Genomic DNA, 55309 nt, shown 5'->3' with positions numbered 1-55309 from the left:
GCGGCTTCTCCCTGAACGGCAAGGTCACCTATGTCGCCGGCCATTCGCTCGGTGAATATTCGGCACTTGCGGCCGCTGGTTTCGTTTCGGTCGCCGACGCCGCCCGGCTGTTGCGTATCCGCGGCAATGCCATGCAGGCGGCTGTACCGGCCGGCGAGGGCGCCATGGCGGCGATCATCGGGCTGGAACAGGCCGACGTCGAGGCCGCTTGCGCAGAGGCCGCCCAAGGCACCGCCAAAGATCCCGCGCAAGCCTTGGTTTGCCAGATCGCCAACGACAATGGCGGCGGCCAGCTGGTGATCTCCGGCGCCAGGCCGGCGGTCGAACTGGCGGCAAAGCTATGCACGGAGAAGGGCGCCAAGCGGGCGCTGATGCTGCAGGTCTCGGCGCCCTTCCATTCGGCATTGATGAAGCCTGCGGCCGAGATCATGCGGGAGGCGCTGGCCGCCGTGACGAAGCGTGCGCCGGTCGTGCCGCTTGTCTCGAATGTTACGGTGACCCCGACGAGCGATCCTGACGAGATTGCCCGCCGCCTCGTCGAACAGGTGATCGGGCGCGTGCGCTGGCGCGAAACGGTTGAGTGGTTCAGCAGCAACGGCGTTGCGACGCTTTACGAAGTGGGCGCCGGCAAGGTGCTGTCGGGGCTGGCCCGCCGCATCAACCGCGATATTGCCACCACTGCCATCGGATCCGCGGCGGATGTCGAGGCGGCGCTGGCGGCGCTTGCATAATCAACTGGCGATTTGACCCCGCTCCATGCAAAGGGTGTTCGCTCAGATCAGGAGGCAAGAATGTTCGAATTGACCGGCCGCAAGGCGCTCGTCACCGGCGCATCTGGAGGTATCGGCGAGGCGATCGCCCGCGTGCTGCACGGCCAGGGCGCCATCGTCGGCCTGCAAGGCACACGTATCGAGAAATTGGAGGCGCTGGCCGCCGAACTGGGCGACCGGGTCAAGCTTTTCCCGGCCAATCTTTCCAACCGCGACGACGTCAAGGCGCTCGGCCAGAAGGCGGAGGCCGACCTCGAAGGCGTCGACATCCTCGTCAACAATGCCGGCATCACCAAGGACGGGTTGTTCGTGCGCATGGCTGACGCCGACTGGGATAGCGTGCTCGAGGTCAACCTGACCGCCGTGTTCCGGCTGACCCGCGAGCTTACCCATCCGATGATGCGCCGCCGCCATGGCCGCATCATCAACATCACTTCAGTGGTTGGCGTCACCGGCAATCCCGGCCAGACCAATTACTGCGCCTCCAAAGCCGGTATGATCGGCTTTACCAAATCGCTGGCGCAGGAGATCGCCACCCGCAATATCACCGTCAACTGCGTCGCCCCGGGCTTCATCGAATCGGCGATGACCGCCAAGCTCAACGACAAGCAGAAAGAGGCGATCATGGCGGCGATCCCGACCCGGCGCATGGGCACGGGCGCCGAAGTCGCCTCTGCCGTCGCCTACCTAGCTTCCAACGAGGCAGCCTACGTCACCGGCCAGACCATTCATGTCAATGGCGGCATGGCAATGATCTAACACTTGGGAAAACGCTTCATTCCGTCTTGGATGCACGGGATTTTTCGTGTAATGCCGCCCGCAACCCGGCGGTTCGGGCAAAAACCGGTCCTGTTCCGCTGCGTTTCCGGCAGGACCATCTTTCAGCTTGATTAGCGGCATTCTGCCCGCTAACGAAGACAGACAACCAAAAGACGAGGATGCCCAAATGAGTGACACCGCAGAGCGCGTCAAGAAGATCGTCATCGAGCACCTTGGCGTCGATGCCGACAAGGTGACGGAGCAGGCGAGCTTCATCGATGATCTGGGCGCGGACAGCCTCGACACGGTCGAACTTGTCATGGCGTTCGAAGAAGAGTTCGGTGTCGAGATCCCGGACGACGCCGCCGAGACCATCCTGACTGTTGGCGATGCGGTGAAATACATCGACAAGGCCTCGGCCTGACGCTATTTGCAGTCATCACCGAGGAGGACCTGCGATGAGGCGTGTCGTCGTCACGGGCCTTGGGCTGCTTTCGCCGTTCGGCATGGGCTTCGAGCACAGCTGGAAGGAGCTTCTAACCGGCCGCAGCGCAGCCAAGCGCATCACCGAATTCGAGGTGGAAGACCTTGCCTGCAAGGTCGCCCACGTCATTCCGCGCGGTGACGGCTCCAACGCCACTTTCAATCCTGAAGCCGTTCTCGAGCCGAAGGAACTGCGTAAGATCGGCGATTTTATCCTGTACGGAATCGCGGCCGCCGACGAGGCACTCAAGGATTCCGGCTGGCAGCCGAAGACGCACGAGGATCAGTGCGCCACCGGCGTGCTGATCGGTTCTGGCATCGGCGGCATCGAAGGCATCGCCGAGAATGCGATGATCCTCAAGGAACGCGGCCCGCGCCGCATCAGCCCGTTCTTCATCCCCGGCCAGATCATCAACCTCGTCTCCGGCCAGGTCTCGATCCGGCATGGGCTGAAAGGCCCAAACCACGCCGTTGTCACCGCTTGCTCGACCGGTGCGCACGCCATCGGCGACGCGGCCCGCCTGATCATCTGGGGCGATGCAGACGTTATGGTCGCAGGCGGCGCCGAAGCGCCGGTGACGAGACTGTCGATCGCCGGGTTCGCCGCTTGCCGCGCGCTCTCCACCGAGCGCAACGACGCGCCGCAAACGGCCTCGCGCCCCTATGATCGCGATCGCGACGGCTTCGTCATGGGCGAGGGCGCCGGTGTTGTCGTGCTCGAAGAACTCGAACACGCCAAGGCCCGCGGCGCCAAGATCTATGCCGAGGTCACCGGCTACGGTCTGACCGGCGACGCCTATCACATCACCGCGCCTGCCGAGGATGGCGACGGCGCTTTCCGTTGCATGACAGCGGCGCTAAACCGGGCGAAGCTGACGCCCGCAGATGTCGACTACATCAACGCGCACGGCACATCGACCATGGCCGACACGATCGAACTCGGCGCCGTCGAGCGGCTGGTCGGCAACGCCGCCTCTAAGATATCGATGTCGTCGACCAAATCGTCGATTGGCCACCTGCTGGGCGCGGCTGGTGCTGCCGAGGCGATCTTTTCCATCCTCGCCATTCGCGACAACATCGCGCCGCCGACCATCAATCTCGACAATCCGGAGCGCGAAACGGCGATCGACCTGGTGCCGCACAAGCCGCGAGCCCGGCAGATCGACGTGGCGCTGTCCAACTCCTTCGGCTTCGGTGGCACCAACGCCTCGCTCGTCTTCCAGCGCTACAATGGCTGACCGCTCTGCCGGTTTCCGTCTGCCGTCAATTTTGCCATATTCGCCCCTACTCTGCCCGAGGGGATTCGTCGCAAGATCAGATGGTAGGGCGCTATGAACACAAATCCGGCCGATAACGGGGAATTCGGGCAACGGCCAGCAACGTCCGGCCCGATCGTGCCGAAAACGGCCAGCGAGGCGTTGCGGCCCGAGGCCGGCACGCCGCCGCCGAAGCGCTCGCGTGCCTCGCGCAGCCAGTTCGTCGTGTTCATGAACTTCGTCATCTCTTCGGTGATGCTGATGGTTCTGGCGGCAGGCGTTGCGCTGTATTTCGGCAAGCAGGAGTTCAACGAGCCCGGCCCGTCGGCCAATGGGGACACTTTCCTGGTCAAGCCGAATAGCGGCGTCCAGGAGATCGCCGACCAGCTTGAGCGGCGAGGACTGATCAGCGACGCCCGCATTTTCCGCCTTGGCGTGCGCGCCTTCGGCAATGATTCCGCCCTGAAGGCCGGCGAATACGAGATCAAGCCGCAGGCGTCGATGCACGACATCATGGAACTGCTGAAGAGCGGCAAGTCGGTGATGTATTCGCTGACTATCCCCGAGGGGCTGACGGTGGAGCAGGCGCTGCAACGGATCGCCGAGCAGGACGCGCTGACCGGCGATATGCCGTCGACCACCCCACCTGAGGGCAGCCTCGCCACCGACACGCTGCGCTTCACCCGCGGCGCAACACGCCAGCAGATGGTCGACAAGCTTCTGGCCGACCAGAAGAAGCTGGTAGACGAGGTCTGGCAGCGCCGAGCGCCGGATCTGCCGATCGCCAATGTTGAGGATTTTGTCACCCTGGCCTCGATCGTCGAGAAGGAGACCGGCAAGGGCGATGAACGCTCGCGCGTAGCCGCCGTCTTCCTCAATCGGCTGGCCAAGGGTATGCGGCTGCAGTCGGACCCGACCATCATCTACGGCCTGTTCGGTGGCAAGGGCAAACCCATCGATCGCCCGATCTATCAGTCGGACATCCAGAAGCCGACGCCCTACAACACCTATCTGATCAACGGTTTGCCGCCGACGCCGATCGCCAATCCCGGCCGTGCGGCGCTGGAGGCCGTCGCCAATCCGTCGAAGACCAGCGATCTCTACTTCGTCGCCGACGGCAGCGGCGGCCACGTCTTTGCCTCGACGCTCGATGAGCATAACGAGAATGTCGCTCGCTACCGGGCACTGCTGAAAAAGCAGGCGCAGGACGCCGCCAAGGCCGGGGCAACCAATACCGGAGCCGACACGCCGGCGGGAGCCATCGTTGACGATGCGGGCGCCACCGCCGCCCAGTAGGGCCGGACGCCATCAGGTTGGCCCTGTGCATGTCCGGGTGGATGTGCAAGGGCTGCTATGGCATTGGAATTCACATGATCCTGCCCGGAGAAAATCGCTCCGGCTTGAGGGCATTCGGCAAAGGGACGCACGGCTACATGAACTTGCAGAGCATGACCGGTTTTGCGCGCAGTGTCGCCGAACACGACGGTACTTCGATTGCCTGGGAAGCCAAGTCCGTCAACGGCAAAAGCGTCGAGGTCAGGTTGCGGCTGCCGCAAGGTTTCGACCGGCTGGAGCCGGCCGTCCGGCAGACGGTGCAAAAGCGTTTTGCGCGCGGCAATTTTCAGATGACGCTGACCATTGGCCGCGCCGCCGGCGCACAAGCGCAACCCGTGGTCAACGAGGCTTTCCTGAAGGATCTGGCGGGCTTGGCCAAGCGGCTGCAGGAGCAGTTCGGGGTAGCCCCTGCGGCGGCCGACGGGCTGCTTGCGCTGCGCGGCGTGCTCGACATTCCCGAAACCATCGAAACCGAAGAGGCGCGCAGTGCGCTCGATACCGCGATACTGTCGGCGCTGGAAGCAGCACTGAACGGGCTGCAGCAGGCGCGCCAGGGCGAAGGTGCCGCACTTCGTTCCCTGCTGTCCGGCCATATCGATGCCATCGAGGCGCTGACGCTGCGGGCCGAGGCCGATCCATCACGCGAGCCGGCCACGATCCGCGACAGGCTCGCCGAGCAGATCCGCCTGTTGATGGACGCGTCCGCCAACCTGGACGCCAGCCGGCTGCATATGGAAGCGGCGTTTCTGGCCACCAAGGCCGACATACGCGAGGAAATCGACAGGCTGAAGACGCACGTGGCGTCGGGGCGGGCGCTGCTCGCCGGCGGTGGCGCCATCGGCCGCAAGCTCGATTTCCTGGCACAGGAATTCAACCGCGAATCGAATACGCTGTGTTCCAAGTCGAATGCTGCCGCGGTCACCGCCATCGGGCTGGAACTGAAGGCGGTTGTCGACCAGTTTCGCGAACAGGTCCAGAATCTGGAATGATCCCGATGCCAAGCCACATGACTGCCAAGCCCCATGACCGCTAGGGATTTGGGTTCCCGCATTCGGCGCCGCGGGCTGATGCTGGTCTTGTCGTCGCCGTCAGGCGCCGGCAAGTCGACGATTGCGCGCAATCTGCTGGAGAGCGATTCCAGCCTCGAATTGTCGGTCTCGGTCACCACGCGGCCACGCCGCGGCAGCGAGATCGAGGGCGTCCATTACCACTTCCGCACCATGCGCGAGTTCGAGCGGCTACGCGATTCCGATGCGCTGCTCGAATGGGCGGAGGTGCACGGCAATTGCTACGCGACGCCGCGCGAGCCGGCCGAACAGGCGCTGGCCGAAGGCCGCGACATGCTGTTCGATATCGACTGGCAAGGCGCTCAGCAGCTCAAGGAGAAGATGCGCGCCGACATCGTCTCGATCTTCATCCTGCCGCCATCGATGAAGGAATTGAAGGCGCGGCTGAAGCGTCGCGCCGAGGACCAGGAAGCGGTGATCGAGACGCGGCTCAAGAACGCCCGCAACGAGATCGAGCACTGGAAGGAGTATGATTTCGTCATCGTCAACGACGATCTCGACCGCGCTTTCGCCGAGGTGCGCGGCATCGTCACGGCCGAACGGCTCAGACGCGATCGCCGGCCGGGCCTGTTCGATTTCGTCTCGGGGCTGCTCGATGAGAAAACGGATTGATCAAGGCGTTGTCCCCGCGACCAGGATCAGATTGCGGCTGAGCGCGGCGTCGCGCAGTTCCAATGCCGCGGCATATTCGGCGGAGCGGTACCAACGCCGCGCCGTGTCCATGTCGGGGAATTCCACGATGATCAGCGGCCCGGGAGACCAGTCGCCTTCCAGCCTTTCCACCTCGCCGCCGCGTACCAGATAGCGCCCGCCATGCTGGGCGATGGAGGCAGCCGCGCGGGCGCGATAGGCTTCGATAGCCTCGGCGTCACGGATCGTGACGTCGGAGATGACATAGGCGGCCACTGTTTGTCTCCGGGCAGGGTTTGTCCGGCTATGTATGCCATGAGAGCGGAAATTCCACGCGGGCGCTTCCCGGCATCACACCGCGTTGGTCAGGCGAATGAATTCCTCGACGCTGAGCGTCTCCGCACGCCTGGTCGGATCGATGCCGGCGCGGGTGAGCAGTGCCTCGCCGCCGAGGCTTTTCACGCTCTGCCGCAGCATTTTCCGGCGCTGGCCGAACGCCGCTTCGGTGACGCGGCTAAGCCGTTTGACCTCTGCCGGCAAGGGGCTGGCGCGCGGCACCAGATGCACCACCGAGGACGTCACCTTGGGTGGCGGCGTGAACGCCTGGGGCGGCACGTCGAAGACAATCCTCGCCTCCGTCCGCCAGCCTGCAAGCACGCCGAGCCGGCCATAGGCCTCGCTGCCGGGGCTGGCTGCAATGCGTTCGGCGACCTCGCGCTGGAACATCAGCGTCATCGACGCGTAGAAAGGCGGCCACTCGGTCACGGTCAGCCAGCGGATCAGCAATTCGGTGCCGATATTGTAAGGCAGGTTGGCAACGATTTTCGCCGACCCCCCGCTTCCCGGCGCTCCTTTGGCAAGCGCTGCAAAATCAGTTTTCAGCGCATCGCCGGCCACGATCTCGAGCCGACCCGGATAGTGGTTCGCGATCTCGGCCAAGGCCGCCAGGCAGCGCTCGTCGCGCTCGATCGCGACGACCCGGCGGGCGCCGTTGAGGAGCAGGGCCCGAGTCAGCCCACCCGGACCGGGACCGACCTCGATAACCGTAACGTCGCTCAGGTCGCCGGCGGTCCGCGCAATCTTGCTTGTCAGGTTAAGGTCGAGCAGAAAATTCTGGCCGAGTGCCTTTTTCGCCTGCAGCCCATAGCGCTCGATCACCTCGCGCAGTGCCGGCAGGCCGTCTATGCTCATCGGGTTGGGCTCCTCGGGCTGGGCTCATCGGGCTGGGCTCGTCGGGTTAAGGCCATCGAATTGGGCTCATTGGGCCCAGTGGCCTACGGCCTTTTCCCGGTATCGGCAAGCAGGCGAGCGAGTTTCAGCGCCGCAATCAGGCTGTCGGCACGGGCAATGCCCTTGCCGGCGATGTCGAAGGCGGTGCCGTGGTCGGGCGAGGTGCGGATGAAGGGCAGGCCGAGCGTGACGTTGACTGCCTCGTCAAACGCCAGCGCCTTGGCGGGGATCAGCGCCTGGTCATGATACATGCAGAGCACCACGTCATAGCCGGCGCGGGCGCGAGCGTGAAACAGGGTGTCGGCCGGCAATGGCCCGAAGGCTTCTATTCCTTCCTGCCTCAGCCTGTCGATCGCCGGGCGCACGATCCGCTCGTCTTCGGTGCCTATCGCGCCGCCTTCGCCGGCATGAGGGTTGAGGCCGGCGATGGCGAGCCGCGGCTTGGCAATTCCGAAGCGGTTTGCAAGGTCGGCAGCGGTGATGCGGCCGGTGGCGACGATCAGGTCGGTCGTCAGCGCCTTCGGCACCTCGGCCAGTGCGATGTGAATAGTGACCGGCACGGTGCGCAGGTCCGGACCGGCAAGCAGCATCACCGGCATCACTTCGGTGCCGGTGTGAAGCGATGCCAGATGCGCCAGATATTCGGTGTGGCCGGGAAAGCGAAAGCCGGCATCGTAGAGCGGCTTCTTGGCAATCGGGCAGGTGACGACCGCGGCAGCGCGGCCGGCCAGGCAGTCGGCAACGGCGCGGTCGATCGCCTCGATGATTCCGGCGGCGTTGGCTGGATCCGGGCGGCCGGGATTGTCGACGAAACGGGCGGAAAGCGCCACCACCGGCAGCGCGCGCGAAAACACACTAGGCGCTAGCGCCGGCGTCGTCTCGGCAATCGCGATATCGGTGCCGAGCCCGTGCGCCCGCGCGGCAATCAGCGCCGGATCGGCAAGGAGATAAAAAGACGGAACGCCGGCGCTGTCGCGGGCCTGCCAAGCAGCGATGGCGATGTCCGGCCCCACACCGGACGGATCGCCGACGCTCAACGCCAGCGGAAGCTCTGCATCAGGCACGGCGATGCCGACTTCAGCGCTCGATGATGCGGGCTTTCTTCCGCAACTCCTCGACGTATTTCTTTGAGAGCTCGTCGGCGTTCTTGTCGCTCGAGCCCTCGCTCTGGAACACCATCTGCGCGACTTTGTCGTCCGACACTTCGCGCGACGAGCAGATGCCGACGAATTCGACGCCGCGGTCGGTCTCGCGCGTCGCGGTGGCGCCGCCGACCTTGGTGGCCTTGATCTGCTCGGCCCAGTCCGGCGGCAGTTGCGGCGCCAGCACCCGGCCGAGGTCGCGAACGGTGACGTCGATCAGGCCCTTGGCAAATTCGCGCGTGGTGTTGCAGCCGTTGAAGCGGGCGCGCATGGCGTCGGCTTCGCGCTTGCGCTTGGCCAGCGTCGCGCTGCGCTCGGCTGCCGGCACGACGAAGATGACCTGCTGCAGCATGTATTCGGTGGCGCTCGGCTTGCTGCCGCCTTTTTCGAGCATGCGCTTGACGACGTCCTGCTCGCTTATGGCGCCGCCCCCGTCGGCGGAGCGGTAGCGCGCGGACAGCGCCTGGTTCCAGGCCATCTGCGCTCGGATGAATTCCTTGAAGTGCTCCTTGGTGACGCCTGATTGCGCCATCACACCGTCAAGCTGCTTGAGCTGCATCTTGTTGTTCGTGGCGAAACGCTGATAGGCGGCATCGACCTGCGCATCGCTGATGCGGATGCCTAGGCGCCGAGCCTCGGCCGAGCGCAGCGTCTGATCTATCATTTCCTGGCCGGCATCGCCCTTTCTGCGCTGCAGGCGCAGGAAAGCGGCCCGATGCTGGATGTCGCCTGTGGTGATCGGTACGTTGTTGACGACGTATTTGATCTCGGTGGCGAAAGCCGGCCGCGTCACTGCGGTGGTCGAGAACGCCACCAGCAGCGCGAACCCTGCCGAAAAGAGGTATTTCCTCATCGAAAGCATCCCAATTCCATCCCGATTCGACCCAACCCATCCCAGTTCAGGTCGCCGAAATCCGTGCCTGCTCTATGCGGCGAAACAATGTCGTCCGCCAGCCGCCCCGTTGCCGACTGCCGTTATTGGATGGTGTCGATGGAGCGTTGCGACGAACCGAAATCGCCGAGCGTGCGGAACGACAGGTTGAAGCCGACGTTCTGCGACACTTCCCTGGTGTTAAGGTCACGTCTTTCCGAAAACGTCATCAAATAGGTAAAGCACGAATCACTATAGGCAAAGCCGACGCCGTCCTTGACCAGCACGCTCTGCTCAAGATCATATGTGCCGGTGCCAAAGACGCGCCAGTTCTCGGCAAGATGCGTCGAGGCGCCGAGCGTGACCTCATGGCGATCCGTGGAGAAGCCATAGAGCGGCTGCGCCTGGATGAAGGCGTATTTGGCGCTCAGCGATACCGGCAGGCCTGAAAAGGCGGCCTTTACCTCAGCGCGGCGGATCTCGAAGCTCTGCTCGTCGAAACGGCCGCTGACCGAGCCGGAAAATCCGCTGGGGCTGTTGAAGCCGACAAGGCCGACATAGTCGGAGGTTGCAGTTTCAAGACCCGAATAGGCACCGACATTGACCAGATCCGGCGTGCCGAACGAGTTCTGGCCGCCGAGCTGGTAGGATTGGCCGAACACCGCATTGGTGCCCCAGCCATTGTCGTATGCGCCGGAATAGCGGAGCCCGACATTGGCGCGTGTGCCGCCTTCCATGCGGTCATAGCCCGAGAATTTGTCGCGCTCAAACAGCGTCGTGGCGTCGAAGACGAAGCTCTGGGCGTCCTCGTTGGGAACCGCCAGCCCGCCGACATATTGCTCGTTCGGACGCACGAATACTTGCGCCATCGGCTCGAAGACATGGCTGGAACTGGTCATCGAGAACAGCACCGGCCAGCGCATCTCAAGGCCGGCGGTCGCCATGAAGCGGGCAAGCGATGAACGCATATCGTCCTCAACGCCGAGATTGGTCGCCATCTGGTTGATGGCGTCAAGCGAGGCGGAGGAGGCGTTGACATAGCCGGCGTCGCCGCGCAGCGCCAGGAGCGGCGTCAGCAGCAGCCCGCCATCGGTGGTGATGGTGCGCTTCCATTCGGCTTCCGCAGTAAGACGGCCGGATTGACCGTCGATGCCACGAACGTTGTTGACGGACGAAGGGACGCCCGAATCTGCAAGAGCCGTATCGAGCCTGTCGCGGTCTATGACCCGCGCGTTGACGTCGAACGAGAGCTGCCCGCCGGCCACCGGCATGTCGGGGATATAGGCGTAGTCGAGCGAGGGCAGCACCCAGGGCTGCTTGGCGGCGCGTGCGGTCGGATCGCTGGCGAGAGTGTCTTCCTGAACGTCGAAGTGCATGGCGCGCACATCGAAGTAATTGCGATCGTTGAGTCCCGTCAGATACACCTCGGAGCGGTGCACGCTGTCGTTGAAGCCATCGATGTCGTAAGTGCGCGCGAAATTCTTGTCGCTCTGCAGCAGGATGTCCCAACCGAAGTCCCAGCGCGGGTTGATAGCGAACTGGCCCTGGGTGCCCATCATGCCGCGGAACCTGTTCGGGTCGCCTTCGGTACCCGAATTGACGTTGTGGCCATTGTCGTCGATGAAGGCGTCGGGATTCTCCTGCCGGATGCCTGCAATTTTCAGGCTGTACTGACCATTGTTGAAGCGCTGCCTCCACTCGGCCTCACCGAGGAAACCTTGCTTGGTATAGCCGCTGCCGGTGACAGTGAGATCGTAGGTCGGCGAGAGCGCGAAATAATAGGGGACTTTAACACCCACGCCGAGGTCGCTCTTGTAGGCGACGCCGGGAATCAGGAAGCCGCTCTTGCGCTTGACCGTTGGGTCGGCGATCTCGAAAGCCGGCAGATAGGCCAGCGGAAAGCCGAAGAACTCGAAGTTCGAGTTTTCGAAGCGAACCGTCTTCTTTTCGCCGTTCCAGATGATCTTCCTGGCCTTGATACGCCAGGTCGGCGCTTTGTCGGGCTTGTCCTCGCACGGCTCGCACGCGGTGTAGACGCCATTGTGGAATGTCGTCAGCACGCCGCCCATGCGTTCCGCGCTTTCGGCGGCGAAGTAGGCCTTGTCTATGGTCTCGACCCGCAGCGCGTTGACGAAGCCGTCGGCGAAATCGTCAGTGATGTCGGCATGCTGCGAATAGATCTTGGTGCCGTCGCTATTGACGAGTTCGACATTGCCGCTGGCGACGAGGCGTTTGGTGTTGCGGTTGTATTCGACCCGCTGGGCGACGAGACGGTTGCCGCCGTAGTCGATCTGGACGCCGCCGACGGCCGTCACGGTCTGCTTGTCGTTGTCGTAGACCAGCGTATCGGCTGCCAGCAGCATCTGCGTGCCACTCGGAACCTTCGTTGCCAGCTCACTGACGTCCTGGGCAAAAGCCGGAGCAGCCGGGGCGACGCTAGCAAGCAGGCATGCCAAGGCGCTCGCCGCAGAGAGGCGTGCCAAACCGGCGTGCCTATGGCTGCGCAAAACCGCCTCGCTCACTAGCCGTCTTCCTTGTATAGCAGGAATGTCACCCCGAAGAACATAGCCACGACAACCGGGACCCAAGCCGCTACGGCTGTGGGTACGAATCCCGCTACGCCGAATGCCTTGACCAGCACCGAAACGACATAAAGCAGAAAGCCGGCCACGATGCCACCCAGAATCATCGTCGCCGACTGCCCCATCCTCGCAAATCGCATTGATACCGTTGCCGCAATCAGCGTCATCGCCACGAGCAGGAAGGGCAGCGCCACCAGGGAATCGAACTGCATGGCGAAGGCATTTGCCTTGAGGCCGAAGGAGCGGGCCACCTCGACTTTGCCGGGCAAATCGTAGAAGGGGATAGTCTCAGGGCGCGCCAACCGCTCTTGCACGAATTCCGGCTTGAGATTGGTCGGCAGCCGATCGCTGGGTAACGACTGGATGGTGCCGTCCCGGAACACCTTGACGTCCTGCAATTCCCAGTAGCCGTCCCGCAAAAACGCGCGCGCCGCATCCTTGCGCTCGATGATATCGCCTTGCGGACTGAAGCTGAAGAAGACCGCGTCGGCCATCTCCAAGCCTTGATTGAGAATGGCGCGCGCTCCGATGATGGTATCGCCGGAACTGGTTTTCTGCCTGATCCAGGGTGCGGCATCGGCCGAGACCGTATTCGACTTGCCCGAACGGAGCTGGGTCTCGATCTGCTCGGACCAGGAATAGGCGTGCGCGGCTATCGGATTGATGACGCCGACCGACAAGGCACCAAACAGCAGCGCCCCGATGCAGCATGGCAGCAGGAACTGCCATGCTGAAACCCCGGCGGAACGGGCGATTACCAATTCATATTTGCGGTTGAGCGACACCAGGGTCGCCATCGCCGAGAACAGGCCGACGAACGGCACCGTCTGCAGCATGATCATCGGCATCCTGAGCCCGGAAATGGCGAAGGCAGTTCCGTAAGTGAAGCCTGGCACGCCGGTCGTGCGGCCGGAAAGCTCGGTGAAATCGATCAGGAACACCAGCGCCAAAAGACCGATGAAGAACCAAATGGTGATCGTCACATAGCGAAAGAAGAAGTATCGACCCAGAGTCCAGCCCATCAGCCGGCTCCCTGTCCGGAAGCGCCGCGCCCAGCAAAACGGAGCTTGATGGCGCTCCAGCCCTCACTGAAGCGGCCGGCAAGATTGGTCACCCAGTCGGCCCAGGCAACAGGCAGTTCCATGGTCCGGTTGGAAACAATGAACCAGATGGCGATCGCCGATGCCACGATCGGGACGCCGTAGACCATATAGGCATATTGCGGCACCTTGTCGGCCTTGCCGGCGGCAAAGAACCCGAGCCAGCGCACGAACAGCGCGATCGCGATTGCCGTGATCAGCGGGTGCACACGCGCCTCACGATGCGAGCGTGCATCTCCGGCGACGGCGAGCGCGATCAGCGCGAAGACGAGCGAATAGGACCACTCGGAAAAACGCTGGTCGAGCTCGGCCAGGTACCTGTTCGGCTTTTGCTGGTACATCTTGTCGTTCGGACTGGGATTGAGCAGATACTGGGTCGTCCGGTCCTTCGGCAAAAGCAGGATGTCGGATGATGCCGACATGAAAGCGGACAAATCGAAGGCATAGGAGGTGAACCGGATCACCGAGAGGTCGCCGGTCATGGTTTTGCGATGGATCACCCCGTCATTCATCATCAGCACCTTCTCGTCGCCGCGTTCGATGATGCTGCCGGACTTGGCATAATAGACGAGATTGACGCCTTCTTCGCGCGAATCGGCGACGAAGATGCCGCCGAGGCGATTGTCGGGAAGCCGTTCGCCAACCTGCAGGAACAGGCCGTCATCGATCTTGCGGAAGGTGCCTTCCTGGATGATCAACGACAACAGATCCGCACGCGAAGATGCTATCAGCTCGCGGTTCTTCTGGCGCGCGTAGGGGTCAACGCCATTGTCGACCGCGAACGAAAAAATGCTGGCTGCGAGTGCCAGAAGCATGATCGGCCTGACTATTGTCCAGCGTGAAGCGCCGGCGGCATTGATGACGGCGAGCTCCGAATCCGAATTCATCACGCTGAGGATCTGGGCGACCGCGACCACCAGGGCGAAGGGCACGACGATCGGAACGATCGTCGGGATGATCAGCGCTGCGACTTCGAAAAAGGTGAGGGCCGATTGACCGCTATCGGTGACGAGGTCGATGCGGGCGAGGACCTGAGTCGTCCAGACGATCGCCAGCGTCCAGACGAGCGCCAGCGCGAATACCGCGAAGGCACGGCGCATGATGTAACGTTCAACGACCTTCATGAAGGCTTTTCTCGGCGATTTCGAACGGCATCATGCCTTGGAACAAGGTAGTCGTCCGGCGCCGGCTGTACAACTGGCTCAGTTTGACGGTTCGATCCGGGTTCTGTCCCGTATCGTACATTCCGCTGGGCCGGAGTGTCGGCGGCAATGGATAAGAAAGGGCGAACATTGTTGGTTAACAACAGGTTGCGGCGGGAAGCGGGGCCGTGCCGCGACGAATCGTAGGTGGTTCGATATCGCATATGGGAGCGATTTCGGCCAAAGTCTTGTCAAATGCGGCAAAACGACCAAATGTCGCGCCGGTCGCGACCGCCGCGGCGTGATAAGACGGGTCAGGATCTGTTGAGCCCCAGCATGGAAGCGGAAAGATTGCGCAGTCAAACCGGTCGGGAAACCGTCTTGGACGGCGCGATCGTGGTCGGCGCCGGCGCGGCCGGCCTTGCCGCCGCCCACGCCTTGATGAAGGCCGGCGTACCGACGCTCGTCTTGGAAAAGGAGAGCCGGCTCGCCGAACCCTGGCATCGGCGCCACCAGCGGCTGCACCTCAATACCCATCGCGATCTCTCGACGCTCCCCGGTGTCGGCTATCCCGCAGGCACCCCGGCTTTTCCGCATAAATCGGCCGTCATTCGCCATCTGAACGATTTCAGCCAGACGCATGGTCTGCCGGTCGCATTCGGCGTTGCCGTTGAAGAGGTCACGTTCGACGGCGATCACTGGACCGTGCGGACGAACGCCGGACGTCGTCTGGCGCGCCATGTCGTCGTCGCCACCGGGCGCGACCGGCAGCCGTTTATTCCCGCGTGGAAAGGCAAGAAGGATTTTGCAGGCCGGATTATCCATTCGGCCGATTTTGGCGATGCGAGGGACTACGCCGGCAAAAGGGTGCTGGTGGTCGGTGCCGGCAATTCGGGTTTCGACGCACTCAATCATCTGGCGAATGCAGACGCCCAAAGCATCTGGCTGTCGGCCCGCAACGGCCCCTCTCTGCTGCCGAAACGTATCGGCAAGGTCGCCGTCCACAGGCTTTCACCGTTAATGGCGAGCTTGCCGGTGCGGCTGGCCGATGCGGTGATGGCGACAACCCAGCGCCTGGTTTTCGGCGACCTGACGAAATTTGGGCTTCCGCCGGCGCCCACAGGCGGTGCGAGCCGTCTGAGCGCCGACTACACCGCGATCGCAGCCGACGACGGCGCGGTTCGCGCCATCAAGGCAGGCACGATCGTGGTGGTGCCACCATTGCGGGAATTTAGCCAAGACGGCATCGTATTGAATGACGGCAGGTTGATCACGCCCGATATCGTCATTGCAGCGACCGGCTATCGCACCGGTCTGGAGCAGATGGTCGGCAAGCTCGGCGTTCTCGACGGCAAGGGCGTTCCGCTTTTCAACGGCGGCGATGCCGATCCGAAATTGCCCGGCCTGTGGTTTACCGGCATGCGGCCGAGCATTCGCGGTTGTTTCGCCAATGCCCGCATTCAGGCCAGGGCGATAGCGGCGCGGATTGTCAAGCAGCGATAGTGAGCAGGGCTATGCCGATTGTACCGCCCGCAATTGACACGCCTTGTTGGAGCGTGCTCGAACCGAAAGGTCAGTGATCATGACGCCAGTCAGCATTCGCTACATGGTCGATGATGTCGCCACCTCGATCGATTTCTACTGTGGACAACTGGGCTTTACCGTCGAACAGGACGCGCGACCGGCTTTTGCCTCCGTCACGCGCGGCGCGTTACGGCTCCTTCTAAGCGGACCCGGCAGTTCGGGTGCACGGGCTATGCCGGATGGCAGGCAGCCGGTGCCGGGAGGCTGGAACCGCATCCTGTTGGTGGTGCCGGACCTGAAAGAAGAGGTCGCGCGCCTCAAGAGTGCTGGACTTGTCTTTCGCAACGATATCATAACGGGCGTCGGCGGTTCCCAGACCCTGCTCGAAGACCCATCGGGCAATGTCATCGAGCTGTTTCAACCCGCCGCTCACTGACGCAACAACACGGCACCTTTCGGTCCGACCAATCGAACGCCTCTCGCGATAATCCAACGCACTTCCCGAAAGCAGGACATCATGAATTCGAGACCCTCGATCGCCTTCGCCAAAATCGCCGCGCCCAAAAAGGGCAGCGTTTTCGTTCTGGCGGCCGACGAGGGCGACCTCAGCGATGCCGCCAGGGCTTGTGATCCGGCAAAGACCCTCGAGCGGGCTTTTCCGGTCGCCGACTTCACCGGCAAATTCGGCAGCCTGGTCGAAGTGCTGGCACCGGAAGGGACATCGCTCGAGCGGCTGGTAGCGGTCGGTGCCGGCAAGGGCTGCAATCTCGATGATTATGGTTGGCTGAAGCTCGGTGGCACGATTGCCGCGTCCTTTCGCAAGGCAACCGAAGTGGCCATCGTGCTCGATCTTCCCGGTGCCGCCATCAGCGGCAGGCAAGCCGTTCAGCTCGCAGCAGGCATCCTGCTGCGCAGCTATTCCTTCGACAAGTATAAGACCAAAAAGAACAATGGTGACGACAAGCGCGAGCCAAAAAAGCCGGTCAAGGTAACTATTCACACCGCCGATCCGGCAGCTGCAAAGAAGGCCTTCGCCGATGAAGCGGCGGTGATCGACGGTGTCTTGCTGGCGCGCGATTTGGTCAATGAACCGGCCAATGTTCTGGGGCCGGTGGAATTCGCCACCCGCATCGCCGAACTGGAGGCGCTCGGCGTCACGGTCGAGATCCTGGCCGAGAAGGAGATGAAGAAGCTCGGCATGGGTTCGCTGCTGGGCGTAGCGCAGGGCTCGCCGCGTGGCGCCCGCATCGCGGTCATGCGGTGGGACGGCGGCAAGGCCAAGGAAAGCCCAGTCGCCTTCGTCGGCAAGGGCGTCACCTTCGATACCGGCGGCAATTCGATCAAGCCGGCCTCGGGCATGGAGGACATGAAGGGGGATATGGGCGGCGCTGCTGCCGTCACCGGGCTGATGCACGCGCTAGCCGCTCGCAAGGCGAAGGTCAATGTCGTCGGCATTGTCGGGCTGGTCGAAAACGCCGTCGACGGCCACGCTCAGCGACCGGGCGACATCGTCACCTCGATGTCGGGCCAGACCATCGAAGTGCTCAATACCGACGCCGAGGGCCGCCTGGTGCTGGCCGATGCGCTGTGGTATTGCAACGACCGCTTCCAGCCGAAATTCATGATCAATCTGGCGACGCTGACCGGCGCCATCATGGTCGCGCTCGGCCAGCATTATGCCGGCCTGTTTTCCAACAATGACGAGTTGGCGGACCGGCTGACGGCGGCCGGACAGGCGACGCAGGAGCGGGTGTGGCGCATGCCGCTCGGTGCCGAATACGACAAGCTGATCGATTCCAAGAATGCCGACATGAAGAACATCGGCGGCCGCCACGGCGGCGCCATCATCGCCGCACAGTTCCTGCAGCGTTTCGTCAAGGACACGCCTTGGGCGCATCTCGACATTGCCGGCACCGCTATGGGCGCTCCCTCCAACGAGATCAACCAGTCATGGGCTTCCGGCTTCGGCGTCAGGCTGCTCGACCGGCTGCTGCGCGATCATTATGAGCAATGAGCGGCTGGGGCGGGATTCCGAAAATGTAGACTGAACGCATGGCCGAGATTCTGTTTTATCACCTGACCGAATCGACGCTGGAGGATGCGCTGCCCGGCCTCCTGGAGCGCAGTATCGATCGCGGCTGGCGCGCCGTGGTGCAGACCGGCACCGAGGAACGGCGCGACGCGCTGGACCAGCATCTGTGGACTTTCCGGGACGATTCATTCCTGGCCCACGCAACGGACCGCGAAGCCCGTCCCGCCGAGCAGCCGGTGCTTCTGACCGTCGGCCCTGACAATCCGAACCAGGCGCAGATACGCTTCCTGGTCGATGGGGCGGTGCCGCCGGAGCTTGGCGGCTACCAGCGCGCCGTGTTCCTGTTCGACGGTCACGATGCAGCCCAGCTAGAGGCGGCACGCACGCACTGGAAGACAATGAAGGAGGCGGGCCACACCGTGACCTACTGGCAGCAAACGCCCGACCGGCGCTGGGAACGCAAGGCTTAGGGAATTTGCCGCCTAGTGGAATCACTGGCGCCGCAAGAATGCGACGCCAAAAAGATGGACTGCCGGCTATTCAAAAGACCTGAGCAAGCCCGATGCCGCCCGATGAACGAACACCAGGCATGCCGATAGATGCCGCACTTGTTCGCCGGCTGATTGCCGCGCAGTTCCCCAAATGGGCGGACCTGCCGGTAGAGCCGGTCGAGCCTGGCGGCTGGGACAACCGCACGTTCCGACTGGGCGATCGCATGTCGGTGCGGCTGCCGAGCGCTGCCGCCTATGTCGCCCAGGTCGAGAAGGAGCATCGCTGGCTGCCCCGCCTGGCGCCTCACCTGCCTCTGCCCATACCCGTGCCGCTGGCCAAAGGCGCGCCCGGGGAAGGCTATCCATGGCCTTGGTCCGTCTATCGCTGGCTTGGCGGCAGACCGGCGGCTGGTGGACTGATTGCCGATCTTACTGAGTTCGCCCGTTCGCTGGCCGGCTTTCTGGTTGCGCTCTACCGGATCGACGCTGCCGATGGGCCGCCGGCAGGGCGGCATAATTTCCACCGCGCTGGCCGGCTTTCGGTCTACCACGCCGAGACCCGAGCCGCGCTCTCGGCGCTCGGCGGCGGCATCGACAAGGCCGCAGCCGAGGCCGTGTGGGCGACGGCCCTTGCCTCGCGATAGCAAGGGCCGCCGGTCTGGGTCCATGGCGACGTCGCCTCGGGCAATCTGCTCGTCGAAGATGGCAAGCTGTGCGCGGTGGTCGATTTCGGTAGTTCGGCTATCGGCGATCCTGCCTGTGACCTGGTGATCGCGTGGACGGAATTTTACGGCGAGAGCCGCCAGGCGTTCCGCGACGCCATTGCCCTTGACGAGCACAGCTGGGCGCGCGCTCGGGGCTGGGCGTTGTGGAAGGCGCTGATCGTCGCTTCGGGACATGACGGCAATCAGCGCGAGGCGGAAAAATCGTGGCGGGTCATCAATGAGGTGCTGGCGGATCACACAAACAGTCAGAGCGGGAGGGCCAATTCAGTTTGAACGGATCCCGCCCTAATAACGAAAGCATTACTGCCCGCCCATCTCCTTCCTGAACGTATCGAAATCGACCTGCATGCCGTTGAAGATGGTGCTCCAATGGCGGGTCAGCGCTGAAACGGCGACCGCCTCCTGGATCTCCTCGTCGGTGGCGCCGGCGCGCTTGGCGTCCTGCGTGTCCGACCAGATGCAGTAGTTGCACGGGATTTGCGCCGCCACCGCCAGCGAGATCAGCGATTTGACCTTCGGCGGCAGCGCCGTCTTGTCGCTGAGCTGGATGGCCTTGACCTCGGCCCATGCACCGGGCAGACCGGCTTTCGGGAACTGCTTTACGAAACCGGGCACCCCGCCCATGGTCGACTGGATGTCCTTGACGGTTGCGTCATACTCATCGGCATAAGAAGGGGCTGCAGCCAGGGTCAGCACACAGGCGGCGGCGAGCAGGCAGACACGGCGGATGGAAGAGTGCTTTGATGAAAGAGTACGACAGACAGACATGGCATTCTCCTCTGGCATTTGTTAGCCTTACGATGTAAGGTAATGTCGAAAATGAACCTTACAGCGTAAGTTGTCAAGCGGCACCATGGACACATCGATCAAAAAAAAGCGACCGCGCGGCCGACTGTCTCGCGAGATGATCGAGGCTGCCGCTTTGAAGGTGATCGAGAGCGAGGGCCTCGCCGGTTTTTCGATGCGCAAGCTGGCGACTGCACTCGGCTGCGAGGCGATGAGCATCTATCACCACTTTCCTTCGGTGGCGCATCTCTTCGAAGCCTTGGTGGACCGGCTGATCGGCTCCCTCGAAATGCCCGACACGGACCTACCTTGGCGACAAAGGTTGCGCATCGCCGTGCAGGATTTCCGCCGCGTCGCGCGTGAGCACCCGGCTTTCGCCAGCTTCTTCGTCACCTACCGGATGAACTCGCCGACCTGCCTTGCGTGGCTGAACGGCGTCCTCGGCCTGTTCGAGGCCGGCGGCTTCGGACCGGAACTTGGTGCGCGGCTGTTCCGTACCACCGGCTATTATCTGATGGGTGCCATCCTCGACGAGACTGCCGGCTATGCAAAGGGGCCTTCGGCCGTGACCACCGTCAGCGATGAGCAACTGGCGCAGGATTTTCCAAAAGTAGCTGCGGCCGGGCGTTATTTCGGTACCGCCGAATTCGACCGGACGTTTGATCTCGGCCTTGACATGCTCCTGGACGAAATGGAGCGCGCCCGCGACGGCACCAGCGCGCCGAATACCGGGTCTTGACCTCATGCGTTCTCTGTTCGCCCTGATACTGCTCATCGGTACCGGCATCGGCGTCGTCTATCCCTGGGCGATGACCAATTTCTCCGGCCGTGAGATCGGCACCTGGAGGGTTTACGACCAGGGCCGGTTCAAGCCAGTGACGGTGGCCCTTAGCGCACGCGACGGGCCGCTACGCGTGCTGGTCGACCTAACGGCAAGAGCCGAGCGTATTGTCTCGCAGCAGCGCACCGTGTTGACCCTCACTGTCGCCACCGGCGGCAGGACGGTGCTTGCCTCGACGCTGCAGTTCAACCATTCCGACAATCCTCGGCAGGTCAGTCCGCAACTGCCGGACAGGATCTTTCGCGACGAGGCCGGCCTGATCCCGACGGTTACCGCCGGCCCCTACATTTTCACCGTTGGTCCAGGCGACGCCGAGGGCATTCCGATGCGGGCCGTCGATCTCGTCCTGCGCTCGGCTGCCGGCGAGGTCGACCGCCGGGCGCGACCGGTCGGTTTTTCCCTGATGGCGGCCGGCCTGGCCGGGCTGGTGCTGGCATTCCGTTTCGGCGGCCGCCGGCCGGAAAATCCGAACTCGCAGCCGCCGCCGCCTCGCTGGGGCAGGGGTTCCAATTGAACTATCGCCACGCCTACCATGCCGGAAACTTCGCCGACGTCGTTAAGCATGTCGTGCTCAGCCGGCTGATCGAATATCTGAAGCAGAAGGACAAGGCGTTTCGGGTCATCGACACCCATGCCGGGATCGGCCGTTACGATCTGTCCTCGACCGAAGCGCAAAAGACCGGCGAATGGCAAGGCGGCATCGGCCGGCTGGTCGATGCGGCCCTCGATGCGCCGGCGGCAGCACTGCTGGCGCCGTATCTTGAAGCCGTCCGCTCGCTCAATCCGGACGGCGGCGTGAAAAAATACCCGGGTTCGCCGCTGATCGCTCGGCACCTGATGCGCAAGCAGGACCGGCTGTCGGCGGTCGAGCTGCATCCCAAGGATGCCGCCAGGCTGAAGTCGCTGTTCGACGGCGACTTCCAGACCCGGGTGATCGAGCTCGACGGCTGGCTGGCGCTCGGCGCGCATCTGCCGCCAAAGGAGAAGCGCGGCCTCGTCCTCATCGATCCGCCTTTCGAGGAAGAGGGCGAGTTCGGTCGCTTGGTCGACGGGCTGCAAAGAGCCCATCGGCGCTGGCCAGGAGGGATTTACGGGCTCTGGTATCCGCTCAAGGACCGCAAGGCGGTCGCCGCCTTCCGCAAGGCGCTGAAGCAGACGGGCGTTCCCAGGCTGCTCGACATCGGTTTTGAGATCAGGCCGGCCTCCGTCGAGCCGAGCCTCGATGGCTGCGGCATGGTGGTGGTCAATCCGCCCTTCACCCTGGAGGGCGAGTTGCGGACGCTGCTGCTGGCGCTGCACCGGCTGCTTGCTGTCGAGCAGCCATCGCATTGGACGCTGGACTGGCTGGCGGGAGAGTAGTTTGAGATGCGGTCGTTGCCGTTCCCTCAGTGCAACCGCGTCACCACAACCATCGTCGCTACAACCGCTTGACCGCGCGCCAGCGAATCCGCACAGTGCGCGCAGTCGACCTTGAGAGGCTGCCATGACTCGCTTCGCCCAATCCGCCCTTGCCGCACTGCTTGCCTTTTGCACGCCGCTGGCTGCGCCTCTCGGCGTTACTCAGGCGGTGCAGGCCGCCGACCTTGCAATCTATACTGACGAGGACAGCGGCGTGTGCGGCGAGGCCTGGGTGCTGAACAAAATCACCGACCGCTTCTCCTATCAGGTGCATCACGTGCCGCATCTGCCGGATGTGCAGATCGTCGACTTCCAGCGCATCCACCAGCATCGCTATCTGCCGGCCGACGACATCTGGCCGATCGGTCGCCGTTATTGCGGCGCGACCGTCAGCCTCTCCGACGGTCGCGCCCGCACCATCTGGTACTTGATCGAGGAAGGCCAGGGTTTTGCCTCGATCGGCGACAATGTCGAATTCTGCGTGTCGGGCTTCGACCGCTGGATGGTCTACAACGGCCGCTGCCGCGTCCTGCGCTGATCGCGCACTCGCTGATTCCGACTTTTTAGCACCGGCCACCTGATCGACCGTCACCGTTTCCATGCGGCGCAGCATTCGCGGGAAGCGCGATCTGCTGTCACGAGTTTGCGGGGAAACAGCACCACATGAATTTGCTTGTTTATACTGTTGCTCTCGGCGCGGTCGTTGCTGGCTTCGTCCAGGGGCTTTCCGGGTTCGCTTTCAGCCTGGTTGCCATGTCGATTTGGGTTTGGACCGTGGAACCCCAACTGGCTGCTGCCATGGCGGTCTTTGGGGCGCTCACCGGTCAGATCATCGCTGCCGTCACCGTCCGCCGGGGTTTCGACCTCAGGCTTCTGCTGCCCTTCCTGATCGGCGGGACCATAGGGATTCCGGTCGGTGTCGCCATCCTGCCCTTGCTGGATGTGCAGTTGTTCAAGCTGGTCTTCGGCGCGCTGCTGGTCGTTTGGTGTCCCTTGATGCTCTTTGCGCGTCGCCTCCCTCCCATCACGGTCGGGGGTCTTGTTGCAGACGGTGCAATAGGTCTGGTCGGTGGCATCATGGGTGGACTTGGCGGCTTCACCGGCCCGGTTCCAACGCTGTGGTGCGTGCTGCGCCAATGGGAAAAGGACAGGCAGCGTATTGTCATCCAGAATTTCAACCTTGTGACCCTCTCCATGACGATGGCCGCCTATCTTGCGGCCGGAAAGATCAAGCTCGAAATGCTGCCGATGTTTGCCGTCGTCGCGCCGGCGATGTTGATACCGACACTCCTTGGCGCGAGACTCTACATCGGCGTTAGCGAGGCGACTTTTCGAAAGATCGTCCTCACACTCTTGGCCGCATCAGGTGCGGCATTGTTGGCATCGTCCTTGCCGCACCTCACAAGCCGGGTTTGAACGACACACAGAAATCCCGACTTCCGCCGTGCCATGCGCTATCGACCGGTACGGCCCGCTCCCGATAGATAGGCGCAGATCAGTTCGACGAGTTGCTTTTGCAGCTCCGGCGCGGCGAGCATGTTCCGGCGTGCCGCGTTGTGGATCACACCTTCGATCGCTGACGACAGCACCCGCGCCACGGTCTCCATGTCGGCGCCTTTCCTTGGCTTGCGATAACTGGCGACAGCAGTCGCATAGTGATTGAGGTATTGTGCCTGGAACGAAGCATGGGCGGCCCTGGAGCCACGATCGCCAGGCGCCTCGTCGAGCAGCACTTGGTGTAGTGTCGGGTGAATGCTGTGTGCCGCGATCATGCCGCGCACCAGCTCCTGCGCGAATGTCCTGAGCGGCTTTTGGTCTTCCGCCGAATCGCGAATGACCGACAGCACATGATCGAAGTGACGGCGCCGGACGGCTGCGAGCAGGGAGAGCTTGTCGGGAAAATACTGGTAGAGCGTGCCGATGCTTACACCTGCTGTCTCGGCCACTTTGTTGGTGGTGAAGCCGGCCCAGCCCAGCCCGCTCAGAACATGAGCCGCTGCCTCGATGATCGCCTCGACGGTTGCCCTGGAACGCGCCTGGCGCGGCTGCTTGCGCATGCGCGTATGCGGTTTTGCAATGCGAGTAGACACGCCCTCTCATTCTCCTGAAAATATAAACAACATACTCGCATTTCCGGAAAAGGACACCGACCATGAGTGCGCTCGCTCTGCTTCGCAGCCTGTTTGCCTATCAGGCCTGGGCCATGACGAACTGCTGGAAAAGCTCGCGAGTCTCGACCCGCATGTTCACGGCAAGGAACGGCAGGCCGTGATACGGCTCGTCGATCACAGCCATGTGGTGTCGCGGATATTCTCGGCGCACCTGGTTGACGCAAGCCATGGCTACTCCGCCGCCACCACTGAGGACACGCCGGCGTTCGACGAACTTCGCGCCGCGGTCGCAGCGACCGATCGCTGGTATCCCGATTATCTCGAAACCGTTTCGTCGCGGCAGCTGTCCGAGCCCCTCGCCTTCGTGTTCACCGACGGGGATAAGGTATTGATGTCGCGACAGGAAATGCTGACCCACGTCGTACTGCACGGCGGCTATCATCGCGGTGAAGCGGGGCGCATCCTGGCACAGATTTCCGTCATGCCGCCATGGGATACCTTCGCCGTCCATCTCCACAGGGCCGAGCCTTCGCGCCGGCTGCAGATGAGCCGTGAGCCGCCCGGCGCCTGAACGGCCAAGCGCTTTCGATCACGCGGTCGGCTCGACCGGATCTATCGAACGATATCCTGTCCTTCAGAAATGTGAGCTGTCTGCTTACTTTCATCGCGTCGTGCAAGATAGTGCAGCGGCGCGCTCGTCGCGTTGCTTCCTACTTACCTGTAGTTTATCTTTTCGAACAAGACGAGGCGGGTGACCGCCTTCGTTCTGGACAATGTTCGCGCTGAGCGTCGGACGTTGAAGCGCAAAGCTGGTCGAAAAGGTCCTGAGCTTGACGAGAAGACCGGTCGAGATAGAGCGGCCAGAATTTCTGTCGCAGAACTTCACTGCGGGAGACAAAGATTCGCAGCCGGTTTTTGCGCGGGTAAAATGGTCGTGCGCTCGCCGTAACCGAAACTTAAGCTGCAAAAATCATTCTAATGCTTCGCTGGCTAGCAAGCCGCGAGTCAGATATGCAATGCGCGCCGGGTCAATAACGGCCGTCGGCACAACGGAAGGGGCATGATATGGCTAAGCAGTCATCCAAGGCGCCGGCATCCAAGGCACCGGCAAAGAAAGCACCAGCAAAAGCAGCCGCGGCAAAGGCCGCAACTGCTGTGAAGAAAGCGGCACCCGCTGCCAAAGCGAAGGCCGCCGCGCCTAAGGCAAAAGCAGCGCCGGCCAAAAAGCCGGCCGCCAAGGCCGCGGCAAAACCGGCCGTGAAGAAAGCAGCGCCTGCCAAGGCAAAGGCAGCACCGGCCAAGGCTGCACCCGCAAAGAAGGCGGCACCGGCCAAGAAGCCGGCTGCAAAGGCCGCGGCGAAGCCAGCTGCGAAGAAGGCAGCACCGGCCAAGGCCGCCGCTGCGAAATCTTCTGCGGCAGTGAAGAAAGCAGCGCCCGCGGCCAAGCCGAAGGCAGCGCCCGCAAAGGCGAAGGCCAAGAAGTAGTCGCCGCCCTGCTACCGTCGGGGACAATACTCAAGACAGTCAGGGCGGGATGCCGGACAGGCGCCTCGCTTCTTGGTTGACGGTCGGGCAGAACGAGAAAAGAGGCGGGAGGAAGACGTCTTTTCGCAGCTCCCAGGGCTTCGCCATGCGGCGAAGTCCGGTGGGATTTTCGTGACTGCCAAAGGCTAACCTTCGGTGCAAGGCCGAGTTGGTAGCTAATCGGATTTGGATTGTCCGACCCGCTCGCGTCTGCCGCCGCACTGCGGCTTATCGCATCGCGATTGACGTCGAGACAATGGTTGTACGCTGGCGGCGCGGTTTTCCGCCTCTGGCCGTTGATGAACCCTGCATGATCGGTCAACAGTGCTCACGCACGAGCCCCTGTCGGAATCGATTTTCGGTGAGGGTCATGCGCGAAGTCACAATGCTACGGCGTCCTTTTGCGCGTCCAACGGGGCATATGGAGCTGTAGCCGGCAAACAGGAATCGACAATGCCCAGACTGCTCTACGCGTCTACTTCCCCCTACAGTTCCAAGGTACGCATGGCAGCACTCTATGCTGGCATCGCGGTCGATCTCGTGCCGATAAAGACCGAAGAAAGGCCGGCCGAATTGATCGGCGCCAATCCGCTCGGCAAGATCCCGGTGCTGGTGCTCGATGACGGCCGCTCGGTCCACGACAGCCGCGCCATCACCCAGCATCTCAACCGGATGTCGAAGAACGCATTGTTTCCGCGCAATCCCGACAGGCGCCTTGAGGCGGAGGTGCTGGAGGCATTGGCCGACGGTATCTGCGACTGTGCGCTGTCGATGGTCTATGAGCGGCGCACGCGGCCGGAAGAGATGGTCTACCAGCCTTGGCTGGAGCGCCAGTGGACGAAGATTTCAGCCGCGCTCGATCTGCTCAACGCCAACCCGCCGAAGCTGCCGAAGAAAATCACCCTCGGCCAGATCGCATTGCGCGCCTGCCTTGGCTATCTCTCGCTGCGCTTCGCCGGAAAATGGGAAAAGGGCCGCGGCCGGCTGACGCGCTGGGCGGCACGCTTCGACGAGAAATTCCCGGAGCTGAAGCCCGCCATTCCGGCTTGAGGGCGGGCGGCCTCAACCGGTGCCAAAAAAAGCCGGGCGCGAGGCCCGGCTTTTTCGTGTCGTGGCTTGGACGACTCAGAACTTCATACCGACGCCGAAAGTGACGCGATTGTCGGTCGACTTGACCTTGCCGATACCGTCGAAGTCCTTCCTGCCGAAGTCCGTGTAACGATACTCGACACGGCCGAACACATTGTCGGTGATCTTGATGTCGGTACCGACGCCGGCTGTCCAGCCGAACTGCGTGTTGGTGTCGCTTACGCCGGCAGCTTCAATCTTCTGGTTCTTCAGCGCGCCACCGGCGGTGCCGTAGAGCAGGATGTCCGGGCTGACGGCATAGCCGAGGCGGGCACGCAGCGAGCCCTCGAAGCCACCCTTGGCCTCGATGCCGGCATCGTCGCCCTTGACGCCGTTGTAGCCGATATCGGCTTCGGCACCGTAGACGAAGTTCTCCTGCTGCCAATTATAGCCGCCGAAGACGCCGCCGACGAAACCCTTGGTGTCGACGTCGACGCCAATGTCTTTGGCTTTGGCGTGGCCAGCGAAGCCGTAGCCGACGCTCACACCGGCATAGGGACCGGCCCAGGATGCGACCGGAAGTTCTGCAATCGGGGCAGGTGCCGGCGGCTCTTCCTGAACCACGTCCGCGGCATAGGCGGTTCCGCCGAGGGCGAACAGCCCAAACGCCACCGCGAGCGGTCGCGCAAATTTAAGATTGGCTTGCATTGTTCTTTACTCCTTAAGCCACAGGACACAGGCTTGTTGTTTATGAGCGCCCTCAACCCGTCCGGGGGGTGAAACGGATCCGGCGTTCAACGGTTCCAAATGTCGTGTCGAAATGCGGCTGAAGCGAACCTGAACTTGGGTCATTCCCTGGCACGAATGAGGCAGAACCTTGACGTTGCATCTTCGCAACAGCCAATGTCAGCAGGCTCGCCGTGCTGCACTGCACACGGCTTGGTGTAAGGGCTTCAGCGCCCTATATTGCGGGCGGGCTGGTACGAATTCCGGTCGAGCCAGAACGCCCACAAGCCACTTTGCCACAATCCTGCCCCAGGTGGAAATGGGATTTAACGCTCTGGCGGGCCATAATTTGCCGGCACGATCCCGGCAGGTCGGAATCGGCATCGGATTAAGGATTGACAGATGAGCAAGGTCGCCGCGACGGCACTGGTGACGGGCGGGGCGAAGCGGATCGGCAGGGCGATCGTCGAGGACCTTGCCGTGCATGGTTTTGCCGTCGCCATTCACTGCAATCGCTCGCTGGCCGAGGCGGAGGCACTGGCGGCCGAAATCAACAGTGGTCATTTTGGTCGACATGGCCGGGCCGCAGTGGTTGCTGCCGACCTGACCGACATGAAGGCGGTCGGCGACCTAGTCGGCCGCGCGGCGGCGGCGCTCGGGCCGGTGTCGCTGCTGGTCAACAACGCCTCGCTGTTCGAGCACGACAGTGTTGAGGATTTCGACTGGCCGGCCTGGGATCGCCATTTCGCCGTGCATGTCAAGGCGCCGGCGCTGTTGGCGCAGACTTTCGCCCGGGCCTTGCCGCAGAACAGTGAGGGGCTGATCGTCAACATGATCGACCAGCGCGTCTGGCGCCCGACGCCGCGTTATTTTTCCTATGCGCTGTCGAAGTCGACATTGTGGGCGTCGACCGAGATGATGGCGCAGGCGCTCGGTCCCCGCATCCGCGTCAACGCTATTGGTCCTGGCCCGACCTTGAAGAACACGCGCCAGCACGACAGCGATTTCGATGCCCAGATTGCCGGGCTGATCCTGAAACGCGGCCCGGAATTGCCGGAATTCGGTGCCACCATCCGTTATCTGTGGGCGGCACGCTCGGTCACCGGCCAGATGATTGCGCTTGACGGCGGCCAGCACCTTGCATGGCAGACGCCCGATGTGACAGGCATGGCGGAATGAGCCCCATGGACCAGAAACAAAAAACGCGCGGTGGCGCCGACGACCTGCCGCCCGAAATCGACCTCGAGGACGAGGCGGCCGAAGAGGTCGTCGAGCCTGCGGCCGGCGGTCCGGACGTCACCTTCACCGCCATCGACTGGACCCCGCATGCCGGCGACGCCGACGGCATGGTCGGCGCCGAGGTGATCCAGACGCTGGTCAAGCGGCTGCCCAATGCGCCCGGCGTCTACCGCATGATGAATGCCAACGGCGACGTGCTCTATGTCGGCAAGGCACGCAGCCTGAAGAAGCGGGTCACCAGCTACGCGCAAGGCCGGTTCCACACCAGCCGCATCGGCCGCATGGTGCGCGAGACGTCGACGATGGAGTTCGTCGTCACCCGCACCGAGATCGAAGCGCTGCTGCTTGAAGCCAACCTCATCAAGCGCTTGCGGCCACGCTTCAACGTGCTGATGCGCGACGACAAGTCGTTCCCCTATATCCTGTTGACCGGCGATCATGTCTCGCCCGGTATCTACAAGCATCGCGGCGCGCGCTCACGCAAGGGAGACTATTTCGGCCCGTTCGCCTCGGCCGGCGCCGTCGGCCGTACCATCAACTCGCTGCAGCGCGCCTTCCTGCTCAGGAGCTGCACCGACTCCTTCTACGAGAACCGCACCCGGCCTTGCCTTTTGTTCCAGATCAAGCGCTGCGCCGGCCCATGCACCGGCGAAATCTCGCATGGCGATTATGCAAGGCTTGTCGCCGAGGCGAAGGATTTCCTTTCCGGCCGCAGCCAGAAGGTGAAGACGGAGATCTCCGCCGCCATGCAGCAGGCTTCGGAGAACCTCGATTTCGAACGCGCCGCCATCTATCGCGACCGGCTGGCGGCGCTGTCGCATGTGCAGAGCCATCAAGGCATCAATCCGCAGACCGTCGACGAGGCCGATGTCTTCGCCATCCATCAGGAGGGCGGCCAGGTCTGCATCCAGGTGTTCTTTTTCCGCACCGGCCAGAACTGGGGCAACCGCGCCTATTTTCCCAAGGCCGATCCGGCGCTCGAAGCCTGCGAGGTACTGGGATCATTCCTGGCGCAGTTCTACGACGACAAGCCGACGCCGCGCACCATCCTGTTGTCGCATGGCGTCGAGGACCAGGAATTGCTGGCGGAGGCGCTCTCCACCCGCGCCGGCCGCAAGGTGTCGATCTCGGTGCCGCAGCGCGGCGAGAAAAAGGATCTGACCGACAATGCGCTGCAGAATGCGCGCGAGGCGCTCGGCCGGCGGCTGGCCGAAACCTCGACTCAGGCGCGGCTGCTCACTGGCTTTGCCGAGACCTTCGGCCTGGAAAAGCCGCCGGTGCGCATCGAGGTCTATGACAACTCGCACATCATGGGCACCAACGCCGTCGGCGCCATGGTCGTCGCCGGGCCGGAAGGTTTTGTGAAGAACCAGTATCGAAAGTTCAACATCCGCTCGACCGAGATCACGCCGGGCGACGATTTCGGCATGATGCGCGAGGTGATGCAGAGGCGCTTCTCGCGGCTGTTGAAGGAACATGGCGATGCCCGGCAAACCGAGGGCGCGGGCGAGGCGAGCCCTACCGAACCGGGCGACGATATCGAGGACGCGGGCGGCTTCCCCGCCTGGCCCGACGTCATCCTCATCGACGGCGGCCAGGGCCAGATGACGGCGGTGCGCAAGATCCTGGCCGATCTCGGCATCGAGGATCGCGTTGTCGCCATCGGTATCGCCAAGGGTCAGGACCGCGATGCTGGCCGCGAACGCTTCTTCGTCAAGGGCAGGGCCCCATTCTCGCTGCCCGTTCGCGATCCGGTGCTCTATTTCGTCCAGCGGCTGCGCGACGAGGTCCATCGGTTCGCCATCGGTTCGCACCGCGCCCGCCGCAAGAAGGAGATGGTCAAGAGCCCGCTCGACGAGATCAGCGGCATCGGCCCGGGCCGCAAGCGCGCGCTGCTGATGCATTTCGGTACGGCCAAGGCGGTCAGCCGTGCCGCAGTCGAGGACTTGGTCAAGGTCGACGGCATTTCCGAACAGGTGGCGAAATTGGTCTACAATCATTTTCACGAGAGCTAAGACTTATTGCCGATATTTCGGCTGGCTAATCGATTCTGGCCTGTTGACCCCCCACATTCGCTTCTGATTTGACTAAGCAGGCAGAAAGAGTTCCCAAAACATGTCCCAGCGCGCGTTCAACCTGCCCAACATGCTCACTTACGCCCGCATCCTGGCGGTGCCGCTGGTGGTGCTATGCTTCTTCCTGGAGGGGCATCTGAAATCGAGCGACTTCGCGCGCTGGTCGGCGCTCATCATTTTCCTGCTCGCCTCGATCACCGATTACTTCGACGGCTATCTGGCGCGCGCCTGGCAGCAGACCTCCAACATCGGCAAGATGCTCGACCCGATCGCCGACAAGCTGCTGGTCGCCACTTGCCTGCTGCTGCTTGCCGCCGACACCGACCGCCATGCCGGCATCGCCGGCTGGTCGCTGTGGGCGGCGATCATCATCCTGTGCCGCGAGATCCTGGTCTCGGGCCTGCGCGAATATCTGGCGGCTTTGAAGGTCTCGGTGCCGGTGACGCAGCTCGCCAAATGGAAGACCACCATCCAGATGATCGCCATCGCCTTCCTGCTTGCGGGCCCGGCCGGCGACAAGCTCTTTCCGCTGACCACCCAGACCGGGCTGGTGCTGCTGTGGATCGCCGCCCTGGTGACGCTTTACACTGGCTACGACTATTTCCGCGCCGGCCTCAAGCACATCATGGACGAGTAGCATGTCGACGAAGCTCATTTATTTCGCCTGGGTGCGCGAGCGGATCGGCAGACCGGAAGAAGACGTCGAGTTGCCGGCCGGCATCGAAACGGTCGCCGACCTGTTGCGCTGGCTGAAATCGCGCGGCGAGGAATACGAGCACGCGCTGCAATATCCTGACGTGATCCGCGTCGCCATCAACCAGGAACATGTCGAGCACCGCGAAAAGATCGCCGGCGCGCGCGAGATCGCGCTGTTCCCGCCGATGACCGGTGGCTGAACCATGTCCGCGGTGGTGCCTGTCGTGCGCATCCAGGCGGAGGATTTCGACGTCGCCGCCGAGATCGCCAGGCTGACCAGGGGTCGCAACGACATCGGCGCTGTGGTGACCTTCTCCGGCCTTTGCCGCGACGAGCAAGGCAGGCTCTCCGCGCTCGAGCTCGAACATTATCCCGGAATGGCTGAAGCCGAGATATCCCGCATCGCCGGCGAGGCAATCGAGCGCTGGCCGCTGCAGGGGCTCACCGTCATCCATCGCCACGGCAAGATCGCGCCGGGCGAAAACATCGTGCTGGTGGTGTCCGCTTCCGCCCACCGGCAGGCGGCGTTCGAGGCCGCGAATTTCCTGATGGATTATTTGAAATCACGGGCGCCGTTCTGGAAAAAGGAACACCATAGCGACGGTTCCGAAGGCGGCTGGGTCGACGCCAAGGAGGCCGACGACAAGGCGGCGAGCCGCTGGAAGCGAGACTGACCAGGCTTCCGCGAGCCCTCAACCTTTGTCAGTGCCGATCAGATGATCGAGCGAAATCCGGCCGGGTCCCCAGGCCATGATGCCAAGCGCCATCGCCGCCCAGGTAATGTGCAGCGGCGAGCCGTCCGGCACGGTGAGCTCGATGACCAGCGTCATCAGCAGCAACCCGAACGCCGCCAGTCGCGTCGCCAGGCCGAAAACAAGGAGAACTGGCAACACGATCTCCGCTGACCCTGAAGCGAACGCCACCAGCGCGGGTGCCGGAAAATCATAAGGACCGCCCGGCAGATGCAATTTGAGTTCCGAGCTGAAAAGCAGCACTGCGACATCGTTCAACTGTAGAAAACCGTCCCATGTTGACGCCGGACCGCCAGAACGGGACAGCGAGCGCGCAGCGCAGGACAAGCTGCGTCAGCGATGGCGTCGCGATCGTGCGCAGGGCGGCATTCAGCCTTTCGACGAGAGCGGCGAACCCTCGCGGTTCGGTGCTCGCGTTCTGCCTATGGCTCATCGTGCTCACCTTTCCTGATGTGCCGTCGTGAAGGCTCCCGCTTCCAGCACACCGGCAATGTTGGCGGAAAGCTCGAATTCGGCACTCTCCGCAAACGCTGCCGCGGCCGCTGCACCGAGCGACTCGCCCGCGACCAGATGCGAGATAAATACTGCGCCGCCGGGCGGTAGGTGGCGGACGAAGACCTCGAGGCCGGGCCGCGTGACCAGCGCATCTTCAGCGCCCGTTGCCCGGATCGGCCCAACAGGAGCGTCGTTCCGGTTTGCCGCGAAGACTGTGACTGCCGGGAACCGGGAGCGCGCGATCCGCGTCGCCGGATGCGGCCGCAGCACGGTGTCGGCAAGCCTCTCGCGAGGGATCGACGCCAGTGCCTCAGCCGACAGCGCCTCCGCGTCGGCGGCATGATAGGCATCGAGCCAGGCCCGCTCGATGCGCGCCACGTCGGCCAGCCACGGCATCGACTGCGCGTGTTCGTAGCGCTCGATGAAATCGGGAAAGTCGCGGCCATATTCGAATAGAAGCGGCGAGGTGGGTGGCGTTTCGCGGATGTGAAAGCGCGCCATCGCGCGAAAGAAATCCGGGCCGGTGATGCGCAGCGTCGCTGGAAAGCTGGCGGCCAGCGCATCGATCAGGCTGACCGTGACGTTGTTGCGGTAGACGGCATATCGCTTGATCGCAGCCTTCCCGTTCGGCCCCGAGACAGAGTCAGGCGGGGCACGGTCAGGATCGAGCAAACCGGCGGTGAATGCCGCCGCATAGTCAAACCGGCGGCCGAGATCGCCCGACTGGAGCTCATCCTGCGGCATGGGCTTTTCCGAGACAGTCGCCGAGCGTGGACTGAACAGAGTTTGCGGAGCGGCCAAGAAGGCCGACGACAAGGCGGCGGGCCGCTGGAAGCGCCCCGCCGTCCAAACAAATTCCCGGGACAGCCATGCCCATACGCCGCCGGCCATTCATTGACCGCAATCCTGCGAAACCTTTGCCGAAGGGGAGCAGGATCATGCTGGACAGGATCGCCGAGTTCTTCATCTTCGGACTGGTGCCGCTGGCCGTTGGCATACTTGCCGTTCCGGATCGTTCCGTGGCTGCCGAAAAGACCCTCAAGGGCGAGGTGATGTATCGCGAGCGCATCGCGCTGCCGCCCAATGCCGTGCTTTCCGTGCAGCTTGCCGACGTGTCGCTGGCCGACGCGCCGGCAGCAATCATCGGCGAGCGCAAGGTGGTGCCGGCCGGCCAGGTGCCGATCAAGTTCGAGATCAGCTTCGACCCGCGGGTGATCCGGCCTGATATGACCTACGCGCTGCAGGCGCGCATCACCGTCGATGACCGGCTGCTATTCGTCACCGATACGCGCCATCAGGTCGACCCGCTCAGCGACGCGCCACAGACCATCATGCTGAAAATGGCGGCGCCGGGCGACGAGCCGGCGGCACCTTCCGTGTTCGGCCAAAGCTGGCTGGTCGAATATATCGACGGCGTCGGCGTGATTGCCGAGCCGCGGGCGACATTCCGCATCAGCGAAGCCGGCAAGGCCGGCGGCAGCGGCCCTTGCAACGTCTATTTCGCCACCGCCAGGATAAACGGCTCGACGATCGCTATCAGCGACATCGGCTCGACCTTTAAGGCCTGCGCGCCTCAGGTCATGGCCGAGGAAAAGGCGCTGTTCGAGGCGCTGGCCAAAGCAGCATCCTACCACGTCGACGCCGGCAAGCTTGTCATCGCCGACAGAGATGGCCGCGACATCCTGCGCTTCAATGCCGCGAGCTAGCGCTTAGTCCGCGCCGATTGGCCCGCGCGGCAGCCGCATGTCGATCACGATGTGTTTCAGCGGGAAGAGGCCGGGCAGAGGGCGCGTTAGTTCCACATAAAATGGCGGGTAAGGCAAAAGGGACATTTGTCCCTTCGTTGAAGCCGCCAGAATGGCTGCGGCTCGTTCTGGCCTTAACTCAAAGGAGTCCAGACATGAAAACGCACACGCTTATCCTTGCCGCCACCGGTGCATCGCTCCTTGCCTTTACCGGCCTTGCCAAGGCGGACGACCATCTTGTCAATGCTCTTGACCACGGTCTCAAAGCGGACAGCCAACCGTTCCAGACCAACAAGGCCGGCCATAGCGGCGATCTCGCACCGGGGCAGGGCAGCCCGTTTTCAGGTGAAGAGACCAAGACCCCGTCCACCGACACGGAGGCGGCGAATGAACATGCGAACGTGAAGGAACGCCAGGCGAAATAGACTGACAGAACCCGCCGCTAGGGGGCGGCGGGCGACACACATCCTAGCGACAAAGTCGCATACGCCCGGCATTCTCAATTTGTCGCTTGTTTGAATACCGCGCCATAGTGATAGGGCGGCACATCAACCAATTCGGCAAGCTTGAACCCGCTCGCTTCCACCGCCGCGATGGTCTGTTTGGGTGACAGCCTCAGCTCGGTCTTTGGCCCGCGCCGCTCGCCCAAGAGCGTGGTTTGCTCGCGCGGATACTGGTGCCAGTTGACGATGGCAAAACGACCGGCAGGGTCAAGCGTCGTCCGCACGGCGCGGGCAAGGCGCGGCCGGTCCGGAACGCCATGGAAAGCGTTGGCCATGAAAACGAAGTCGACGGTCTGAGGCACCAGCCCGGCAAGCTCATAGGCGTCGCCCGCCACAAACTCGCAATTGCCCGCGCCGCCTTCGGCCAACCGCCGCCTTGCGACTTCGAGCAGATCGGCATCGATGTCGATAGCGATTACATGACGGGCGACCCTGGCGATTGGCAGCGTGAACCAGCCGTCGCCGCAGCAGAGATCGACCACGTCCGTGCCGGGCTTCATGCCTACTGCCGCCAGGACGCTGGCGGGCTCGGGCCACAGCGCTTCCCACCAGCCGCTGGTTGGCATTTCGGTGCCCTGGAAGAAGCCGGGAATGGCGCTGGTCATGGCCTTGTCGGCTCCCCAAAATCCTCATTGTCGGGACGGCGTTTGATCCGCCCTCCGAGCTTAACGGACCGGTGACCCGTCGAGGAGCCTGAAGCTGAAAATGTCCGCTACTGCATATCGCGCAGCAGCGTGCAGCGGTTTTGCGATACCGGCATGCATCAAAACAAGAACCTGAAGTGCATCGCATGAGACCGATCGAACGCGACGCGCTTTAGCGAAAAAGGCCGGCGTTGCGCCGGCCTTTTGATGGGGTTCGGAATGCCGGCTTAGCCGACGATCTCGGTATCCGAGAACCAGTATTTGATCTCTTGCGCGGCGGTTTCCGGCGCATCGGAACCGTGCACGGAGTTCTCGCCGATCGACAGTGCGTGCAGCTTGCGGATAGTGCCTTCGGCGGCGCTTGCCGGATTGGTGGCGCCCATCACTTCGCGGTTCTTGGCAATGGCGTTCTCGCCTTCCAGTACCTGCACGACTGTCGGGCCCGACGACATGGATTCGACCAGCTCGCCGAAGAACGGACGTTCCTTGTGCACGGCATAGAAACCTTCCGCCTCGCGGCGGCTCATCCACACCCGGCGCGAAGCGACGACGCGCAGGGCGGCATCTTCCAGTATCTTGGTGATAGCGCCGGTGAGATTGCGACGGGTCGCGTCCGGCTTGATCATTGAAAAGGTGCGTTCGAGCGCCATGGGGTCGTCCTTGTGATGGAGAGTGGAATTGAGGGTGGCGGGCTCTATACAAGCCGCCCGCCGCCTTGCCAAGGGGAGGCCGGCGCAGCGCGCATTTCTGCGCTGGGGCGGACTTTCAAGTCGAACCATGCCGCCGCTCATCTTTTTGTTGAGCATCGGATTTTCCGACAACCGGTACCCACTTGGGTCCGATCGACTGGCCGCCTTATAGCGCGTCGTCGTCAGCCTGACCCAACGTCGTCATAACTGCATCTCGATCGTCAGGTTGGCCGTGTCGCCAGCCCCGAGGCCTTCGCGGACCCGCACCGCGGTCTTGATCGGCAAGAGCAAGCTGCCGGATTTCTTGTCTGGAAACAGCGATGTCCGCCATCTGGTCTGGCCGATGACGGCCTCCACGCCAAGCGAGCCCCAGGGCCTTGCCATCCCCACCATCGCCGTCTTGATCCGGGCTCCAAGCTCCGGCGGCAGGGTCACGAAATGCCAGCCGCCCTTGCCCGGATAGACCCAGATCTCGGCCTGCATGTCGTAGCGAAACATTCTATGCACTTCCTCAGGTCAAGGCCTTCACGACTGGCTTTGCCATGGTGTCTTGCTGGCAATGCTGACGATCGGCGAACCATCCATGATATCCACAGCCCTGCAGGGGAGGAGTCATTCTTCCCCGCAAGGAGGAAGGCAGCGCCGCCATTCCACTACCGCTTTGTCACGATAGACGGCCGCCGCGTTTCCCAGCCTTCCCGTTCCAGTTCCGGCACGCTGTGGTTCTCGCTGGGGTAGCCGATGCAGAAGTAACCGATCAGTGTCCACTCCGGCGGCACGTCCAGGATCGTCGCCATCTCGGCCGGGTCGAGGATCGAGACCCAGCCCATCCCTATTCCCTCGGCGCGCGCCGCCAGCCACATCGTGTGGACCGCCATGACAGCGGAATAGTCTATGGTGGCTGGCATGGTCTGGCGGCCAAGCCCATGCCCTTGCTCGGTTGCGCGGTCGGCGAAAACCGCAAGCTGGCAGGGCGCCTCGTTCAGGCCGGCAAGTTTCAGGCGCCCATACAGCGAGGCGCGTTCACCGCAAAAATTTGCGAGTGCCTCCGCGTTGCAGCGCTCGAAGCATGCCCTGACGGCGGCGCGGCATGTTTCGCTCTCGACGATGACGAAGCGCCAAGGTTGGCTCAGCCCGACGGACGGCGCGGCGCTGGCAAGCTCGAGCAGCCGCTCCAGCGCCCCTTCCGGGAGCGGCGTCGGCTTGAACCGCCTGACGTCGCGCCGCCACAGGAAGAGCTTGGCAAGCCCGGCGCGAAAATCGGCCGGGAACTCTGGGTTTGCGGTCATGGCGCGCTGCCTCTGTTGTGGTTGCCCGGTTCGCCGGTTTTTCGTCTTGTTTGCTTCGATCCGGGCAGTGATGCGGCGCCTCAAGCGACACTTCGTCTACCCGCATTGTCGCATTTCGCCGGGCGGGAATTCTAATGCATGTCGCGCAAAAGTGTGCAGCGGTTTTGCGGCAACGACAAACAAGTGCATGCCGCGCAAAGGTGTGCAGCGGTTTTGCGGTAACGACATGCATCAAAACAAGAACCTAAAGCGCGTCACATGAGGCCGGTCGAACGCGACGCGCTTTAGCCGAGGCCGGGCGACGTTGCCGTCATCTACGCCGTTGAACCTTGATCGGCAAACAAAACCCGCCTCGGCAAGCCGGGCGGGTCGTCGGTACGAATCAGCACCATACCGAAATTAGTAGCATAGCTGCCGGCACAAAGCAAGAACAGAATGTGGCGTTGCCGATGAAGCTGCCGAGCTCAACTTGCGAGCGGGGCGATCGCTGCCGGCGCGACCGTGCGGCCGAGGCCGCCATGCAGATCGAGGCATCGTTCGAACCATTGAGCCACGACATCGCTGTCGTCGAGCAGCCGGTAGGGCGTGGCGATGCGCGCCCATTGCAGCGCGCCGAAAACGATGTAATCGGCAAATGGCGGCGACGGGCCGCCAATGAAGGGCTGATAGCCGAGCATCGAGCGGAGTGGCTCCAGCGAGGCGCGGAAGCCGGCGAGCCCGGCGTCGCGGGTGGCGTAAACCGCCTCCAGGCACCTGCCGAAGCGCTGCTCGCGGTTCTGCCGGAAATAGGCGGCGTTCGCTTCGTCCTGCATGGCATGCAGGTCCAGTAGCGCCGCGGTGGTGACGTAGGGATGGATGGTCAGCTGCGACCAGCGTTCGATGAAGCGCGCCGTCGCCTTACCGCCGTCGCCGGAAAACAATGTCGGCCGCTCGGGATAGGTCTCCTCGAGATAGAGCGCGATGGCGAAGGAATCGGCGACCACCGTCTCGCCGTCGCGGATCACCGGAACGAGCTTCGAGACGCCGCCTTCCACCTTCGGCACTTCGAGGAAACGGGTCGGCACGCTGGCGATGTCGAGTCCCTTGTGGGCCAGCGCCATCGCCGCCTTCCAGCAATGTGGGCTGAATGGGCGAGCGGCGTCGCGTCCAACAAGGTCGTAGAGCAGAATGGTCATTGGCGGCAGCGTCCTTGCAGTCTAACTATGGCCGAAACAGACCCGCGCGAAACAGGGTCCCGCAGGTCGAGAGAAGAATGAAACAGCATTTCAGGATGTTTGCGGCCTACAATCAATGGGCCAACGGCCGCATCTACGATGCCGCCGCCGATCTCGACGAGGAAGAGTTCGACCGCAATGTCGGCGTCTTCTTCGGTTCGATGATGGGAACGCTCAACCATCTCCTGGCAGCCGACCGTATCTGGATGAAACGCTTCACCGGCGAGGGCGACGCGCCGGCAAGGCTCGACACGATCTTGCACCGCGCCGTGCCAGGCTTGCGGCTGGCGCGCGAGGCCGAGGACAAACGGATCATCGACTGGGTCGACGGCCTGAGCGACAAGGCGCTGTCGGGCCGCTTCTCCTACATGACCGTCTCGGATATGCGCACCGTCTCCCAGCGGCTGGCGCCGGCGCTCGACCACTTCTTCAACCACCAGACCCACCACCGCGGCCAGGCACATGCGATCCTGACCATTCTGGGCAAGCCAAGCCTCGGACTGGACCTGACGATGTTCCAGCGTAGCGAGGAGGGCAGGGCTTTCGCCTGAACCTGGGGCGGCTGGTGAAGCGGACGGTGGATAGAGGACAATCTGCCGAGATTGCAAAACGCGCCAAAACATTTTATGGAGCGGACGGTCGTGAGGGCGGCCGCTTCAGCAGCATTCAGCAGCAACAGCGAGAATTGGCACGCATGCCCAATGAACCCTTGCGCCTTGTGGCGTTCTTCGCCGTGGTCTTGGCGCTTCTCAACTCCGGTTATTATTTCCATCAGGGCGACATCGTCGCGACCATCTATTTCATGATCGGCGCCATTCTTGTGACCGCGGTGACGCGGATGAGCATCAGAAGGCAGCTGATTTAGGACCGATCTTCTTATCTGGCCGCCATCTCGACGGCTGGTTCGCTTCGACTGCGATCGAATTGAAAGCAAAGTCTTAGGACTTCGTTTGTGCTGTTGCTTCAAGGTAGCCGGCTGAAGCAGGAGCAAAAGCATGCAGATCGATTTGTCCCCGACGAGCTGGGGCAGGGTCGTGGCGGTTACCGTTGCGGGCACGGCGGTCTGCATTGCAGCCGCATTCCTCGTCGATTCCTTCAATTTCCCATATTTGTCGCCGGAAGCGCTGTGGCGGGCGCAGCTGACCGACCTGCTGCTGCCACTTATCCTGGCCAGCTCGTTCTTCTTTTTCCTGATGTGGAAAATGCGCCAGCTGGCGATCGCGCAGAAGGCACTGGCCGTCGTCGCGGCGACCGACAGCCTGACGGCGGTGTTCAACCGGGGTGCGTTTTCCATGCTCGTCGAGGCCTATCTCGAACAGGCCCGCAGCCATTCTGTCGTTAATGCCGGCGCCTTGCTGATCGTCGATGCCGACCATTTCAAATCCGTCAACGACCGCCTCGGCCACGACTGCGGAGACCAGGCGCTCAAGCTGATTGCCAAGACAATCCAGGGCCAGCTACGCGGCGCCGATATCGTCGGCCGGATCGGCGGCGAGGAGTTTGCGGTTTTCCTTCCCGGCGCAGATCCTTCGCAGTCCTGGCTGGTGGCGGAGACAATTCGCCGACGCGTCCGTGAGGCGGAGTTCTCGCCTGGCGGCCGGCCGTGTCCTCTCTCGGTCAGCATCGGCGGCGTCGCCTTCAGCGGGCCGACCACCTACGCTGAGATGTTCGTGGTGGCGGACAAGCACCTTTACAGGGCCAAATCGAACGGCCGCGATCAGGTCAGTTTCGAACCCGCGGCAGCGGACGACCCGCCGGGCGGCGGCCCGATGACGGTCCATTGATGGTCGTTTCGGTCAGGCGGCGTAGCCGCCGAGGCCCCGGGCGACCGGCTTGACCGAGACCGCCGGCTGGGCGGCCGGCCAGAGGATGCCTGCCGTCACGGCGAAGGTGATCAGGGCGTCGCGTGCCGCTTCGGCCGAGATCTCGCCGGCACGTGCCGCCTCGCAGGCCTTTACCGCGGCGCCATAGCTCAGCCGCCGGCGCGAAGGCGGGAACTCGGTCAGGAATTCGTGCATCTCGGAGAACGAAGCGATCGTACGCTTGTAGCCGGCGCCAACGGTTAGGGCAACCGGAGTGGAAAACGTCCTGTCGTGCATTCTGGCCTCTCGAATGGGCGGAGGTCACGGCGGACGCCGTTCTCCGGTCTGGGGGTCGGGCAGAAACGCGGGTCACGGCGCGAGGTTCCATGTTGCCGGGATTGTTTTTTCGCTGGCTCCGGGAGCGGTCGCCGTGAGAGCGGCGCCAGCGGCGAGGCGGATGCCTATTTCCACATGCCACGCATGCGGGCGCCGAGGTCGACGCGCACCTGCGGCTGGCGGCGCGGATCGTCCGGGGCCTGGACGCTGGCCCAAGCCACTTGTTCGAAGGCGCATAGGATCGAGCGCGGGATGAAGCGCGTGCGCGAGGCATAGACATGGCGGTCGCCGCGCGCCGCCTGCCCGTGGACGAAAAAACGATGCGGCATGACCAGGTGCAGGCTGTCCTTGGCCCGCGTCATCGCCACGTAGAGCAGCCGCCGCTCCTCGTCGACGTCCTCCTTGCTGCCGACGCCGAGATCGATCGGGATGCAGCCGTCGACGGTGTTGAGCACGAAGACGTTCTTCCACTCCTGGCCCTTGGCCGAATGGATCGTCGACAGGATCAGATAATCCTCGTCGCGGTGCGGCGGGCCAGCCTCGTCGCTGGTCGCGTCAGGCGGATCGAGTGTCAGCTCGGTGAGGAAGCGCTCGCGCGACGCATAGCCGGAAGCGATCTGCTCGAGCTGCAGGAGATCGGCCCGGCGCGTCGTTGCATCCTCGTGGATGCGTTCCAGATGCGGCTCGTACCAGAGCCTGACCTGCTCGAGGTCGGCCGGCCATTTTTGCGCGCCGGCGCGCAGGCCGCAATAGAGCGCGACAAAGCCCGGCCAGTCGTCGGCGGCACGCTGCGGCGGCCGATAGCGGGCAAGCCCCATTGTCTCGTCGAGCGACGTCGCCATGGTCTCGACGATCGCATTGGCGGCCGAAGGGCCGATGCCCGGCAGAAGTTGCAGCACGCGAAAGCCGGCGACGCGGTCGCGCGGGTTTTCGGCAAAGCGCAGTACGGCCAGCAAGTCCTTGACGTGAGCTGCATCGAGAAATTTCAGCCCGCCGAACTTGACGAAGGGGATGTTGCGGCGCGTCAGCTCGATCTCCAGCGGGCCGCTATGGTGCGAGGCTCGAAACAGCACCGCCTGGGCTTTGAGAACGGTGCCGGCCTCGCGCTCGGTGAGTATCGCCTGGCAGACATAGCTCGCCTGCTCGGTCTCGTCGCGCACGCTCACCAGCTTCGGCTTTTCCGCCGATTTGCGCTCGGTCCAGAGATTTTTGGTGAAACGTTCCGACGCTTCGCCGATTACCGCATTGGCGGCCGCCAGGATCGTCTCGGTCGAGCGGTAGTTGCGCTCCAGCATGACGACTTCCGCCGGCTGTGCGAACTGCTTGGGAAAATCCAGGATATTGCGCACTTCCGCGGCGCGGAACGAATAGATCGACTGCGCGTCGTCGCCGACCACCGTCAGCCCCGATCCGTCGGGCTTGAGCGCCGTCAGGATCGATGCCTGCAGCCGGTTGGTGTCCTGGTATTCATCGACCAGCACATGATCGAAACGCGCACCCAGATGCGCGGCGATTTCCGGCTCGCCGGCCATCTGCGCCCAGTAGAGCAGCAGATCGTCGTAATCGAGCACATTCTGCGCCTGCTTGGCCTCGACATATCTGGCGAATAATTGCTTCAGCTGTTCGGCCCAGCCGGCGCACCACGGGAACACCGAACCCAGCACCTCGCCAAGCGGCGCCTGTGCGTTGACGGCGCGCGAATAGATCGCAAGGCAGGTGCCCTTGGTCGGGAAGCGGGCTTCGGTCTTCGAAAAACCCAACTCGTGGCGGGCGAGGTTCATCAGGTCGGCGGAATCCTCGCGGTCGTGGATGGTGAAGGCCGGATCGAGACCGATCTCCAGCGCGTAATCGCGCAGCAGCCTGGCGCCGATGCCGTGGAATGTGCCGGCCCAGCTCAGCGCATCGGTAATCACCGAGGCATCGCGCCCCAGCACCTCGCCGGCGATGCGCTCGACCCGCTTGGCCATTTCCGCTGCGGCACGGCGCGAAAATGTCATCAAAAGGATCCGCCGCGGGTCAGCACCCCTGATGATCAGATGCGCGACCCGGTGCGCCAGCGTGTTGGTCTTGCCGGAGCCGGCGCCGGCAATCACCAGCAACGGCCCGGCGATCTTGCCGTCGCCATGTTCGACGGCAAGCCTCTGCTCGGCATTGAGCTTCGCCAGATAGGCCGGCTGGAAGGACGAATCACGGGCGGCGAGGTTCATCGCCCATCAAGCATCGTTTCTGCTTTGTTCGCAACGGTTTGCGGAGCCGGAACAGGGCCCGTGAACGAAGAAGCCTTGCGGGCAGGCCTGTCGACTAACGCTCGGGCTCGACGCCCATGCTTGCCGATTGCCGCCGCAGCGCCTCGCGATCGTCCTGTGGCGGTGGCAACAGCAGCGGATCGAAATCGTCGGGCACCTCATCGATCACTTTCTTGGCGACGCGATAGGCGACATAGACGATTGCCCCGGCGATGAGCAGACGGATCATGCCTTCCTCCATTGATTGTGCAGCAACCGGAGACGCGGCATTTTGTTCCCAGGCCCCTTGGCGAATGCGGGAACGACACCGGCCGCGCAACCAAATCGCCGACGCCTCGTTGTCGGGCGAGAGGAGATTGCGATGAAAAAGCGCTCAATCCTGCTGCTTATGGCAGCTCTGACTGTTGCGGGTTGCGACAACAATATCCAGCCGACCAAGGCCCCTGGCGACACGGTCGATCAGAACCCGCAGGTCGACAAGAATCCGGTGCCGAAGTCGACGACCGGCGGCGATCAGCCCGGCACGCCGCCGAAACAATGACCGCCTCAAATGGCGTCGATCGGGCAAGCGGCGCCGGTCAAGGAAGGTGGCCGGCGCCGCTTGGGAGGAAGCTGATGGCGCCGGCCAGGCGGAGATCAGGCCCGCCGCACATCCAAGGATAGCCGAGTCTTTCCGCAGCGTCATGGTCGATAGCGTACAGACGGCACGCCCCTGTGGACAAACCTGCCGGCCACAGCAGCGTTTGTTCATCACATAGTTCGTTCTTCCCATGGAACAAACCAAGCTGCTGCGTGTTTGGATGTCGATCGGACGCTCCCAAGGCCGCCGTTCACGAAAGAACCCGCTCTCCTTGTCCCCCCCTCAGGATAGCGGGTTCTTTTTGCGTTTTGCGGGAAGTCGTGGCGCGGCCGCTGACTTGCTTGCCGGTTTTCGCGGCTTATGCGGCGAACCGGGGCTCAAGCCCTTGCGAAGCATGGTTGTCCCGTGCAAAAGCCCGGCCATGCTGATCATCAACGACCTTTCGCTCCGCATGGCCGGACGCCTGCTTCTCGACCATGCCTCACTGACCTTGCCGGCCGGCAGCAAGGCTGGCCTTGTCGGCCGCAACGGCACCGGCAAGACGACCCTGTTCAAGGCGATCACCGGCGACCTCGCCTCCGAGACCGGCTCGATCAGCCTGCCCAAGAACACGCGCATCGGCCAGGTCGCGCAGGAAGCGCCGGGCACCGAGGAGCCGCTGATCGAGATCGTGCTCAAGGCCGATCTTGAACGGAGTGCGCTGCTCGAAGAGGAAAAGACGGCGACCGATCCGCACCGCATCGCCGACATCCACATGCGGCTGGCCGATATCGATGCGCACTCGGCCGAGTCACGCGCGGCCACCATTCTCGCCGGCCTCGGCTTCGACGACGCCGCACAACGGCGCCCGGCCTCGTCCTTCTCCGGCGGCTGGCGCATGCGCGTCGCGCTGGCCGCCGTGTTGTTTGCCGAGCCCGATCTGCTGCTGCTCGACGAGCCGACCAATTATCTCGATCTCGAAGGCACGCTATGGCTGGAAAACTACGTGTCGAAATACCCGCACACCGTGCTGCTGATTTCGCACGATCGCGACCTGCTCAACCGCGCCGTCAACTCGATCGTCCATCTCGACCAGAAGAAGCTGACCTTCTGGCGCGGCGGCTACGACCAGTTCGAGCGCCAATACACCGAGCAGCGCGAATTGCAGGAGAAGGGCCGCGTCAAGCAGGAAGCCGCGCGCAAGCACATGGAATCCTTCGTCGAGCGCTTCCGCGCCAAGGCATCGAAGGCGAGGCAGGCGCAGTCGCGCATCAAGGCGCTGGAGAAGATGAAGCCAATCGCCGCGATCGTGAACGACACGGTGCGGCCATTCTCCTTTCCGGAGCCGGTGAAGACGGTGGCCTCGCCGATCATTGCGCTCAACAACGTCAACGTCGGCTACACCGAGGGCGAGCCGATCCTGAAGAAGATGACGCTGCGCATCGATGCCGACGATCGCATCGCGCTGCTCGGCGCCAACGGCAACGGCAAGTCGACCTTCGCCAAGCTTTTGGCCGGCCGGCTGAAGCCGGAGACCGGCAGCATGACGGTGGCGCCCGGGCTTAAGGTGGCAATCTTCGCCCAGCACCAGCTCGACGATCTCAGGCCCGACGAAAACGCCTATGAGCATGTCCGCCGGCTGATGCCGGATGCGCCGGAATCCAAGGTGCGCGGCCGCGTCGCCCAGTTCGGCCTGACCACCGAAAAGATGAACACCGCCGCCAAGGATCTGTCCGGCGGCGAAAAGGCGCGGCTCCTGATGGGCCTGTCGGCCTTCGAGGGGCCGAACCTTTTCATCCTCGACGAGCCCACCAACCATCTCGACATCGACAGCCGTGAATCACTGATCCATGCGCTGAACGATTTTCCCGGCGCCGTCATACTGATCTCGCATGACCGCCATCTGCTCGAAGCGACCGCCGACCGGCTGTGGCTGGTCAAGGACGGCGCGGTCAATCCATATGACGGCGATCTCGAGGATTACAAGACGCTGGTCACCGGCGTCTCCGGGGACCGCCGCGGCAAGCGCGAGGCGGACAAAGCGTCGAAGGCCGACCGCCGCCGCGATGCAGCCGCGCGCCGCGCCGCCTTCGAGCCGCTGGCCAAGGAAATCCGCGCCACCGAAGCGCTGATCGACCGCATCCGCAAGCGCATCGACCTGATCGAGGACGAACTCGCCAACCCGGCCGTCTACGAAAAGGACCCCTCGAGCGCGACAAGGCTGGCCAAGGAGCGCTCCCAGCTCGCGCAACAGCTGGCCGGCCATGAGGAAAAATGGCTGTCGATGTCGGCGGAGTACGAGGAAGGCACGGCGGAGTAGGAAGAGCGCAATCTCCCCCCTCGCGGGGGAGATGCCCGAAATGCCGCGCCTACGACGCGTTGCTCAAGCGTGTCGCGGTCATGTGGCCGGGTACGTTCCCGGATACCCAAATGGTTCGCGGTAGGAGGTGAATGAGATGCTTGAAGGTCGGGAGTGGCGCAAAAAAGATGGAGCGTCAGACGAAGCGATCGAGAAACTCAGGGGAGTGGGCCCTTTGGTCCTGCCTGAAAGCTATGCTGCCCTTCTCTCTTTCAGCAACGGTGGTGAGGGCCCCCTGCCAGTCCAGCCGCTATGGCTTGCCTTGCACGCTGCGGAAGAGGTGATCGAAATAGAGCAACAGGGGACATTCAAGGAGTTCTTTCCGGGTTTTTTCGTTATCGGCAGCAACGGGGGCGGCGAGGCGATTGCGTTCGATCTACGCACAGTGGGGCTTTATCCGCTCGTTGCGTTTGACATGACAAATATTGATCTTGTCGAAAGCGTTTGGCCCATTGCGCCGGACTTTGATGCATTCTTGGACTTGATCGGCCTTTCCGACGAATAGCCCAGAGGGGGATGTAGGCCCGCCCATCTGGCCCTACACGTCGCCATAACAACCGGCTAGTTTGCTCCCATGAATCAGCACGCCAAGCTCAAAATCGGCCATTCGGCCTGTCCGCATGATTGCCCTTCGACCTGCGCGCTCGAGGTCGAACTGCTCGACGCCAGGCGCATCGGCCGCGTCCATGGCGCCAAGGCCAACAGCTATACGGCCGGCGTCATCTGCGCCAAGGTCGCCCGTTACGCCGATCGCGTCCATCATCCCGACCGCCTGCTGAAGCCGCTGGTGCGGGCCGGCGCCAAGGGCGACGGCGCCTGGAAGGAAGCGAGCTGGGAGGCGGCGCTCGATCTGGTCGCTGAAAAATTCATCGCGGCGGAGGCAAAATACGGCTCGGAGACGGTCTGGCCCTATTACTATGCCGGCACGATGGGGCTGGTGCAGCGCGACGGCATAGAGCGGCTCAGGCACGCCAAAAAATACTCCGGCTTCTTCGGTTCGATCTGCACCAATCTGGCCTGGACCGGCTGGATGATGGGCGCCGGCGCGCTGCGCGGCTCCGACCCGCGCGAAATGGCAAAGTCCGACTGCGTGGTGATCTGGGGCACCAACGCCGTGGTCACGCACGTCAACGTCATGACCCACGCCATCAAGGCGCGCAAGGAACGCGGCGCCAAGATCGTCGTCATCGACGTCTACGAAAATGCAACGATGAAGCAGGCCGATCTCGGCCTGGTGCTGAAGCCCGGCACCGACGGCGCGCTGGCCTGCGCGGTGATGCACGTGCTGTTCCGTGACGGCATGGCCGACCGCGCCTATCTGGACAAATACACCGACGATCCGCACGGTCTGGAAGCGCATCTTCAGACAAGGACGCCGCAATGGGCCGCTGACATCACCGGGCTTTCGGTCGACGAAATCGGGGCCTTCGCCCGTCTCGTCGGCACGACGAAGAAGACCTATTTCCGCCTCGGCTACGGTTTTTCGCGGCAGCGCAACGGTTCGGTCAACATGCATGCCGCAGCCTCGATCGCCGCGGTTACCGGCTGCTGGCAATATGAGGGCGGCGGCGCCTTCCATTCCAATTCGGGCATCTTCAAGCTCAACCAGGAACTGCTCGAAGGCACACGGATGCGCGACCCCGCGATCCGTCATCTCGATCATTCGCGGATCGGCCCGGTGCTGACCGGGGCTGAGGATGCGCTCTATGGCGGCCCGCCGGTGACGGCGCTGCTGATCCAGAACACCAATCCGGTGAATGTCGCGCCGGAGCAGCGGCTGGTGAAGCAAGGTTTTCTGCGCGACGATCTGTTTTCCTGCGTGCACGAGCAGTTCATGACCGACACCGCCAAGCTCGCCGATGTCGTCCTGCCGGCGACGATGTTTCTCGAGCATGACGACGTCTACAAGGGTGGCGGCAACCAGCACATCACACTCGGGCCGAAGCTGATCGACCCGCCGGAAGGCCCGCGCACCAACCATTTCGTCATCGAGGAGCTCGGCAAGAGGCTCGGTGTCGCCGACCGTCCGGGCTTCGGCATGACCGAGCAGCAGCATATCGATATCATCCTGGGCAAGCGCGGGCTGGGCAGCTTTTCGAGCCTGAAAGAGCAGAAATGGGTCGATTTGCAGCCGGATTTCGCGGCCGCGCATTTCCTGGAAGGCTTCGGCCATGCCGACAAGAAATTCCATTTTCGCGCCGACTGGACCGGGCAGGCGTCGCCCAATCGGCCACCGAAAAGCATGGGCCTGTTCGGGCCGGTGGCACGCCTGCCGGAATTCCCCGATCATGTCGACCTGATCGAGGTGGCGGACGCGGCGCACCCGTTCCGGCTGACCACCTCGCCGGCGCGCAATTTCCTCAATTCGACCTTTGCCGAAACGCCGGTATCGCAGGCAAAAGAGCGCCGGCCGGAGCTGCTCTTGCATCCCGATGATGCGGCGGCACTCGGGGTCGCCGACGGCGGCCGTGTCGAGGTCGGCAACCGGCGTGGCGAAGTGGTGCTGCACGCAAGATTGTTCGACGGGATCAAGCGTGGCGTGGTCGTTGCCGAAGGTATCTGGCCGAACAGCGCCCATGAGCGCGGCGAGGGCATCAACGTGCTGACGGGCGCCGATGCGCCGGCGCCCTATGGCGGCGCCGCCTTCCACGACAACAAGGTCTGGCTGCGCCCCGCGGATTGAGCGTCGGAACGATATCTCCATCCTGCCGTTTTCGCGTGGCGGGTGGAGGCATTGTCATGGCAGAAGTGTTGCGGGCGCCGGATCCCATCGGAAGGACATTGTCGTCCGGCGAACTCGTAACCACGATGTCCCACTTTCATCGCGCCGAGATTGCGCGCATGGCTGGGTGGCGCGACCGCCTGGACCGGACGAGCAACTGGGCGATAACCGTTGTCGCGGCGATGCTCTCCGTTTCGCTTTCGACGGCCAGCGCTCACCATGGCGTGCTGCTGTTTGCGATGCTGCTTGTCCTGTTGCTACTGTGGATAGAGGCCCGCCGATATCGCTTCTTCGACTTCTATCGGGCTCGCGTGCGCCAGTTCGAACGGCACTATTTCGCGCAGATATTCTCGCCGCAGCCGGACTTCGCGTCCGATTGGCTGTTGATCGTCGGCGAGAGCCTGCGCGCGCCGAAATTCCTGATTTCGCAACGCGTGGCTTTGGCGCGCCGCCTGCGTCGCAATTACATCTACATGCTGCTGATTCTGCTGCTGGCCTGGATCCTCAAACTGTCGACCCCCAGTCTTCTGACCGAAGGCGTCCCCATCGGCTTCGTCGGGTCGATGCGTGAGGCCGTCGCCAGTGCTGCGCTGGGTCCAGTTCCTGGTGGCGCCATCGTCGTGCTGGTCGCCATCCTCTATGCAGGCCTGCTGGTGACAGCCTTTTTGACAGAGAGCGACGACGGCGAACTCTCCTTCGGTGACGTTCACGTCTAGCAACGCAACGCCCTGTCGCGCGTTGTTGGACACGTGCATTTGGGCGATGGGGGTTTCATGGCTTGGCAGGCTCCGACACGTTCCAGCCTGGCGCTGCTGGTTTGCGCTTTCGTCCCCGCAGGCGCGGCCGGGGCAGCGGAGACGCTTGTTGCCGGGACCAAGGCCTCCGGCATGGGTGGCTCGGGCGAAGGCGCTTTCGTCGCCGAGATCGTGCTTCTGCTGCTTGTCGGGCGCGGCCTGGGCGAAGTGTTGCAGCGCTATGGCCAGCCGGCAATCATGGGCCAACTCATCGGCGGCATCCTGCTCGGTCCTTCGCTGTTCGGCTGGCTATGGCCGTCGGCCCAGCACCTGATCTTTCCCACCGATCCCGCGCAAAAGGGCATGATCGACGCCGTCTCGCAGCTCGGCATCCTGATGCTCCTTTTGCTGACCGGCATGGAGACGGACCTGCGGCTGGTACGCCGGGTTGGCGCGGCCTGTTTTTCCATTTCGGCTACCGGCGTCGTGGTGCCCTTCATCTGCGGTTTCGCGCTGGCGCAGTTCCTGCCGGACGCATTGCTGCCCAACCCGACGCAACGCACCGTTGCCGGGCTGTTCCTGGGCACCGCGCTGTCGATCTCGTCAGTCAAGATCGTCGCCATGGTGGTGCGCGAGATGAACTTCATGCGCCGCAATCTCGGACAGGTGATTATCTCCTCGGCGATCATCGAGGACACGATCGGCTGGCTGGTCATCGCCGTTACCTTCGGCATCGCCACCAATGGCAGGCTGCAGCTCGTACCGCTGGTGACCACCATCGCCGCCGTGGCACTGTTCATGGTGTTCTCCTTCACCATTGGCCGCCGTCTTGTCTTCACCTTGATCCGCTGGACCAACGATCAATTCCGCAGCGAGTTTGCGGTGATCACCATGATCCTTATCATCATGGGCGTCATGGCGCTGATCACCAACATGATAGGCGTCCATACGGTGCTGGGGGCGTTCGTCGCCGGCATCCTTGTCGGGGAATCGCCTATCCTCTCCAGCCATATCGAAGGCCAGCTGCGCGGCGTCATCACCGCGCTGTTCATGCCAATCTTCTTCGGCATGGCGGGGCTTTCCGCCGATCTCACAGTGCTCGCCGACCCGACGCTTGCCATGCTGACGGGCGCACTTGTGGTCATCGCCAGCATCGGCAAGTTTGGCGGCGCATTCATCGGCGCCAAGCTCGCCGCCATGTCGTTCAAGGAAGCAATCGCCGTCGGCAGTGCAATGAACGCGCGCGGCTCGACCGAGGTGATCGTCGCCAGCATCGGCCTGTCGATGAACATCCTGTCGCACAATCTCTTCACCATGATCGTCACCATGGCCGTGATCACCACCTTGGCCATGCCGCCGATGCTGCGCTGGGCGCTCGGCCGGCTGCCGGTTGGGCATGACGAGCAGCAGCGTGTCGAGCGCGAGACGTTGGACGAATACGGCTTCATTTCCAGGCTGGAGCGGCTGCTGGTGCTGGTCGATGACAGCAGGATCGGCAAGTTCACTGCCTATCTCGCCGGACTGGTCGGCGGAGGCAGCGGCATGCCCACCACCTTGCTTCAGCCGAAAGACGGCCGAATTGACAGGCCAACCGACAGCAAGGGACAGGAGCGCGCCCTGCAGGAAATCAAGAAGGGTGCAAGAAAAAGCGCCCAGGCGGTGAAACGGATCGAAGACACGCTTGTCGACAAAGTCCATCTGACGGCCCGCACCGAATTGGAAGCCACGGGTGAGACGATCGCCGAAGAGGCCCGCAAGGGATACGGCCTGTTGCTGGTCGGCCTTGACAATGTGCTGACCGCCGATGGCACCTTCGCGCCGGCCCTCAACGACATTGCCGCAGGATTTGACGGCCCGCTTTGCCTGGTCCTGAACGGCGGCAATGCCGCCGAAAAGATGCCGACGTTGAAGGCCGGAACCAGCATTCTCGTCCCCGTCAACGGTACCCAGGTGGCGCATCGCGCCGCCGACTTGGCGTTGGCGCTGGCCCGTCCAAACCGGGCACGGATCAAAGTTCTCTACGTTTCGCAAAAGGCAGCCAAGGGCCGCAGGTCGACATCGGTGTCGCATAGCCGCGAAGAGGCCGTGCTGAAAGACATCGCCGATTTGGCGGGCCGCTACGGCCTGCATATTGACACAGCGTTCCATACCCGCGTCACACCCGACAAGGCGATTACCCGGGAGGCGGCCAAAGGCGCGGCCATCGTCGTGATGGGCGTCACCCAACGTCCGGGTGGGGACCTGTTCTTCGGCGAAACCGCCGGCGCTGTTTTGGCCGCCTGCAATTGCCCCGTCGTGCTTCTGGCCAGCGCGCGGCCCAAGCATGACGCCGCTGGCGCTGAGCTGGCGGCGTGATTTTCATGGCGCGCACTGACCCGTCGGTAGACATGTCGATTGAGGCTCTGAAGCGCTGATCAGTCAAACGTAAAGAACTCGAACCGAACGGTTCGGTTCTGTTGACGGAGCGTACAGGAAAGGGTGAACGCCGGCTCCCAGAATGTTCGCCAAGAAAATCACCAATGACCGCGTAACCAATTGACAATAAAGAAGAACAGTGTGGCGGAAGGAGCCGCATGTCGAATTTCAAGCGGCCAATTTGGCGCACCCGAACAAAATTTTCGTGATTGGAAACGACAGGCTTGCCGACCCATCTCGGGGTGGTCCGAGCGACGCGAATTCCTCCCAAGGCACGCCACTTGACGGACAGAACAAAGACTACCGGAGTACCCGAAATGACCAAGATCGCTCTTACCGTCGCCGCCATCCTTGTTGCCACCGGCACTGCTTTTGCCGGCAGCGACCACTATGGCTCGGACAACGTCAACCAGCCGGCCGCTCCTGCTGCCAACGTCGACAACACGTTTACCGGCTCGATCCGCAAGCCGGTTACTTCCGAGCATGCTGGTGCCAAGACGACTTCCGAGTCGGTGGCGCCTGAATCCGGCCAAGGCATCTGGGGCCGCTGATTATCACGGCCCCGGAGCACAAAGAGCGGCGGGCTTGGCCCGCCGCTCTTGTTTGGTGCGAAGCGGGTTTGGCCGAAGGTCGGCGATCCCCCGGCCTGCCAGGCAATCCCTAGCGAAGATCCTTCGGCCAGATGCAGTGCGTCAGCCGGGCGCCGCCGAAGGTGAGACCGGCCCAATCGCCATCGACGTCAAACCGAGCCAGGGCCGCGGTCGGGAATTTATCCGCCAGTTTTTTCAGCGCCGCTTCATCCGATCCAGCCCCGGCAAGACCGCGCGCGAACTCCTCCAACCCGGGATTGTGGCCAAGCACCAGCAGCGTTCCGGTTCCCGCCTTTACCTGTCGCACCTTGGCGAGGATATCCGCCGCTGCTGCCTCGTAGAGCGCCTGGGCAAATTTGGCCTGCACCTTCGCCGGCAATTCCGCCGAGAGCAGCCGCCACGTGTCGCGGGTGCGCAGCGCCGGCGATACCAGCGCCAGCTCCGGCAGCCAGCCGCGCCGGGCCAGTTCGCGTCCGACCAGGGGCGCTGCCTTCAGCCCGCGCGCGGACAGCGGCCGGTCGAAGTCGATGAGGTCGGGATCGTCCCAACTCGACTTGGCGTGGCGGAGGAGCAGCAGTTGCTTCATCGTTTCAAAATAAGGCCGAAACGTCGCGTGCACCATCTCCCCCAGTTACGGGGAAAGCGTCACGCTGACTCTCACGGGGTGATCCGCGCCAGGTGCTCGAGATCGGTCTCTTCGCGCAGCGGGTCGGGCGCGATCACCACCGACGCGGCGTTGTCGGCATCGTCGGCGAAGCGCGAAAACACCGTGCGGCCGCCTTCCATCCGCGCCTTGCCTTCGGCGACCAGCCCTAGCGCCAGCGGATAGAGTTGGTGCTCGGCCTTGAGCACGCGCGCGGCCAGCGTATCCTCATTGTCGCCGACCATCACCGGCACCGCGGCCTGGGCGATGATCGGCCCATCATCCATGTCGAGCGTGACGAAATGCACTGTGCAGCCATGGATGCGCATGCCTGCGCGGAGCGCCCGCGCATGTGTATCCAGCCCCTTCAAGGCAGGCAGCAGGGCAGGGTGGATATTGACCATGCGGCCCTGCCACTTCTCGACGAAACGCGCGCCGAGAATGCGCATATAGCCGGCCAGCGCGACGATCTCGGCGCCAAAAGAGACAAGGGCCGCGTCGATCGCCCCGTCATGCGCTTCCTTGCCGGCATGGTCCGAGCGCGAAATCACCCTGGTGGCGATGCCGCGCGCCGCGGCGATGCCGAGGCCGGCGGCATTGGCGCGATCGGAGATGACGCCGACGATTTCGGCCGGATAGGCCGGGTTGCTCGCCGCCGCGATCAGCGCCGTCATGTTGGAGCCGCGCCCCGAAATAAGCACTACGGTGCGTTTTCTGGTCATAGGCCGATCGAGCCCCGATAGATGACGCCGGCATCGCGGCGCGGCACGATCTGGCCGATCGGCGTCACCGTCTCGCCGGCCTCCTGCAGAACGGCGGCGACCTGCGCCGCCTGGCCGGAGGCGACGACCAGGATCATGCCGATGCCGCAATTGAAGGTGCGCATCATCTCTTCCGGCGCGACCCCGCCGGTCTTGGCCAGCCACGAAAACACCGGCGGCACCTCGATGGCGCCGAGATCGAGCTCGGCCGAAAAATCCTTGGGCAGAACGCGCGGGATGTTTTCGGGAAAGCCGCCGCCGGTGATATGGGCCAGCGCCTTGATGCCATGCGTGTTGCGGATCGCCTTGAGGATCGACTTGACATAGATGCGCGTCGGCTCGAGCAGCGCCTCGGCCAGCGTCGCCTCGTCATTGAACGGCGCCGGATCGCCCCAGCCAAGGCCGCTTACGGCGACGATGCGGCGGACCAACGAGAAGCCGTTCGAATGCAGGCCCGACGAGGCAAGGCCGAGCAGCACGTCGCCCTCGACGATGTCGTCGGTCGGCAGCAACTGGCCGCGTTCGCCGGCACCGACTGCAAAGCCGGCAAGGTCGTAGTCCTTGTCGTGATACATGCCGGGCATTTCCGCCGTCTCGCCACCGATCAGCGCGCAACCGGCCTGCCGGCAGCCGGCGGCAATGCCGCCGACGATCGCAGCGCCCTGGTCGGGATCGAGCTTGCCGGTGGCAAAATAGTCGAGGAAGAACAGCGGTTCGGCGCCCTGCACGACGATGTCGTTGACGCACATGGCGACGAGGTCGATACCGATCGTGTCATGCTTGCCGGCATCGATGGCAATCTTCAGCTTGGTGCCGACGCCGTCATTGGCGGCGACCAGCACCGGATCGGTAAAGCCGGCTGCCTTGAGATCGAACAGGCCGCCGAAGCCGCCGATCTCGCTATCGGCGCCCGGCCGGCGGGTGGCGCGCACCAGCGGCTTGATCTTCTCGACCATGAGATTGCCGGCGTCGATGTCGACGCCCGCTTCGGCATAGGTGAGCCCGTTCTTGCGCTTGCTCATACTCTTTCCCTGCTTTCTCGGGCTCTTCGCATGAACGGTTTCGGTCCGCAAGGATAACGGCGCTGAAACTGCCGATCTCCCCACTGTTTGGACCGGGGACATCGCGAACAGGTGTGCGAGGACATCGCGAACAGTTTGGCGCGCTTTGCGCTGGGGGGTTCGGGATGCCATTCGAGGACACGAGCG

Annotated in this window: 58 protein-coding genes and 2 pseudogenes (1 of these 60 cut by a window edge); 37 read left to right on the top strand and 23 right to left on the bottom strand. The window is 63.2% G+C overall.

What is annotated here, in order from left to right; all coding sequences use genetic code 11:
• The 7 genes from fabD to gmk form a co-directional block, all read left to right on the top strand.
• Positions 1-731 carry the 3' portion of an ACP S-malonyltransferase gene (gene fabD / locus NKJ13_RS27495; protein ID WP_352739679.1) on the top strand. 235 nt of this gene lie to the left of the window's left edge, so 731 of the gene's 966 nt are visible here — the last part of the coding sequence; the start codon falls outside the window, past its left edge; it ends in the stop codon at positions 729-731.
• Positions 732-791: 60 nt separating this feature from the next.
• Positions 792-1529, top strand: a complete 738-nt coding sequence (fabG, locus tag NKJ13_RS27490) for a 3-oxoacyl-[acyl-carrier-protein] reductase (RefSeq protein WP_352739677.1) — start codon at positions 792-794, stop codon at positions 1527-1529.
• A 187-nt stretch (positions 1530-1716) separates the two neighbouring features.
• Complete coding sequence (locus NKJ13_RS27485) at positions 1717-1953, top strand: acyl carrier protein (protein WP_006203723.1); 237 nt, start codon at positions 1717-1719, stop codon at positions 1951-1953.
• 34 nt (positions 1954-1987) lie between these two features.
• Positions 1988-3250, top strand: coding sequence for a beta-ketoacyl-ACP synthase II (fabF, locus tag NKJ13_RS27480; RefSeq protein ID WP_254820314.1), 1263 nt, complete (start codon positions 1988-1990; stop codon positions 3248-3250).
• A gap of 93 nt (positions 3251-3343) precedes the next feature.
• Positions 3344-4564 carry an endolytic transglycosylase MltG gene (mltG, locus tag NKJ13_RS27475; RefSeq protein WP_352479235.1) on the top strand — a complete coding sequence of 407 codons (1221 nt, stop codon included), beginning with the start codon at positions 3344-3346 and terminating at the stop codon, positions 4562-4564.
• A gap of 137 nt (positions 4565-4701) precedes the next feature.
• Positions 4702-5592, top strand: coding sequence for a YicC/YloC family endoribonuclease (locus NKJ13_RS27470; RefSeq protein ID WP_352739695.1), 891 nt, complete (start codon positions 4702-4704; stop codon positions 5590-5592).
• A gap of 33 nt (positions 5593-5625) precedes the next feature.
• Positions 5626-6282 carry a guanylate kinase gene (gene gmk, locus NKJ13_RS27465; protein ID WP_254820312.1) on the top strand — a complete coding sequence of 219 codons (657 nt, stop codon included), beginning with the start codon at positions 5626-5628 and terminating at the stop codon, positions 6280-6282.
• On the opposite strand, the gene NKJ13_RS27460 is transcribed toward gmk, so the two are convergent.
• The 7 genes from NKJ13_RS27460 to lptF all read right to left on the bottom strand — a co-directional run bounded on the left by NKJ13_RS27460 (position 6283) and on the right by lptF (position 14349).
• Positions 6283-6576 (bottom strand): DUF1330 domain-containing protein, encoded by a 294-nt coding sequence (locus NKJ13_RS27460; protein ID WP_352739675.1) that lies wholly within the window; start codon positions 6574-6576, stop codon positions 6283-6285. It lies immediately after the preceding gene.
• Between the two features lie 75 nt (positions 6577-6651).
• On the bottom strand, positions 6652-7491 hold the full coding sequence (rsmA, locus tag NKJ13_RS27455; RefSeq protein WP_352689587.1) for a 16S rRNA (adenine(1518)-N(6)/adenine(1519)-N(6))-dimethyltransferase RsmA: 840 nt from the start codon (positions 7489-7491) through the stop codon (positions 6652-6654).
• An 83-nt stretch (positions 7492-7574) separates the two neighbouring features.
• Positions 7575-8594, bottom strand: a complete 1020-nt coding sequence (pdxA, locus tag NKJ13_RS27450; protein WP_352778866.1) for a 4-hydroxythreonine-4-phosphate dehydrogenase PdxA — start codon at positions 8592-8594, stop codon at positions 7575-7577.
• 13 nt (positions 8595-8607) lie between these two features.
• Positions 8608-9534 (bottom strand): peptidylprolyl isomerase, encoded by a 927-nt coding sequence (locus tag NKJ13_RS27445; RefSeq protein WP_352647392.1) that lies wholly within the window; start codon positions 9532-9534, stop codon positions 8608-8610.
• Between the two features lie 113 nt (positions 9535-9647).
• Positions 9648-12065, bottom strand: a complete 2418-nt coding sequence (locus tag NKJ13_RS27440; RefSeq protein WP_352739671.1) for an LPS-assembly protein LptD — start codon at positions 12063-12065, stop codon at positions 9648-9650.
• Positions 12065-13150 carry an LPS export ABC transporter permease LptG gene (gene lptG / locus NKJ13_RS27435; protein WP_352479326.1) on the bottom strand — a complete coding sequence of 362 codons (1086 nt, stop codon included), beginning with the start codon at positions 13148-13150 and terminating at the stop codon, positions 12065-12067. Before lptG ends, NKJ13_RS27440 begins: the two co-directional genes overlap by 1 nt.
• The gene (gene lptF / locus NKJ13_RS27430; protein WP_352739669.1) at positions 13147-14349 is read right to left on the bottom strand and encodes an LPS export ABC transporter permease LptF; all 1203 of its coding nucleotides are present in this window, start codon (positions 14347-14349) and stop codon (positions 13147-13149) included. The genes lptG and lptF overlap by 4 nt, the downstream gene beginning before the upstream one ends.
• A 354-nt stretch (positions 14350-14703) precedes the next feature.
• Between lptF and NKJ13_RS27425 the strand changes: the two genes are divergently transcribed.
• From NKJ13_RS27425 to NKJ13_RS27405, 5 genes and pseudogenes are all read left to right on the top strand, one after another.
• On the top strand, positions 14704-15870 hold the full coding sequence (locus tag NKJ13_RS27425; RefSeq protein WP_352739667.1) for a flavin-containing monooxygenase: 1167 nt from the start codon (positions 14704-14706) through the stop codon (positions 15868-15870).
• Positions 15871-15943: 73 nt separating this feature from the next.
• Positions 15944-16327, top strand: coding sequence for a VOC family protein (locus NKJ13_RS27420; RefSeq protein ID WP_352507925.1), 384 nt, complete (start codon positions 15944-15946; stop codon positions 16325-16327).
• A gap of 81 nt (positions 16328-16408) precedes the next feature.
• The gene (locus NKJ13_RS27415) at positions 16409-17905 is read left to right on the top strand and encodes a leucyl aminopeptidase (protein WP_352778864.1); all 1497 of its coding nucleotides are present in this window, start codon (positions 16409-16411) and stop codon (positions 17903-17905) included.
• A 38-nt stretch (positions 17906-17943) separates the two neighbouring features.
• Positions 17944-18393, top strand: coding sequence for a DNA polymerase III subunit chi (locus tag NKJ13_RS27410; RefSeq protein WP_352647401.1), 450 nt, complete (start codon positions 17944-17946; stop codon positions 18391-18393).
• A gap of 92 nt (positions 18394-18485) precedes the next feature.
• A pseudogene (locus NKJ13_RS27405) lies at positions 18486-19412 on the top strand (aminoglycoside phosphotransferase family protein).
• A gap of 27 nt (positions 19413-19439) precedes the next feature.
• Here the strand turns inward: NKJ13_RS27405 and NKJ13_RS27400 are convergent.
• A complete protein-coding gene (locus tag NKJ13_RS27400) occupies positions 19440-19907 on the bottom strand; it encodes a carboxymuconolactone decarboxylase family protein (protein ID WP_352739661.1) in 468 nt (155 codons plus the stop codon).
• Positions 19908-19992: 85 nt separating this feature from the next.
• Between NKJ13_RS27400 and NKJ13_RS27395 the strand changes: the two genes are divergently transcribed.
• From NKJ13_RS27395 to NKJ13_RS27375, 5 genes are all read left to right on the top strand, one after another.
• Positions 19993-20664, top strand: coding sequence for a TetR/AcrR family transcriptional regulator (locus tag NKJ13_RS27395; RefSeq protein WP_352739659.1), 672 nt, complete (start codon positions 19993-19995; stop codon positions 20662-20664).
• Between the two features lie 4 nt (positions 20665-20668).
• Positions 20669-21280, top strand: coding sequence for a hypothetical protein (locus tag NKJ13_RS27390; protein WP_352739657.1), 612 nt, complete (start codon positions 20669-20671; stop codon positions 21278-21280).
• Positions 21277-22125 carry a 23S rRNA (adenine(2030)-N(6))-methyltransferase RlmJ gene (locus NKJ13_RS27385; RefSeq protein WP_352739655.1) on the top strand — a complete coding sequence of 283 codons (849 nt, stop codon included), beginning with the start codon at positions 21277-21279 and terminating at the stop codon, positions 22123-22125. Before NKJ13_RS27390 ends, NKJ13_RS27385 begins: the two co-directional genes overlap by 4 nt.
• A gap of 124 nt (positions 22126-22249) precedes the next feature.
• Entirely contained in the window at positions 22250-22702 is a 453-nt protein-coding gene (locus tag NKJ13_RS27380) for a hypothetical protein (RefSeq protein ID WP_352739653.1), read from the top strand.
• Positions 22703-22827: 125 nt separating this feature from the next.
• Positions 22828-23580 (top strand): sulfite exporter TauE/SafE family protein, encoded by a 753-nt coding sequence (locus NKJ13_RS27375; protein WP_352739651.1) that lies wholly within the window; start codon positions 22828-22830, stop codon positions 23578-23580.
• 38 nt (positions 23581-23618) lie between these two features.
• Here NKJ13_RS27375 and NKJ13_RS27370 read toward each other — a convergent pair whose 3' ends face one another.
• Positions 23619-24221, bottom strand: coding sequence for a TetR/AcrR family transcriptional regulator (locus NKJ13_RS27370; protein ID WP_352778863.1), 603 nt, complete (start codon positions 24219-24221; stop codon positions 23619-23621).
• Between NKJ13_RS27370 and NKJ13_RS27365 the strand changes: the two genes are divergently transcribed.
• The 3 genes from NKJ13_RS27365 to NKJ13_RS27355 all read left to right on the top strand — a co-directional run bounded on the left by NKJ13_RS27365 (position 24220) and on the right by NKJ13_RS27355 (position 26849).
• On the top strand, positions 24220-24846 hold the full coding sequence (locus NKJ13_RS27365) for a DinB family protein (protein WP_352778869.1): 627 nt from the start codon (positions 24220-24222) through the stop codon (positions 24844-24846). The genes NKJ13_RS27370 and NKJ13_RS27365 overlap by 2 nt on opposite strands.
• Before the next feature lie 494 nt (positions 24847-25340).
• Positions 25341-25760 (top strand): hypothetical protein, encoded by a 420-nt coding sequence (locus tag NKJ13_RS27360; protein ID WP_352479251.1) that lies wholly within the window; start codon positions 25341-25343, stop codon positions 25758-25760.
• Between the two features lie 492 nt (positions 25761-26252).
• Entirely contained in the window at positions 26253-26849 is a 597-nt protein-coding gene (locus tag NKJ13_RS27355) for a glutathione S-transferase family protein (RefSeq protein WP_352479252.1), read from the top strand.
• A gap of 75 nt (positions 26850-26924) precedes the next feature.
• Here NKJ13_RS27355 and NKJ13_RS27350 read toward each other — a convergent pair whose 3' ends face one another.
• Positions 26925-27575, bottom strand: a complete 651-nt coding sequence (locus NKJ13_RS27350; protein WP_254820293.1) for an outer membrane protein — start codon at positions 27573-27575, stop codon at positions 26925-26927.
• 420 nt (positions 27576-27995) lie between these two features.
• Here NKJ13_RS27350 and NKJ13_RS27345 point away from each other — a divergent pair, with 420 nt between their 5' ends.
• The 5 genes from NKJ13_RS27345 (at position 27996) to NKJ13_RS27325 (ending at position 32277) form a co-directional block, all read left to right on the top strand.
• The gene (locus tag NKJ13_RS27345) at positions 27996-28772 is read left to right on the top strand and encodes an SDR family oxidoreductase (protein ID WP_352739649.1); all 777 of its coding nucleotides are present in this window, start codon (positions 27996-27998) and stop codon (positions 28770-28772) included.
• On the top strand, positions 28769-30847 hold the full coding sequence (uvrC, locus tag NKJ13_RS27340) for an excinuclease ABC subunit UvrC (RefSeq protein ID WP_502899872.1): 2079 nt from the start codon (positions 28769-28771) through the stop codon (positions 30845-30847). Before NKJ13_RS27345 ends, uvrC begins: the two co-directional genes overlap by 4 nt.
• Positions 30848-30947: 100 nt before the next feature.
• Entirely contained in the window at positions 30948-31544 is a 597-nt protein-coding gene (pgsA, locus tag NKJ13_RS27335; RefSeq protein ID WP_254820290.1) for a CDP-diacylglycerol--glycerol-3-phosphate 3-phosphatidyltransferase, read from the top strand.
• Between the two features lies 1 nt (position 31545).
• A complete protein-coding gene (gene moaD / locus NKJ13_RS27330; protein ID WP_352507910.1) occupies positions 31546-31803 on the top strand; it encodes a molybdopterin converting factor subunit 1 in 258 nt (85 codons plus the stop codon).
• 3 nt (positions 31804-31806) lie between these two features.
• A complete protein-coding gene (locus NKJ13_RS27325) occupies positions 31807-32277 on the top strand; it encodes a molybdenum cofactor biosynthesis protein MoaE (RefSeq protein WP_352689597.1) in 471 nt (156 codons plus the stop codon).
• Between the two features lie 18 nt (positions 32278-32295).
• Here NKJ13_RS27325 and NKJ13_RS27320 read toward each other — a convergent pair.
• Together NKJ13_RS27320 and NKJ13_RS27315 are read right to left on the bottom strand one after the other, a co-directional pair.
• Positions 32296-32788: pseudogene (locus tag NKJ13_RS27320) on the bottom strand (DoxX family protein).
• Between the two features lie 5 nt (positions 32789-32793).
• Positions 32794-33594 (bottom strand): HvfC/BufC family peptide modification chaperone, encoded by an 801-nt coding sequence (locus NKJ13_RS27315; RefSeq protein ID WP_352507907.1) that lies wholly within the window; start codon positions 33592-33594, stop codon positions 32794-32796.
• Between the two features lie 194 nt (positions 33595-33788).
• On the opposite strand from NKJ13_RS27315, the gene NKJ13_RS27310 reads away from it, so the two are divergent.
• Both NKJ13_RS27310 and NKJ13_RS27305 read left to right on the top strand, forming a co-directional pair.
• Positions 33789-34556 (top strand): YbaY family lipoprotein, encoded by a 768-nt coding sequence (locus NKJ13_RS27310; RefSeq protein WP_352705323.1) that lies wholly within the window; start codon positions 33789-33791, stop codon positions 34554-34556.
• Between the two features lie 194 nt (positions 34557-34750).
• On the top strand, positions 34751-35020 hold the full coding sequence (locus tag NKJ13_RS27305) for a hypothetical protein (protein ID WP_254820285.1): 270 nt from the start codon (positions 34751-34753) through the stop codon (positions 35018-35020).
• 74 nt (positions 35021-35094) lie between these two features.
• On the opposite strand, the gene NKJ13_RS27300 is transcribed toward NKJ13_RS27305, so the two are convergent.
• The 5 genes from NKJ13_RS27300 to NKJ13_RS27280 all read right to left on the bottom strand — a co-directional run bounded on the left by NKJ13_RS27300 (position 35095) and on the right by NKJ13_RS27280 (position 38895).
• On the bottom strand, positions 35095-35703 hold the full coding sequence (locus NKJ13_RS27300) for a class I SAM-dependent methyltransferase (protein ID WP_352739647.1): 609 nt from the start codon (positions 35701-35703) through the stop codon (positions 35095-35097).
• 266 nt (positions 35704-35969) lie between these two features.
• Entirely contained in the window at positions 35970-36392 is a 423-nt protein-coding gene (gene ndk, locus NKJ13_RS27295) for a nucleoside-diphosphate kinase (RefSeq protein WP_352739645.1), read from the bottom strand.
• 240 nt (positions 36393-36632) lie between these two features.
• Positions 36633-36929 (bottom strand): DUF1905 domain-containing protein, encoded by a 297-nt coding sequence (locus NKJ13_RS27290; RefSeq protein WP_352479261.1) that lies wholly within the window; start codon positions 36927-36929, stop codon positions 36633-36635.
• Positions 36930-37084: 155 nt separating this feature from the next.
• The gene (gene bluB, locus NKJ13_RS27285) at positions 37085-37720 is read right to left on the bottom strand and encodes a 5,6-dimethylbenzimidazole synthase (protein ID WP_352739643.1); all 636 of its coding nucleotides are present in this window, start codon (positions 37718-37720) and stop codon (positions 37085-37087) included.
• 464 nt (positions 37721-38184) lie between these two features.
• A complete protein-coding gene (locus tag NKJ13_RS27280) occupies positions 38185-38895 on the bottom strand; it encodes a glutathione S-transferase family protein (RefSeq protein WP_352739641.1) in 711 nt (236 codons plus the stop codon).
• A 77-nt stretch (positions 38896-38972) separates the two neighbouring features.
• Between NKJ13_RS27280 and NKJ13_RS27275 the strand changes: the two genes are divergently transcribed.
• The 3 genes from NKJ13_RS27275 to NKJ13_RS27265 all read left to right on the top strand — a co-directional run bounded on the left by NKJ13_RS27275 (position 38973) and on the right by NKJ13_RS27265 (position 40718).
• Positions 38973-39485 (top strand): DinB family protein, encoded by a 513-nt coding sequence (locus tag NKJ13_RS27275; protein ID WP_352479264.1) that lies wholly within the window; start codon positions 38973-38975, stop codon positions 39483-39485.
• 14 nt (positions 39486-39499) lie between these two features.
• Entirely contained in the window at positions 39500-39799 is a 300-nt protein-coding gene (locus NKJ13_RS27270; RefSeq protein WP_352739639.1) for a hypothetical protein, read from the top strand.
• A gap of 130 nt (positions 39800-39929) precedes the next feature.
• Positions 39930-40718, top strand: coding sequence for a GGDEF domain-containing protein (locus NKJ13_RS27265; protein WP_352739637.1), 789 nt, complete (start codon positions 39930-39932; stop codon positions 40716-40718).
• 12 nt (positions 40719-40730) lie between these two features.
• On the opposite strand, the gene NKJ13_RS27260 is transcribed toward NKJ13_RS27265, so the two are convergent.
• From NKJ13_RS27260 to NKJ13_RS27250, 3 genes are all read right to left on the bottom strand, one after another.
• Positions 40731-41033, bottom strand: coding sequence for a DUF982 domain-containing protein (locus NKJ13_RS27260; protein ID WP_352452964.1), 303 nt, complete (start codon positions 41031-41033; stop codon positions 40731-40733).
• Positions 41034-41197: 164 nt separating this feature from the next.
• A complete protein-coding gene (locus NKJ13_RS27255; RefSeq protein ID WP_352778862.1) occupies positions 41198-43279 on the bottom strand; it encodes an ATP-dependent helicase in 2082 nt (693 codons plus the stop codon).
• A gap of 94 nt (positions 43280-43373) precedes the next feature.
• On the bottom strand, positions 43374-43547 hold the full coding sequence (locus NKJ13_RS27250) for a hypothetical protein (RefSeq protein ID WP_352739634.1): 174 nt from the start codon (positions 43545-43547) through the stop codon (positions 43374-43376).
• A gap of 132 nt (positions 43548-43679) precedes the next feature.
• Between NKJ13_RS27250 and NKJ13_RS27245 the strand changes: the two genes are divergently transcribed.
• From NKJ13_RS27245 to NKJ13_RS27215, 7 genes are all read left to right on the top strand, one after another.
• A complete protein-coding gene (locus NKJ13_RS27245) occupies positions 43680-43859 on the top strand; it encodes a hypothetical protein (protein ID WP_023677659.1) in 180 nt (59 codons plus the stop codon).
• 460 nt (positions 43860-44319) lie between these two features.
• Positions 44320-46197 carry an ABC-F family ATP-binding cassette domain-containing protein gene (locus NKJ13_RS27240; protein ID WP_352739633.1) on the top strand — a complete coding sequence of 626 codons (1878 nt, stop codon included), beginning with the start codon at positions 44320-44322 and terminating at the stop codon, positions 46195-46197.
• Positions 46198-46333: 136 nt separating this feature from the next.
• A complete protein-coding gene (locus tag NKJ13_RS27235) occupies positions 46334-46741 on the top strand; it encodes an SMI1/KNR4 family protein (RefSeq protein ID WP_352507897.1) in 408 nt (135 codons plus the stop codon).
• A gap of 69 nt (positions 46742-46810) precedes the next feature.
• Entirely contained in the window at positions 46811-48919 is a 2109-nt protein-coding gene (locus tag NKJ13_RS27230; protein ID WP_352739632.1) for a molybdopterin-containing oxidoreductase family protein, read from the top strand.
• Positions 48920-49017: 98 nt separating this feature from the next.
• Positions 49018-49674 (top strand): DUF2270 domain-containing protein, encoded by a 657-nt coding sequence (locus NKJ13_RS27225; protein ID WP_502899873.1) that lies wholly within the window; start codon positions 49018-49020, stop codon positions 49672-49674.
• Between the two features lie 171 nt (positions 49675-49845).
• The gene (locus tag NKJ13_RS27220) at positions 49846-52047 is read left to right on the top strand and encodes a cation:proton antiporter domain-containing protein (RefSeq protein WP_502899874.1); all 2202 of its coding nucleotides are present in this window, start codon (positions 49846-49848) and stop codon (positions 52045-52047) included.
• A gap of 377 nt (positions 52048-52424) precedes the next feature.
• Positions 52425-52658: a DUF680 domain-containing protein gene (locus NKJ13_RS27215; protein WP_352739627.1), complete on the top strand. Its 234-nt coding sequence runs from the start codon at positions 52425-52427 to the stop codon at positions 52656-52658.
• A 109-nt stretch (positions 52659-52767) separates the two neighbouring features.
• Here NKJ13_RS27215 and NKJ13_RS27210 read toward each other — a convergent pair whose 3' ends face one another.
• The 3 genes from NKJ13_RS27210 to purM form a co-directional block, all read right to left on the bottom strand.
• Positions 52768-53283 carry a SixA phosphatase family protein gene (locus NKJ13_RS27210; protein ID WP_352649743.1) on the bottom strand — a complete coding sequence of 172 codons (516 nt, stop codon included), beginning with the start codon at positions 53281-53283 and terminating at the stop codon, positions 52768-52770.
• Positions 53284-53354: 71 nt separating this feature from the next.
• Positions 53355-54062: a phosphoribosylglycinamide formyltransferase gene (gene purN / locus NKJ13_RS27205; RefSeq protein ID WP_352739625.1), complete on the bottom strand. Its 708-nt coding sequence runs from the start codon at positions 54060-54062 to the stop codon at positions 53355-53357.
• On the bottom strand, positions 54059-55123 hold the full coding sequence (gene purM, locus NKJ13_RS27200; RefSeq protein WP_352705302.1) for a phosphoribosylformylglycinamidine cyclo-ligase: 1065 nt from the start codon (positions 55121-55123) through the stop codon (positions 54059-54061). Before purM ends, purN begins: the two co-directional genes overlap by 4 nt.
• Positions 55124-55309: the final 186 nt, after the last annotated feature.

Source organism: Mesorhizobium sp. M0174 (genome assembly GCF_040322275.1).
Lineage (GTDB): Bacteria > Pseudomonadota > Alphaproteobacteria > Rhizobiales > Rhizobiaceae > Mesorhizobium.
Note: the sequence above shows the minus strand (reverse complement) of the source record. Positions and strands in the feature narration are given on the sequence as shown.

What these genes read in the sequence shown, in the direction of transcription:
- fabG (WP_352739677.1), top strand. Translation starts at nt 792, where the DNA reads ATGTTCGAATTGACCGGCCGCAAGGCGCTCGTCACCGGCGCATCTGGA.
- NKJ13_RS27485 (WP_006203723.1), top strand. Translation starts at nt 1,717, where the DNA reads ATGAGTGACACCGCAGAGCGCGTCAAGAAGATCGTCATCGAGCACCTT.
- fabF (WP_254820314.1), top strand. Translation starts at nt 1,988, where the DNA reads ATGAGGCGTGTCGTCGTCACGGGCCTTGGGCTGCTTTCGCCGTTCGGC.
- mltG (WP_352479235.1), top strand. Translation starts at nt 3,344, where the DNA reads ATGAACACAAATCCGGCCGATAACGGGGAATTCGGGCAACGGCCAGCA.
- NKJ13_RS27470 (WP_352739695.1), top strand. Translation starts at nt 4,702, where the DNA reads ATGAACTTGCAGAGCATGACCGGTTTTGCGCGCAGTGTCGCCGAACAC.
- gmk (WP_254820312.1), top strand. Translation starts at nt 5,626, where the DNA reads ATGACCGCTAGGGATTTGGGTTCCCGCATTCGGCGCCGCGGGCTGATG.
- rsmA (WP_352689587.1), bottom strand. Translation starts at nt 7,491, where the DNA reads ATGAGCATAGACGGCCTGCCGGCACTGCGCGAGGTGATCGAGCGCTAT.
- NKJ13_RS27445 (WP_352647392.1), bottom strand. Translation starts at nt 9,534, where the DNA reads ATGCTTTCGATGAGGAAATACCTCTTTTCGGCAGGGTTCGCGCTGCTG.
- lptF (WP_352739669.1), bottom strand. Translation starts at nt 14,349, where the DNA reads ATGAAGGTCGTTGAACGTTACATCATGCGCCGTGCCTTCGCGGTATTC.
- NKJ13_RS27425 (WP_352739667.1), top strand. Translation starts at nt 14,704, where the DNA reads ATGGAAGCGGAAAGATTGCGCAGTCAAACCGGTCGGGAAACCGTCTTG.
- NKJ13_RS27415 (WP_352778864.1), top strand. Translation starts at nt 16,409, where the DNA reads ATGAATTCGAGACCCTCGATCGCCTTCGCCAAAATCGCCGCGCCCAAA.
- NKJ13_RS27410 (WP_352647401.1), top strand. Translation starts at nt 17,944, where the DNA reads ATGGCCGAGATTCTGTTTTATCACCTGACCGAATCGACGCTGGAGGAT.
- NKJ13_RS27400 (WP_352739661.1), bottom strand. Translation starts at nt 19,907, where the DNA reads ATGTCTGTCTGTCGTACTCTTTCATCAAAGCACTCTTCCATCCGCCGT.
- NKJ13_RS27395 (WP_352739659.1), top strand. Translation starts at nt 19,993, where the DNA reads ATGGACACATCGATCAAAAAAAAGCGACCGCGCGGCCGACTGTCTCGC.
- NKJ13_RS27390 (WP_352739657.1), top strand. Translation starts at nt 20,669, where the DNA reads ATGCGTTCTCTGTTCGCCCTGATACTGCTCATCGGTACCGGCATCGGC.
- NKJ13_RS27380 (WP_352739653.1), top strand. Translation starts at nt 22,250, where the DNA reads ATGACTCGCTTCGCCCAATCCGCCCTTGCCGCACTGCTTGCCTTTTGC.
- NKJ13_RS27375 (WP_352739651.1), top strand. Translation starts at nt 22,828, where the DNA reads ATGAATTTGCTTGTTTATACTGTTGCTCTCGGCGCGGTCGTTGCTGGC.
- NKJ13_RS27365 (WP_352778869.1), top strand. Translation starts at nt 24,220, where the DNA reads ATGCGCGTATGCGGTTTTGCAATGCGAGTAGACACGCCCTCTCATTCT.
- NKJ13_RS27370 (WP_352778863.1), bottom strand. Translation starts at nt 24,221, where the DNA reads ATGCGCAAGCAGCCGCGCCAGGCGCGTTCCAGGGCAACCGTCGAGGCG.
- NKJ13_RS27360 (WP_352479251.1), top strand. Translation starts at nt 25,341, where the DNA reads ATGGCTAAGCAGTCATCCAAGGCGCCGGCATCCAAGGCACCGGCAAAG.
- NKJ13_RS27355 (WP_352479252.1), top strand. Translation starts at nt 26,253, where the DNA reads ATGCCCAGACTGCTCTACGCGTCTACTTCCCCCTACAGTTCCAAGGTA.
- NKJ13_RS27350 (WP_254820293.1), bottom strand. Translation starts at nt 27,575, where the DNA reads ATGCAAGCCAATCTTAAATTTGCGCGACCGCTCGCGGTGGCGTTTGGG.
- NKJ13_RS27345 (WP_352739649.1), top strand. Translation starts at nt 27,996, where the DNA reads ATGAGCAAGGTCGCCGCGACGGCACTGGTGACGGGCGGGGCGAAGCGG.
- uvrC (WP_502899872.1), top strand. Translation starts at nt 28,769, where the DNA reads ATGAGCCCCATGGACCAGAAACAAAAAACGCGCGGTGGCGCCGACGAC.
- pgsA (WP_254820290.1), top strand. Translation starts at nt 30,948, where the DNA reads ATGTCCCAGCGCGCGTTCAACCTGCCCAACATGCTCACTTACGCCCGC.
- moaD (WP_352507910.1), top strand. Translation starts at nt 31,546, where the DNA reads ATGTCGACGAAGCTCATTTATTTCGCCTGGGTGCGCGAGCGGATCGGC.
- NKJ13_RS27325 (WP_352689597.1), top strand. Translation starts at nt 31,807, where the DNA reads ATGTCCGCGGTGGTGCCTGTCGTGCGCATCCAGGCGGAGGATTTCGAC.
- NKJ13_RS27315 (WP_352507907.1), bottom strand. Translation starts at nt 33,594, where the DNA reads ATGCCGCAGGATGAGCTCCAGTCGGGCGATCTCGGCCGCCGGTTTGAC.
- NKJ13_RS27310 (WP_352705323.1), top strand. Translation starts at nt 33,789, where the DNA reads ATGCTGGACAGGATCGCCGAGTTCTTCATCTTCGGACTGGTGCCGCTG.
- NKJ13_RS27305 (WP_254820285.1), top strand. Translation starts at nt 34,751, where the DNA reads ATGAAAACGCACACGCTTATCCTTGCCGCCACCGGTGCATCGCTCCTT.
- NKJ13_RS27300 (WP_352739647.1), bottom strand. Translation starts at nt 35,703, where the DNA reads ATGACCAGCGCCATTCCCGGCTTCTTCCAGGGCACCGAAATGCCAACC.
- ndk (WP_352739645.1), bottom strand. Translation starts at nt 36,392, where the DNA reads ATGGCGCTCGAACGCACCTTTTCAATGATCAAGCCGGACGCGACCCGT.
- NKJ13_RS27290 (WP_352479261.1), bottom strand. Translation starts at nt 36,929, where the DNA reads ATGTTTCGCTACGACATGCAGGCCGAGATCTGGGTCTATCCGGGCAAG.
- bluB (WP_352739643.1), bottom strand. Translation starts at nt 37,720, where the DNA reads ATGACCGCAAACCCAGAGTTCCCGGCCGATTTTCGCGCCGGGCTTGCC.
- NKJ13_RS27280 (WP_352739641.1), bottom strand. Translation starts at nt 38,895, where the DNA reads ATGACCATTCTGCTCTACGACCTTGTTGGACGCGACGCCGCTCGCCCA.
- NKJ13_RS27275 (WP_352479264.1), top strand. Translation starts at nt 38,973, where the DNA reads ATGAAACAGCATTTCAGGATGTTTGCGGCCTACAATCAATGGGCCAAC.
- NKJ13_RS27265 (WP_352739637.1), top strand. Translation starts at nt 39,930, where the DNA reads ATGCAGATCGATTTGTCCCCGACGAGCTGGGGCAGGGTCGTGGCGGTT.
- NKJ13_RS27260 (WP_352452964.1), bottom strand. Translation starts at nt 41,033, where the DNA reads ATGCACGACAGGACGTTTTCCACTCCGGTTGCCCTAACCGTTGGCGCC.
- NKJ13_RS27255 (WP_352778862.1), bottom strand. Translation starts at nt 43,279, where the DNA reads ATGAACCTCGCCGCCCGTGATTCGTCCTTCCAGCCGGCCTATCTGGCG.
- NKJ13_RS27250 (WP_352739634.1), bottom strand. Translation starts at nt 43,547, where the DNA reads ATGATCCGTCTGCTCATCGCCGGGGCAATCGTCTATGTCGCCTATCGC.
- NKJ13_RS27245 (WP_023677659.1), top strand. Translation starts at nt 43,680, where the DNA reads ATGAAAAAGCGCTCAATCCTGCTGCTTATGGCAGCTCTGACTGTTGCG.
- NKJ13_RS27240 (WP_352739633.1), top strand. Translation starts at nt 44,320, where the DNA reads ATGCTGATCATCAACGACCTTTCGCTCCGCATGGCCGGACGCCTGCTT.
- NKJ13_RS27235 (WP_352507897.1), top strand. Translation starts at nt 46,334, where the DNA reads ATGCTTGAAGGTCGGGAGTGGCGCAAAAAAGATGGAGCGTCAGACGAA.
- NKJ13_RS27230 (WP_352739632.1), top strand. Translation starts at nt 46,811, where the DNA reads ATGAATCAGCACGCCAAGCTCAAAATCGGCCATTCGGCCTGTCCGCAT.
- NKJ13_RS27220 (WP_502899874.1), top strand. Translation starts at nt 49,846, where the DNA reads ATGGGTGGCTCGGGCGAAGGCGCTTTCGTCGCCGAGATCGTGCTTCTG.
- NKJ13_RS27215 (WP_352739627.1), top strand. Translation starts at nt 52,425, where the DNA reads ATGACCAAGATCGCTCTTACCGTCGCCGCCATCCTTGTTGCCACCGGC.
- NKJ13_RS27210 (WP_352649743.1), bottom strand. Translation starts at nt 53,283, where the DNA reads ATGAAGCAACTGCTGCTCCTCCGCCACGCCAAGTCGAGTTGGGACGAT.
- purN (WP_352739625.1), bottom strand. Translation starts at nt 54,062, where the DNA reads ATGACCAGAAAACGCACCGTAGTGCTTATTTCGGGGCGCGGCTCCAAC.
- purM (WP_352705302.1), bottom strand. Translation starts at nt 55,123, where the DNA reads ATGAGCAAGCGCAAGAACGGGCTCACCTATGCCGAAGCGGGCGTCGAC.